This is a genomic window from Nocardia sp. NPDC004573 (assembly GCF_053602135.1).
Window position 1 is genome coordinate 55,941 of the sequence record NZ_JBSGDA010000003.1, and the last position, 52,999, is coordinate 108,939.

Below are 52,999 nucleotides of genomic sequence, written 5' to 3' on the forward strand. Positions count from 1 at the left end.
CCGCCTTGCGTGGGCATTGATCGGCTCGGCATGCCCTGTGGCGCTGCATGGTCAGGTGCGCTTCGGCAACGCTCAATGGAGCTTCCGGAGCCTCGTGCGGCCACCCGGTAGGCCACATTCCGGCGTCGGGCTGCTCGGCGCTGATCCGTTCGCGTTGCCGTGCGGCACGCCACTCGGCCGCCACCCGATCGATAATCGCTTGCGCCGACATGTCGTCTTGCTCGCCGTCTCGCCACCAGTCGAACCCCACCGCGTTTCACCCCTGCTGTACTCGCTTGTCGTTTGGGCGCACGCCACCCGGCGGGGTGATGGTCACCGCGAGCCGCTCACGGCTTGCGGTGCGTCCGCTCCGGCAGGGAGGGACGCGCCCGCCGGGTGGGTGCGGCTGCAAGCATCGCGCGGAAAACTCCACTCTGGACTGGGAAAACGGCTACAACGCGTCTACTGATCCGCCTACCATGCACGCATGGGGACGGACGGGGGGTTTCCTCCTGACATCGGGGAACGTCTGCGAGCCGCCAGGCAGGCGGCGGGGTTGTCGCTGGCGGAACTGGCGGCGCGAATACCGTTCTCGCGCAGCTACTTGGGCCATGTGGAGACGGGAACACGCGTCGCCTCCGCCGATGTGGTCGCGGCCTACCTGCGCGCATGCGGCGAAATGACCTGCGACCCTGTCACACTGGTCAGTATGTTGGGCCGCGCGGACGTCGACCGGCGGTCGTTCCTGCGCACCTCTGTCTACAGCGCGGCGCTCTCCGCGACAGCGCTGGTGTCGCAGTCGGACATGGCCCGATTGATCCGAGTCGACGACTCTTCGCACGTCGGCATGACGGAAGTCCGCGCCGTACAGGGGATCACCGACGCTTTCTTGCGTCTGGACGAGGTCAAGGGCGGCGGAATCGGCCGCACCGCCGTCGCGGAGTTCCTGAGTACCGATGTGGCCTCACTGCTGCGGTCACGCTTCGCCGATTCGACGGTCCGCTCTGCCGCGTTCAGCTCTGCGGCCGAGCTGGCTTATCTGGCGGGTTTCAAAGCGCACGACGCGGGGGAGGACGGTATAGCCCAGCGGTACTTCCTCTCGGCATTGCGTCTGGCGGAAGAAGGCCAGACGCCCGGCCAAGAAGCCTGGGTGCTGCGCATTCTGGCCATGCAAGGCACCGACATCGGCCAGCCGAGATTCAGTCCCGCCCTCGCCGAAGCGGCCGTGACTCGGGACGGCGGCCAACTCGCACCGGATGCAACGATTTTGCTGACTATCGCCGTCGCCCGCTGTTGTGCCGAAACCGGCGACCGGGGCGGGGCGCTGGCGGCCCTGAGGGCTGCCGAACCACACGTAACCCCGGACCTCACCAGCGAACAACCGCGTTGGGTGTCGATGTGGTGTCCCAACAAGGGCACGGCTGTGGATCAGACCGCGAAGACATTTCTCGCTCTGGGTGACCTCGCCAATGCCGAACGCTATTACGAACTGGCCACCCACATATGGAATCCCCAGACCCACGCCCGGGTGTGGGCGCTCACCGCCGCCGAAACGGGCCTACTGCGCTGGAAGCTCGGCAAGCACACCGCCGCCGTCGACATGTGGCGGGCCGCCGTACCTGTACTGCACGCCGTCGACTCGGCCCGTGCCGACATCGCCTTGGCCAAGATTCGTCGCACCGCCCCCGAACTGTTCACCGAGGCCATGCGATCCCCGCACGGGGACGGACGGGGGCCTGCCTCCTGACAAGGAAGGTCGCTACGGACTTGCTCGCCAGCACGGCAACGTGACAGCGCGCAGCGCGTCGAAGACGGTCCATGACCCGATTGCTCGATAGTTGCCAGTTCGGATCCACTGGGCATGCCTCCGGCGGGCGTCGGCGTGCCGGAGTTGGATGCGGTGCGGAGCAGTCCGCCCGGGCCACCTGGTCAGTCGCGCTGCGGGCCGAGACTGATGCCGCGGGTGGCCAGCCAGGGCAGTGGGTCTACCTTGTCGACGCCGTTCAGCCAGACCTCGAAGTGGCAGTGCGGGCCGGTGGAGAATCCGCGGTTGCCGATCGTGGCGATCTGATCACCGGCGAGCACGCGCTGGCCCTGGGACACCGTGGCGGTGTCGATGTGGCCGTAGATGGTGACGGTGCCGTCGTCGTGCAACAGGCGGACCCACATGCCGAAGCCCGAGGCGGGACCGGCCTCGATCACGGTGCCGTCGGCGACGGCGTAGATCGGGGTGCCGATCGGGCCCGCGATGTCGATGCCGAGATGCTGCACGCCCCAGCGGGCGCCGAATCCGGAGGTGAAGGTGCCCGCGGCGAAGAACTTGTGGAAGAGCGGGCGAAGCTTCGCGGCCTCCTGGGCGGCGAGATCGTCGGCGTACTTCTGGCCCTTCTGCAGCATGTCGTTGAACTGATCGAGGTGCGCGGGCGAGGAGACGTTCAGCACCTGGGGGGAGTCCGGCGCCGCCGTCGGGTCGGCCACGTTCATCGACTGCGCGGCGATCTCGTGGATTTGACCCGCGGCTTCGTAGTCCACCGCCTGCGACGCCTGCTCGGGCGAGGCGAACGCGGCCTGCCCGGCCGCGACGACCGCACCCGCGGCGACAGCGGCGACTGCCGCGCGCCCCTTCAGCGCGGCGGGCGGCGCGGCGACCCGATGCGCGCCGCCACGCTTGTTCGCGGCACGGCGCCCGGGGATGACGGTCGGCAGAGCGGGGGTGCGCGGCTCCTCGGGAGCCTCGGGCTCGGCGGTCTCGGTCGCCCAGGACTCCTCGGGGGCCCAGCAGCCGGTGTCGGACACCCAGGACTGCTCGTCGGGCGCCCAGGCCTCCTGTTCGGCCCACGCGTCGCCTGCATTCCAGGCGCCGCCGTCGGACCAGGTCTCCTGCTGCGCCCAATTCTGTTGCGCCCACGCGTTGTTCGTGGCCCAGGAGTCGTCGGCGGCCGCGCTCTGATAGGCCGGCTGCTCGTAGCCCGCGTCGTGGACGGGCTGTTCCGCGTCGTAGCCGTAGCCGGCGCCGGTGGCCTGGAAGTAGTCGTACTGCGCCTGCGGCGCGGCTTCGTACCCGGCGTGGTGCTGGTCGAACGAGGGTTCGGCGTGTCCGCTCGGGGCGAAGGGCTCGTCGTCGGGACGGTAACGATGTCCCGTCCGTGAGCGATCAGTGGGAGCGAAGGTGGAGCTGTGGTTCATCGGCGGTGCCACATCGTGAAGCTGGTGGAACTCGGAAGCCGCCTGACCAGCGGCGTCGATCGGTCGAATGCGGAGCGGCTCTCCATCTGCGGAGCGCTGTGCTGCGTCAAAGCTTGCCGTCCTCCTAGTCGTGACCGTGTTGTGACATCGACCGCATTGACGGTAACGAAATGATTGAGCGGCGACAAGCGGTGCGCCTGGTCCGTAACAAACATGTGAGATTGATCACGCTTAGCCCGCGGAATAACTCACTGTTGTATGGGCACTCCGGAGAGGTCTTCCAACGACAATTCGTAGTAGATCGGGGCCGCTCCCGGGTTCGCCCGCTCTACCTGGCGCGGTGTCGGCAACCTACTCGCCAGTAGCGTTGGCCAGCGGTTTTGCCGGTCCGGACGCCACCGGGTGACCTGCGCCACTTAGGATGAACGTGGCCGATTGGCCCTCCATGTGACTGGTTAGAGTCCGACCCGACCCGCTTCCGACGTCGGGCCGCCAACAAAGACGTTGTCATCGCAACGCAGACGAGACGGTGAGTACATGGATCTCTTCGAATATCAGGCGAAGGAGCTCTTCGTTAAGCACGGAGTGCCTTCGTCGGAGGGCCGCGTCACGGACACGGCCGAGGACGCCCGCGCCATCGCGGCCGAAATCGGCAAGCCGGTGATGATCAAGGCCCAGGTGAAGGCCGGCGGCCGTGGTAAGGCCGGTGGCGTCAAGTACGCCGCGACCCCGGACGACGCGCTCACGCACGCGCAGAACATCATCGGCCTGGACATCAAGGGCCACATCACCAAGAAGATCCTTGTCGCCGAGGCCAAGGACATCGCGGAGGAGTACTACATCTCCTTCCTGCTGGACCGGGCCAACCGGACCTACCTGGCCATGTGCTCGGTCGAGGGCGGCATGGAGATCGAAGAGGTCGCCGCGACCAAGCCGGAGCGGCTGGCGAAGGTCCCGGTCGACGCGGTCAAGGGCGTCGATCTGGCGTTCGCGCGTTCGATCGCCGAGCAGGGCCACCTGCCCGCCGACGTGCTGGACGCCGCCGCCGTGACCATCCAGAAGCTGTGGGAGGTGTTCGTCGCGGAGGACGCCACCCTGGTGGAGGTCAACCCGCTGGTGCGCACCCCGCAGGACGAGATCCTCGCTCTGGACGGCAAGGTCACCCTCGACGAGAACGCCGGATTCCGGCACCCGGAGCACGAGGCGTTCGCGGACAAGGACGCGACCGACCCGCTGGAGCTCAAGGCCAAGGAGAACGACCTCAACTACGTCAAGCTCGACGGCGAGGTCGGCATCATCGGCAACGGCGCCGGTCTGGTCATGTCCACCCTGGACGTCGTCGCCTACGCGGGCGAGGGCCACGGCGGCGTGAAGCCGGCCAACTTCCTGGACATCGGTGGCGGCGCCTCGGCCGAGGTGATGGCCGCCGGTCTGGACGTCATCCTGAACGACAGCCAGGTCAAGAGCGTGTTCGTGAACGTGTTCGGTGGCATCACCGCGTGTGACGCGGTCGCCAACGGCATCGTGAAGGCGCTGGAGATCCTCGGCGACGAGGCCAACAAGCCGCTGGTCGTCCGCCTGGACGGCAACCGCGTCGAGGAGGGCCGCAAGATTCTGGCCGACGCCGCGCACCCGCTGGTGACACTGGCGCAGACAATGGACGAAGGCGCCGACAAGGCCGCCGAACTGGCAGCCGCCCGATAACGACGGCCGAGTAAGGACGAAAAGAATGTCTATCTTCCTGAACAAGGACTCCAAGGTCATCGTCCAGGGCATCACCGGCGGCGAGGGCACCAAGCACACCGCGCTGATGCTGAAGGCGGGCACCCGGATCGTGGGCGGCGTGAACGCGCGCAAGGCGGGCACCACCGTCGCGCACACCGACTCCGAAGGCAACGCGGTCGAGCTTCCGGTGTTCGGCACCGTCGCCGAGGCCATCAAGGAGACCGGCGCCGACGTGTCCATCGCGTTCGTGCCGCCGAAGTTCGCCAAGGACGCCATCATCGAGGCCATCGACGCGGAGATCCCGCTGCTGGTGGTCATCACCGAGGGCATCCCGGTGCAGGACACCGCGTACGCGTGGGCCTACAACGTGGAGAAGGGCAACAAGACCCGGATCATCGGCCCCAACTGCCCCGGCATCATCACCCCGGGCGAGTCGCTGGTCGGCATCACCCCGGCCAACATCACCGGCAAGGGCCCGATCGGCCTGGTCTCCAAGTCCGGCACGCTGACCTACCAGATGATGTACGAGCTGCGCGACTTCGGCTTCTCGACCTCCATCGGCATCGGCGGCGACCCGGTCATCGGCACCACCCACATCGACGCCATCGAGGCGTTCGAGAAGGACCCGGAGACCAAGCTGATCGTGATGATCGGCGAGATCGGCGGCGACGCCGAGGAGCGGGCCGCGGCCTACATCAAGGCCAACGTCACCAAGCCGGTCGTCGGCTACGTGGCGGGCTTCACCGCCCCCGAGGGCAAGACGATGGGCCACGCGGGCGCCATCGTGTCCGGTTCGTCGGGCACCGCCCAGGCGAAGAAGGACGCGCTGGAGGCCGCGGGCGTGAAGGTCGGCAAGACGCCGTCCGAGACCGCCGCGCTGGCTCGCGAGATCCTCGAGAAGGCCAGCATCAGCGCCTGATCACTCTGCTGCGCGCACGAAGGCCGCCTCCGAATTCGGGGGGCGGCCTTCGTCATGTGTGGCGGTGGGCTCAGGCTTGGGCAGCAGCCGAGCGTCCGGACCGACCACGCGCGGAATTGTCGATCTGCCAGGGGTTCGGTGCTCCCCTTCGCTCAATACACGACAGAGCCGGGCGGATGGTTCATCGACTCGTCACCGGGAATTCCCCGCCATTGAGAATCCACCTGGTGTGAAAAGTGCCATCGCGGGCAACAGTCTCTGAGAGCGGTAGGTGGTCTCGTTGCGGACTCCGCGCCGGACGCCTGCCGCGACCTGCCGGAATATGGGCGAATCCGCTCGTTCCGGCCGTCGCGGCGGGATGACCTGGGCGAGGGAGTGCAGTAGCGTCAGAAGTAATCCAGCCGTGAAGACCATGTACGACTCGATTTAGGAGACGACGACATGTCCTACCCGACCGGGGGCTCCGGGTACAACGCACCCGCGCCCTCAGCACCATCCAGCCAGAGCCCGGCCACGGGTGGTGCCACCTCAGGTTCGAGCGCTACCGGTTCCGATGCCAAGGGTCTGCCGTTCTTCCTGGTGGTCGGCGTAGCGGCGCTCGGCGTGATCAACTTCCTGCTCGGCTTCCTGCCGTTCCTCGGCAGCAAGCCGATCGATGTCGGTGGCCGCCGGGTCAGCGCGCAGGAGACGGCCAACCTCTTCGAGGTGGCCTCCGGTACGCCGCTGCTCGGCATACTGCTGCTCGGCGGTCTGCTCGCCGGACTGTCGTTGCTGCCGAAACAGAACTGGATCGGCGCGGCCGCCGCGGCTTCGACCGCCGGTTTCATCGCGCTGCTGTTCCAGTCGTTCAACTTCGGTGAGGGCAGCGAGCTCGAGGTGGGAGCGTTCGTCCTGCTCGTGCTGGCCTTCGTGCAGGCCGCCGTGGCGATCGCCGCGACGCTGTTCGAGACGGGCATCCTCAAGGCGCCCGCGCCGCGCCCGGCCACCGCGCCGAGCGGTTTCGGCCAGGGTGGCTACGGCCAGCAGCCGCCGTCGTACGGACCGGGACAGCAGCAGTCCTACGGCCAAGGGCAGCCCGGTTACGGTGCGAGCCCATACGGCCAGTCCGGCTACGGCGCCCAGGCCGCGCCGCCGCAGTTCCCGTCCCAGGCGGGGCAGCAGTCGCCGTACGGGCAGAGCCAGCCCGGCTACGGTCAGGCGCAGCAGGGCCAGTCCTACGGTCAGCAGCAGTCCCCGTACGGCCAGAGCCAGCCGACCACGGCTTACGGCGCGGCCCAGCAGCCGGGTTCGCCGTACGGCGCCCAGCCGCGCCCGGACGAGAGCGCGACCCAGCACTTCGGCGGCCAGCAGCAGTCCGGCCAGCAGTCGCCCTATGGTTCGCCGGGCTACGGTCAGCAGCAGGCCCAGCCGAGCCAGCAGAACAAGCCGTTCGGCGGCGAGCAGAGCGGTGACCCCTCGTCGGACGCCACCCAGGCGTTCCGCCCCTCGGAAGACAACAACAAGTAGGAATTCAGCGGCGTCCTCCCCGGGGCGGCCCTCGCGTGCCCGCGGCGCGCCTGACCCGCGCACGCCGGGGAGGATGCCACGCTGAAATGCCATGAGCTCCTCCAGAAACTCCTCGACCCGCCGGATCGGCGGGTCGCGCGCCTCGCAGCCGGACCCCGATGCGGAGGAAGCCGGGTTTCTGTCGCTCACCCCGGAGCGGTCCAGGGTGCTCATCGCCGTCGCGGGCCGGCCGTCCGCCTTCGGGCTGACCGCGCTCGTCGTGCTCGTGCTCGGCACGCTGCTGGCGGCGGGCAGCGATCTCGACGGCGCGTCCGGCGCGGTCGCCGCGTCCTGGTTGGCCGTGCATCAGGTGCCGTTGGTGATCGGCAAGACCTCGCTCGGGCTGCTTCCACTGTTGCCGACCGCCCTGCTGGTCTGGCTGGCCGCGCGGGAATCCGCACGCGCCGTCGAACCCCAGTGCACCCGGGCTGATCTCGGGTGGATCGTGGGCGCGGCGGTGGGCGGTCCGCTGCTGGTCACCTCCGTCTGCCTCGCGGTGACCGAAGACGCCTCCGGGGTCGTCGCGCTGCAACCGCCGAACACCCTCGCCGCGTTCGCGTGGGTCGCGGCGCTGTATCTGCTGGCCGCCGCCATCGGTATCGCGGTCCGCCTGCGACAGCGGCTGTTCGCGCTGCTGCGCCTGCCCGACTGGGCGCTCTCCGGCCTCTACGGCGCCGGCCGCTCCACGGTGCGGCTGTTGGTGTGCGCGACGGCGGTGGCGGTGATCTCCTTCCTCGCCCACATTCCACGCCTGGGCGAGATGTACCGATCGGCGGGCGATTTCGGTGGCGTCGTGGGGCTGACCCTGCTCTCGCTGGCCTACCTGCCGAACTTGGTCGTCCAGACCGTCGGCGTGCTGGTCGGTTCCAGCGCGCAGATCGGCGCGGCGTCCTTCGGGGTGTTCTCGGTGGTCGGCGGCCCGATCCCGGCGTTTCCGTTGCTCGCCGCGGTGCCGACCGGTCCCGCCGCGGGATGGTGGCCGGTATTGCTGCTCATCCCCGCGGCAGTCGGTGTGCTCGGCGGGCTCGACCTCGCGCGCACCTCCACCGACCGGATCACCGCACCGTGGGCCACGGTCACCTCCGCCGCGCTCGCCGCGCTGGCGCTGACGGTGGCCGGGATGGTCGCGGGCGGCCAACTCGGCGAGGTCGGCCGGGTCGGCCTGGACCTGCCAATCTTCACCCTCGTCGCGTTCGCCTGGCTGGCGATTCCCGGCTACGCGGGGCTCGCTTTCGCGCGCTGGTTCCTCGTGCCGGTCGGCATCCCGCCGGGCGACTACGCCGATCCGTACGACGATTACTCCGACGAGGACGACGCGGACTACGACGACGCCTATTACGACGACCGCGACTACTACGAGGACGACGACTACCACGACGACGACCACTACGACGACGACCACTACGACCACTACGACCACGACCAGCCGGAGCTGGAGGGCCCGCTGGACGCCGAACTCGTCGACGAGCCGCCCGCGATCGAGACCCGCGTCCGGTACCACGACCACGCCGGGGCCGACATCGTGGACGCCGAGGTGGTCGAGGCGGACCTGCCGGACAGTGACCGGGTGGACGGTCGTTAGGCTCTAACCCGGCGGTGCCGCATCCGTCCGCCATCCGAACGATCAGGGAGTAGAGCGCTGACGCCCTCGCACGCCTCGTGGAAGCCCGCAGCTACGCCGGCCGCCGTCGTCGCGCTGGCGTCGGGCACCGGCTCGCTGCTGCGCGCCCTGCTGGACGCCACGGCCGCGCCCGGTTACCCGGCGAAGGTCGTCGCCGTGGGTGTCGACCGGCTCTGCGCGGCCACCACACACGCCGACGCCGCGGGCGTGCCGCATTTCCGGGTGTCGGTGAAGGACTTCCCCGACCGCGCCGCCTGGGACGCCGAGCTGACCGAAGCGGTCGGCGCGCACAACCCGGATCTGGTGGTGTCGGCGGGTTTCATGCGATTGCTCGGCCCCGCTTTCCTGGACCGTTTCGGCGGGCGCATCATCAACACCCATCCCGCCCTGCTCCCCGCCTTCCCCGGCGCGCATGGTGTGCGTGACGCGCTCGCCTATGGCGCGCGGGTCACCGGCTGCACCGTGCACCTGGTCGACGAGGGCGTGGACACCGGGCCGATCCTCGCGCAGGAGGCGGTGACGGTGTTGCCGGGTGACGACGAGGCCGCCCTGCACGAGCGCATCAAGGTTGTCGAGCGACGGTTGCTGGCGGAGGTCGTCGCCGCCGTCGCGACGCGAGGCATTGTCTCCGACGGACGAAAGGCAGTTATCCCAGATGAGCGAGTTCTCCGGTGAGTGAACGCAAGCCGATCAGCAGGGCGCTGGTGAGCGTCTACGACAAGACGGGGCTGGTGGAGCTCGCGACCGGTCTGCACGCCGCGGGCATCGAGTTGGTCTCGACCGGGTCGACCGCGGGCCGGATCGCGGACGCGGGCATCCCGGTGACCAAGGTCGAGGACCTGACCGGGTTCCCGGAGACGCTCGACGGCCGGGTCAAGACGCTGCATCCCCGGGTGCACGCGGGCATCCTGGCGGACTCGCGCAAGCAGGAGCACGTCGACCAGCTCGTCGAACTCGGCGTCGAGGCGTTCCAGCTGGTGGTGGTCAACCTCTACCCGTTCACGCAGACCGTGGCGAGCGGGGCGACCCCCGACGAGTGCGTGGAGCAGATCGATATCGGCGGGCCCTCCATGGTGCGCGCCGCGGCGAAGAACCACCCGTCGGTGGCGGTGGTCGTCGACAGCGGCGACTACGACGACGTGCTCGCCGCGGTGAAATCCGGCGGCTTCACGCTGGCCGAGCGTACGGCGTTGGCGGCCAAGGCGTTCCAGCACACCGCGAGTTACGACGTGGCGGTCGCGAGCTGGATGACCAACGTGCTCGGCGCCGGTGACGCGGCGGAGGACACGGAGACCCGGTTCCCCGGATGGCTCGGCGGCACCTGGGAGCGGTCGGCGGTGCTGCGCTACGGCGAGAACCCGCATCAGTCCGCCGCCCTGTACGCCAACGCCGACGGCAGCCCGGGTCTGGCGCAGGCGCGGCAATTGCACGGCAAGGAGATGTCGTACAACAACTACGTCGACGCCGACGCGGCCTGGCGCGCGGCCTATGACCACGAGGCCCCGGCCGTCGCGATCATCAAGCACGCCAACCCGTGCGGCATCGCGCTCGGGGGCGATATCGCCGAGGCGCACCGCAAGGCGCACGCCTGCGACCCGGTGAGCGCGTACGGCGGGGTGATCGCGGCGAATCGCGAGGTCACCGTGGAGCTGGCCGAACAGGTCGCCGAGATCTTCACCGAGGTGATCGTCGCGCCGTCCTACGCCGACGGCGCGGTGGAGGTGTTGCAGCGCAAGAAGAACGTGCGCATCCTCGTCGCCGAGGCGCCGGTGCGCGCGGGCGCCGAACTGCGCCCGATCAGCGGCGGGGCGCTGCTGCAACAGCGTGACGTGCTGGACGCGCCGGGCGACGACCCGGCGCACTGGACGCTGGCCGCGGGCGAGCCCGCCGACGCGGAGACGCTCGCCGATCTGGCCTTCGCCTGGCGCGCTTGCCGGGCCGTGAAGTCCAACGCGATTCTGCTCGCGCACGACGGCGCTTCGGTCGGGGTCGGCATGGGGCAGGTCAACCGCGTGGACGCGGTCGGCCTGGCGGTCCAGCGGGCGGGAGACCGCGCCAAAGGTTCGGTGGCGGCCTCGGACGCCTACTTCCCCTTCCCGGACGGTCCGCAAACCTTGATCCAGGCCGGTGTGCGCGCGATCGTCCAGCCCGGCGGCTCGGTTCGCGACCGGGAGACGATCGACGTCGCGCGGGAGGCAGGCGTCACCCTCTATCTCACCGGGGCCCGTCACTTCGCCCACTGAGATCGGTAGTGCTGCAACGCCGCGTCGGATCGAAGTCCGGCGCGGCGTTTCCGTTCCTGCGGACAGAGTGGGGACGCGTATTGCCCGATGGAACGTGAACCCCGTTGTGGTGCAGTGTGGTAACCGGGTAGCTACCTGCTTCGGTGCGAGGACGGCGAAAGCGGATCCGTGCCGGTACGGAGCCCTCTGGCGTCCTAGGCGGCGCTGAGCACGGTGCGGTTGCCGAGCGGTTCTTTCAGCGGCACCGCCAAGGTGCCGAACACCGCGATCATGGTGCACATCCGGCCGACCGCCTCGGCGCGGCTGCCCGAGCGCAGTTCGACGGTGACCGTCGACGCGGTCTCGGTGACCGTGGCGTCCACGCCGTAGCACTCCGGCGAGCCGGTCTCGAAGTTCACCGCGATCTTGTTGTCGCCCAATCGAGTCCACGATTGGAACGGGATCGGATGCGCACCCACGATGGTCGGATCGGCGGTGAACTCGTTGCCCTGGTTCCCGCGCGGATCCTCGGTCGGCGTGCGCGGCGCCGCGCTCGGGGTCGCGCTCGTGCTCGGCGGGTTCGCCTCGTCGTCCGAGCCGCCGCAACCCGCGGTGGCGAGACAGGCGAGCACTACGGCGACAGCTGTGGCGGCGCGTCCGGCCTGGATCCGATCCATACCGACACCCTAGTCCGGACGCTGGTTCGGGTATCGCCACGGCGGGAGCGTCGCGCCTGGGACGAACCACACAGTGAACGTTCCGCGAACCGTGCGCGTAATGGCTCCGAAAAGCATTCGCGGGCAGTAAGTTCTGCGGGGATGTGCGCCAGAGCTGTTGCGGCGCTCATCATGTCGGATGCTCTACCAGCTCTTTCGGAAAGGAAGTATCGTGGCCGACACGCTGCGCGTAGGGGAAGAACTCGGGCGGGGTCAATCCCTCCAGGGCAGGGCTTACACCCTCACCCTGCAGGACGACGGCAATCTAGTGCTGTCCGAGCCGGGCGGGAATGTAGTGTGGGCCACCCAGACGCACGATCAGGGTGTGGAGCGAGCCGTGCTGCAGGACGACGGCAACTTCGTGCTCTACAAGAGCGACGGCGCCGCCTGGGCGACCGAGACCAACGGTCAGGCGGCCGAGCGGCTGGTCGTACAGGCCGATCGCAATGTGGTGCTGTACGGCGCCGACGGCGGCGCGCTGTGGGCCTCCGGCACCCACACCGACACTCCGCTGCCCGCCCCGGAGCCGGCGGCGGAACCGGTGCACGAGCAGGTCGCGGCCCCGGCCGCGGAGGAGGTGCCGCCTCCGCCGCCCGCCCCCGAACCGCGCATCTACACCGTCGAGCCGGGTGACACCCTGTGGGCGATCGCCGAGCGCTTCTACGGCGACGGCAACCGCTACCAGGAGATCGCGGACGCCAGCGGCATTCCCGACCCGGACGCGATCAACCCCGGCCAGGTGCTGACCATCCCGTGAGCCGGATTCGGTAGCGACGACGAAGACCCCCGGTGCGGGCGCATCGGGGGTCTTTGTCGGCTCGCTCGTGGGCGGAGTGCGCCTACCGGCTGGTGAACGGCAGCAGCGCCATCTCACGGGCGTTCTTCACCGCTACAGCGACCTGACGCTGCTGCTGCGGGGTGAGCCCGGTGACCCGGCGGCTGCGGATCTTGCCGCGATCGGAGATGAACGTACGCAGCAGGTTCACGTCTTTGTAGTCGACCGTCTCGATGCCGGCGGCGATGAGCGGGTTCTTCTTCGGACGGCGGGCCTGCTCGGCGCGAACCTTCTTCGACGGTGCTCGCTTTACTGCCATATGACGAGTTCCTTCTCACGAGATCAGTGGTTGTCTACCAGCTCGATTTGTGCACACCGGGCAACTCGCCCCGGTGGGCCATCTCGCGCACACGCACACGGGAAAGTCCGAACTTCCGGAGATGACCGCGCGGTCGTCCGTCGGCGGCGTCCCGATTGCGCAATCGTACCGGACTGGCGTCGCGCGGCTGCCGCCGCAGTTCGGCCTCGGCGGCCGCGCGTTCGGGCTCCGGTGTGCCCGGCTTCCGGATGAGCTCCTTCAGCTCGGCGCGGCGTGCGGCGTAGCGCGCCACGATCACCCTGCGCTGCTGATCGCGGGCGATCTTCGACTTCTTGGCCATGTCAGCGCTCCTCGCGGAAGTCGACGTGCTTGCGCACCACCGGATCGTACTTGCGCAGCACGAGCCGGTCCGGATCGTTGCGGCGATTCTTGCGGGTCACGTAGGTGTACCCGGTGCCCGCCGTGGACTTCAGCTTCACGATCGGGCGGATGTCGGTCGATTTCGACGCCATGGGTCGCTCCTCAGATCTTGTCGCCGCGTGCCCGGATCCGGGCCACCACGGCCTCGATCCCGTCCCGGTCGATGGTCTTGATGCCCTTGGCGGAGACGGTCAGCGTGACACGCCGGCCTTCGCTGGGCAGGTAGTAGGTCTTGCGCTGGACGTTCGGGTTCCAGCGGCGGCTGGTCCGCTTGTGCGAGTGCGACACGGACTTGCCGAATCCGGGCTTGCGCCCGGTGACCTGGCAATGGGCCGACATCCGGACTCCCTCCAGTAGATGACAATCGTTTTCGACAATGCTTGCCCGGCAATGTACCGTGACGTGACAGCAAATGAAAATCGTTACCGAAAGGGGTTGCCGGTGGCTGCGGCAGATTCCACCCTGGTCCCACCCGAGTCCGACCGCAGAACGCCCGTGGTGGTGCTCACCGGTTTCGCCGGACTCGCCGCGGCGGGCGTGGATCGCGCGGCCGCGGTGCTGAGCATGGCGCCGGGTACCGTCGTGGTCCGCCACGATCTGACCCAGCTGCGGGAAGGCATTGTGCACCGCACGGTGCGCACCGCCACCCGGGAGACTTCGGCCGTGCTGGAGCTCGCACACGGCTGCGTCTCCTGCACCCTGCGGACGGACCTGCTTCCGCTGCTGTGCACCCTCTCCCGGCGGGACTCGGTGGACCGCATCGTGCTCGCGCTGGACCCGGCGTTCGAGGCGGAAGCGGTGTGCCAAGCCGTCGAGCAGGTCGTGGTCGCCGGTGTGCACGGCCGCGTGGACGGCCCCGCTGGGCGTGATGTGCGGGTGGAGGCGGTGCTGACCTGCCTGGACGCCGACGCCTGGCTCGCCGACGCGACCGGGGACGAGACGCTCGCCGAACGGGGTCTCGCCGCCGCCGACGATGACCGCACGGTGGCGCAGGTCGCGGTCGGGCAGGTCGATTTCGCCGACGCCGTGATCGCCCTCGGCGCTGCTACCGCGCACAGCGCGCTACTCGGCGAGGTGGCGGCCGAGCGCGGCAAGCTCGCGGCCGTACTGGCCAGGCTGGTCCCCGGCGCGCCCGTCGCCTGGGTGGCGGAACCGAACTCGATCACACCCGCCCTGGTGGAAACGCTGATCACCCGCGTGCCCACGGATTCGCGACGCGGCCGCGTGTTCGACGCGCACGCACCGCTGCTGCGCGGTCGGCCACCCTTGACCAGTGATTACGGCGTGGAACTCGTGGAGTTCGCCGCGGCGCGGCCGTTCCATCCCGCCCGCCTGCACGAGGCGCTCGACGTGTTGCTGGATGGCGTCGTGACCGCGCGCGGCCGGGTGTGGCTGGCCACCCAGCCCGACGAGGTGGTGTGGCTCGAATCCGCCGGTGGTGGCCTGCGGGTGGGCGGCGCGGGGCGCTGGCTGGCCGCGATGCCGGAAGCGGAACTGTCCGCCGCGGACCCGGAGCGGCGCGCGATGGCCGCCCTGCGCTGGGACGAGCGGTTCGGGGACCGGGACATCTCGCTGTCGATCCTGGTGCACGACGCCGATCCGGCGGAGATCCGCGAGGCGCTGCACTGGGCGCTGGTGGAGGACGACGAGTTGCGCTTGGTCGAACGCGCCCCCGAGCGGGTCGCCCTCTGGGAGGACCCGTTCGGTGAATGGCACGCCGACCCGTGCGCGGCCGACGAGGAGGCGGGACAACCCGCGCAGGAAGCGAAAAGCCCGAGAGGAGAGACGAAGTGAAGAAGGGTATTCATCCGGAGTACCACCCGGTGGTCTTCGAGGACGTGAGCACCGGCAAGCGGTTCCTCACCCGGTCCACGGCCACCAGCGCCCGCACGGTGGAGTGGAGCGACGGCAACACCTACCCGTTGCTGACGGTGGACGTCACCGCGGACTCGCACCCGTTCTGGACCGGGGCGCAGCGCGTGCTGGACACCCAGGGCCGCGTGGAGAAGTTCGAACGCAAGTACGGCAAGCGCGCGCGAAAGGAATCCTGAGATGGCGGTACCGAAGCGGAAGATGTCGCGGTCCAATACCCGTAGCCGCCGGTCGAATTGGAAGGCGGCGCCGGTGGACTTGGTGCCGGTGACCGTCGGGGGCGTCGTGCGTCGGGTGCCGCGCCGATTGGTGGCGGCCGTGCGACGCGGCCTGATCGACCTCGAGAAACTCTGAGCGCCGAGGTCGCGAGCGGAGTCGTGCCGACTCCGTGATTGCTCGGGTGGTGCTACCGGGGGCTGCGGGCGATCCGGATGCTGGTCGATCGCCCGGAAAAGGGCACTTCGGCGTCTTCTGGTGAAAATTTTCCAGGCAGCCAGGAGGCGTGTAGCTATTTGTCAGCTACCGTTGTGTCCTGCATCACGTCGCACTATTGCGTGTTGGTCGATTGCGATCGAGTAGCCAGGCGGTGAAATCCGGATGGGCGGTAGGTTTTTGGCCGCTGAAAAGTTCGCCGAAAATGGTGCGCTCGCGGCCGGATGCCGGTACCCTCGTCGTCGAGGGCGGGTTCTCTTGGTTTCCAAGAGAACCCGTCCATCGCCAATTTCGGGCCCTTTCTCGTCGGCTTCCGCTCTCTGGCGAGACGCTTCCCCCGCCACCGCGCGGAGCCGGTCGTTGTGCCGGTGCGCGTCTCAATTCTTCGAGGTCAGCGCCGCAGGCCCGTCCTCGCCGCCCGGTGTCCGGCGCGTGTCACCGTCGTGCCCCGGCAGTCCGGGAAGGTCCGGCAGCAGCGCCTCGAGCCGCGCCAGTTGTTCGCCGACCAGCGCCGCGGGGCCCTCGATCAGCGACAGCGGCCACGGCCAGTGCCGCCCGTTCCAGCGCTGCACCTGTTCGGTCAACTCGGCCGTCGTCGCCTCCAGTTCGCTGATCTCGGTACGCAATTCGCCGACTTGCGTTCGCAACTCAGCGGATTCGTGCTCGAGTGCGGCGATTCGGGCAAGCGCGGCGGCCAATCCGTCCACCAGCGTCCGATTCCGGCCGTCGGCGTCGGCGCCCAGCTGCGGCCAGCCCGCCAACTCGGGCCCGCGCAACTGGATCTGGATGTCGCGCAGCACTGCCTCTTGTTCCGGCGTCACGTCCGGATCCTCCCGTTCGACGAAATCCCATTGGCCGAAATCGATCGTCTCGGCCTCGTTCACGTCACAGCGCACGCCGCCGACGATCACCTGACGCCGCGTCTGATGAATGGCCCGCCTGCTCTCCACATTCGTGCCGGACCAGGCGTCGGTCTGCCAAGCCCACGTCGCGTATCCGGCGTCCAGCGCGCGGCTGACCGACCAGTACCCGCCGTAGATGCCGACATTCGCGCGGCCGAGCACGGTCGCCGCACCGTCCAGATAGGCGTTGATGCGCAACTGATCCTGCTGGGTGGCGTCGAAATCCGCGGAGAAATAGATGGGCCGGTCCACCCGGCCGCCGCAGCGCAGCACCTGGGCCAGGGCCGCGCGCGCGTCCACGATGCCGGCGCCGTAGCCGTCGAGCATCCGCGCCGCCGTGGTTTCCCAATTGGAGACGATCGAGACACCATGCGTCCGCAGATCGTTCGCCTCGGCCGGGGTGAGCAGCTTGCCGGGCAAGCTCGGGCCGCCATCGGACAGATACCGCACCACGAAGTCGTACCCCGCCGCCCGAATCGCCGCGCCCCCCGGACGTCCTGCGGCGTAGTCGAGACCGAAACGCATGGCTTCCACTGTAAGTGGGCCGGGCGGGTGAATCCGTGGCATCACCGAATCCGGACCGTCGACCGGGGACGGATCAGCGAGAAACGGCCGAACAGCCCGGTAGCGCGCCGCGAATCAGGACCGGAAGCCGCGAAAGGAGTCCGCGCGCTCGGATCAGCGAGCGGGCTCCAGCTTCGGCCGTCGCGGCTTCGGCGGGGCGGCCAGTTCGCGGCGATCCGGCGCGATCAGCACCGCGGAGATCGGCACGGTCAGGACCAGCAGCCCGATGACGAACATCGGGAACACGAAGTCGAACAACTCCATGCCGCCGGGCACCTTCGCCGTCCGGTCGACGTCGAAATGCAGCGCGGCCAGCGCCAAATAGTAGGTGGCGGACACCCCGACGCCGAACAGCAGCACCGTCGCCGCGCGGGCCAGCGGGAAGCGCATCGTCTGGAACAGCCACAGCGTCGCGGTCGCGGTGATCACCCCGATCACGGCGGAGACGACGGCCAGCCAGGCCGTCACGCCGACCGATCCCTGGATCTCGAGCGAGCCGATACCGAGGTAATGCGTGATGCCGATGCCGAGGCCAAGCACCGCGCCGCCGGGCAACAGCAGCGCGAGCCGCGGTGTGCGCCCGATGATCAGCAGCGCCGCGAAGACGGCCACGATGGACACCACCAGGGCCGCGACCAGCCGGCCCGGGTCGTAGCGCATCGCGCTACCCGGCACCTTCAGGCCGAGCATGGCCACCGACGTGGCCAGCCACACCCCGACACCGCCGAGCGAGATCGCCGCCGAGACCAACCACACGAGCCGGAACTGGACCGAGCGCGCACCGTGCACGATGCAGGCGAGGCCGACCACCGCACCGAGCACCGAGATGCCGAGCGACAGTGCGACCAGCCAATAGCCGAGGGCGAACTGGTCGACGGACCCACCGCCTGCGGCCAGCACCGCGACCTCACGCATGGCGGGCGGTTCCTTCCAGCTCACTGGCCTTCAGCTGGGCGATCGCGTACTCGGTGACCGCGGCCAGCGCCTGGCGCACCTCGATCGCGTTGCGCGCGTCGATGTCCACGATCGGCACGCCCTCGCGCACCGAGAGCGCTTCGCGCAGCTCCGCGATGGGAAAGCGCGGCGCGTCCGGGAAGCGGTTGACCGCGATCAGGAACGGCAGCTTGCGCGCCTCGAAGAAATCGACCGCGGCGAAGCTGTCCTCCAGCCGCCGGGTGTCGATCAGCACGACCGCGCCGATCGCGCCGCGGATCAGGTCGTCCCACATGAACCAGAACCGGCGCTGACCCGGGGTGCCGAACAGATAGAGCACCAGGTTGCCCGGCAGGATGATCCGGCCGAAGTCCATGGCGACCGTGGTGGTCTCCTTCTCCGGCGTCTCGGCGAGATCGTCGATGCCGTCGGAGTAGCGGGTCACCATCGCCTCGGTGCGCAGCGGAACGATCTCCGATACCGCGCCGACAAACGTGGTCTTGCCCGCGCCGAAGCCGCCCGCGACGACGATCTTCGTCGAAGCGACCCGATTCTCGAAGCCGTCCGGCCCGGGGGCGCTTCCCGGTCCGAGATTCCCACTTGGCCCGGGATGTCCACTGGGCCCCAGATTCCTATAGGGCGCGGAGTCCACGCAATGTCCTCTCCATCAACGAACGTCGCTCGTCATAGCTCGCCTCTTCGGTCAAAGTCGAATGCACGCGCATGGTGCCGTCGACGACCAGGTCGCCGATCACCACTCGGACCATGCCGAGCGGCCGGTCCAGATGTGCCGCGATCTCCGCGACCGACAGCCGATGCGTGCCGAGTCGCAGTATCTCGGTGCGGATGTCGCCGGTCGGCCAGTCGAGATGTGCAGTGTACGACAAGGTTTCGATGACCGCCTCCAACGGCAGGTCGATCGCGGGTTCGGTGCGCCCCGAGGTCAGGGCGTAGGGCCGGACACGTGTCGTCGGTCGTGGTCCGGGGCCGTATGGGTTGGACATCTCACACTCAAACAGCGGTGCGCGCGGTCGCGGTGACCACCGAACCCACCCGATCGACCAGCAGCGCCATCTCGTAACCGATACGGCCGATATCGTGCGACTTGTTCGCCAGCACGGCCAGATGCGAGCCGTTGCCGACGCTCATCACCAGCAGGTAGCCGCGCTGCATCTCCACGACCGATTGCATCACCTTGCCGCCGTCGAACAGCGAGGCCGCGCCCATGGACAGACTGGCGAGTCCGGCGGTGACGGCGGAGAGCTGTTCGGCGCGGTCGCTGGGCAGATGCGGACTGGTGGCCTGCAACAGGCCGTCCGCCGACACCAGCACCGCGTGTGACACGCCGGGCACATCTCGGGTGAAGCGGGCGACCAGCCAGTTCAGATTCTCGTCCGTGGTGCTGTTTTTCGCGTTGGTCATGCAAGCCCTCCGTCGTTGTACTGCGCATTGGCCCGCCCGCTGCGGACCCCACTGAGATGCCTGGTCAGATTGTTGCGAATTTCTTCCGGATCGCGCGCGCCCGCGTCCTCCGCCGGCGCCAGGCCGCCGGGCACCAGCTGGGCGCCCGGCCTGCGAATCGGCAGCCCGCCGACGGTGCGCGCGGTGGTGGTCGGATGGCTGGCGTCTTCGGCGGCCAGCCATCCCGCGTCACCAGGCGAGGACCACGAGCTTTCCGGCGATTGCGAGGTCGAGGGCTCGACCAGCCATTCCGAGACCATGCGCTGATAGATGGGGGTGGGGGAGGAACCGGCGACCGGCTGCAGCCGGGAGGAGGTCACCGTCGCGGGATCCGGCGCCGCCTCCTGCGGTGGTTCGGCGGGGGCGGCCGGCTTCCGGATCGGAAGACCGGATCGCGCGGTGGTCGGCGGCGCGGGCGCCTGACTCGGCACGGCAGGCGTGGGACCGGTGGCCGGCTCGTCGTCCTTGACCTCGGTCCACAGATCGGCGCGCGCGGGCTGCTGCTCCCGCTCGACGGCATGCTCGCCGGTGGCGGGCGTCACCGGGGCGAAGGGGCCGGTCGGGGTGCGGTCGTCCGCGCGCGGGGCGAGCACCGGCCACGGCTGGGTGGCAGGCTGGTCCGCCGGGCTGACCGACCGGCCGACCGGCGTGGAGACCGAGGGCTGGTCCGGGGCGTCGGCGACACGGATGGCCGGACGGCGCTGCGGCAGGCCGGAACTCGTCACGCCGAAGCGCGCGGTGTCGCGCTGCGGCAGACTCGGGACCGGAACCAGGTTGCGCGGCTGCGCACCGGTGGGCGGGGTGGCGAGTGAGGGTAGCTGGTGCTCGGCGGTGAGGTCGAGCGGCTTGCCCGCCGGATCGGTGACGTCCATCGGCGGCGCGACCAGCGCACCGGGCAGGTGCACGCTGGCGGTGATGCCCGGCTGCTGCGCCATCGTCGACGTACGGCGCAGGCTCACCGTGATGGTGTGGCGCTTGGCCAGGCGGCCGACGACGAACAGGCCCATGCGGCGGGCGGTCTCGACGGTGACCTCACCACCGGAGGCCAGCCGGTCGTTGGTGGTCTGCAGGTCTTCCAGGGACATGCCGAGGCCGCGGTCGGTGATCTCGATAAGGTAGCCGCCGTCGACGGCGCGCGACACCATCACGGTGACCGGCGTGGTCGGCGGCGAGTAACGCAGCGCGTTGTCGATCAACTCGGCGAGCAGATGCTCGATGTCGACGGCGGGCTCGCCCGCGACGATGCCGTCGGGCACCGCGCCGATCTCGACGCGCTGGTAGTCCTCGACCTGGGAGACCGCGCTCCACAGCATGTCCGACAGCGGCACGGGGTGCAATTGCCCGCGGCGCAGCGCGGTACCGGCGAGCACCAGCAGGTTGTCGCCGTTGCGGCGCATGCGGGTGGCCAGGTGGTCGAGGCGGAACAGGCTCTGCAGCCGGTCGGTGTCGTCCTCGTCGTGTTCGAGATCCTCGATCAGCGCCAGCTGCTGTTCGACCAGCGATTGGCTGCGGCGCGACAGCGTCTCGAACATGTTCCCGATCTGCAGGCGCAGGCGGGCCTGGTCGGCGGCGAGGTTCAGCGCCTGTTCGTGGATCTCGTCCACGGCGCGCGCCAGCTGGCCGATCTCGTCGGTGGTGTGCACCGCGACCGGGGTGATCTCCGGGGTGGTGCCGCCCGCGCGCACCACGGCGAGTTCGTCGGGCAGCTTGATGTGCGCCACTTCCAGTGCGTCCCGCCGCAAGCGGCGGACCGGGACGACCAGGGTGCGCGCCACCGACAGGGCCAAGGCCAGGCCCGCGAGCAGCATGCCGATGACGATCGTCGTCTCCCGCAGCGCACCGGCCTGCGCTTCGGTGGTACGGGCGGCGAGGGCGCTGTCGATGGTGTCGATCAGCTGCGCGGTGGTCTTCTCGTAGGTGTCCGAGCTGACCAGCAGCGAGTCGATGACGGCCGGATTCGACGCCGGGTCGGCCACGTTCTGACTGAAGGTGCCCAGCCGGGTCTGCACCGCGTCCAGCAGCGGGCGCATATTGCCCGCGTAGTCCGGCAGGATCTGCGCGTACTGGTAGATCATCGTGATCTCGGCGCCTGCGGCGACCAGCACGCGGGGCCGCACGCTCGGGTTGCGGCTCGCGTCCGGCGAACCGATCAGCATGCGCTGCTGGGTGAGCACGCGCCGGGCGGTCTGCACCGACGCGAGCTGCAGGAAGTACCGCTGGATGACCAGGTCGTCCACCGACGGCGACAGCGCGAGCGCGTTGCCGATGCGGACCATGATCTCGTCGGACTGTTCGCCGACCATGGCGGGCGAGCCGTTGCGCAGGCTGTTGCGCATCGTGGTGCCGGTGGCGATGGCCGAGGCGAGTTCGGAGGTGACCCGGCCGCTGACCTTGGTGGTCTGCAGGGCGGCTTCCAACTCGGCCAGCGCCTGGTCGAACTTCGTCAGCGCGGCGTCGGTCTGCGGGTCCGCGGTGTTGCCCCAGGTGGCGGTCGCGATGACGCCCAGTTGCTCGGTGGCCGAACCGAACTTGACGATCGGCCGGATGATGATGGCTTGTTCGGTCGCCGCGTCCAACTGCGCCATGGTGCGCAGTTCGTTGTTGATGCGGAGCACGGCGAAGACGGTGGCCAGCAGCACCGGAAGCACCAGCACCACGCCAACCTTGCGGGTGACCGACCAGTTCGACAGGCTGAATTGCCAGGACCGCGGTGCAGCTTCCATCCGCTTCCGTCGCCTCCGCTTCACCAGTGACCTCGGGCGCGCGTGGCTGTTCGGTATTGATTCAACCCGCAAAGAACCAACTAGAGGTCTTCTTTTTACCGCACGGAACATACCGTGCAGAGGGGGCATCGGCAATCCGGGGGAGCCGCTGCGCAATTTACCGAATATGGCTATAGAGAACGTGTTTCGCGGTGGAATGCGTAAGGGACGCGTCAACTTCCCGGCAGGGCCGTGGAAGGCGCTGGTCACCCGGGGTTGACGGGTGCGACGCGCCGAGGGTTGTCGCGGGTCCGCGCCTCGGCGTGTCGAGAGCGCCCTCTCAGTTACCTCTCAGTCGGTGCGGTCAAACTGGTGGCATGCGCATTCTGGTGGTCGACGACGACCGGGCGGTCCGGGAATCGCTGCGCCGGTCGCTCACCTTCAACGGATACTCCGTCGACCTCGCGGTGGATGGTGTGGACGCGCTGGAGAAGGCAACCGTCCAGCGACCCGACGCGCTCGTGTTGGACGTCATGATGCCCCGGCTCGACGGGCTCGAGGTCTGCCGTCGGCTCCGGAGCACCGGCGACGATTTGCCGATTCTGGTTCTCACCGCGCGGGATTCGGTATCGGAGCGGGTCGCGGGGCTCGACGCCGGGGCGGACGACTATTTGCCGAAGCCTTTCGCTCTGGAGGAACTGCTGGCCAGATTGCGCGCGCTGCTGCGCCGCACGTCCGCGGGCCCGGGCGACGCGTCGGAGGCAATGCAGTTCGCCGACTTGTCGCTGGACCCGGTGACTCGCGAGGTGTCCCGCGGCACCCGCCAGATCAGTCTCACCCGCACCGAGTTCTCACTGCTGGAAATGCTGATGGCCAACCCGCGCCGGGTACTCACCCGCAGCCGCATTCTCGAGGAGGTCTGGGGCTACGATTTCCCGACTTCGGGAAACGCGCTCGAGGTCTACATCGGTTATCTGCGCCGCAAAACCGAGGCCGAGGGCGAGCCCCGGCTGATCCATACGGTGCGCGGCGTGGGCTATGTGCTGCGTGAAACGCCGCCGTAGGTCCGCGGTCATGGCACGAACACCTCCCAGGCGCCCCGTCGTCGCCGCACTCGGTCAGGGCCCGCCCGAGCCCTCGGACATGCGCCCGCCCATGCCGCTGACGCGGTCGGTCTCGCTGCGGTGGCGGGTGACGCTGCTGGCCGCGTCCGTCGTGGCGATCGCGGTGGCGGTCACCTCGATCGCGGCCTACGCGCTGGTGGCGCGCGCGTTGTACGACGACGTGGACGCCCAGTTGCGCAGCCGGTCCACGGCGGTGATCGCCAGCAACCCGTACGGCTTCAACAACCTGAACCTGATGGTCGCCGCCGCGTTCTACGACGACACCGGCATCGCGCTGATCTATCCCGACCTCCGGCGCTGGCTGCCGCCGCAATCCACCGATCCGCCGGTCGGCCCCCAGGAGCTGGCCGTGGCGCGCGGCGAGCGCAGTTCGTCGCTGCGCACCGACGGCAATCAGCGCGTGCTTGCGGTCTACACCAACTCGGGTGCGACGCTGGTCATCTCGCAGCGGCTGGATCGGACCCGGGAGGTGCTCGACCGGCTCGCCTGGCTGTTGTTCGTCGTCGGCGGCTGCGGCGTCGTGCTGGCCGCCGCGGCGGGCACGGCGGTCGGCCGGACCGGGCTGCGGCCCATCGCGCGGCTGACGGCGGCCACCGAGCGGGTCGCCCGCACCGACGACCTGACCCCGATCCCGGTCACCGGTGACGACGAACTGGCCAGGCTCACAGAGAGTTTCAACACGATGTTGCGCGCGCTGACCGAGTCGCGCGATCGCCAGCGCAGGCTCGTCGCCGACGCCGGGCACGAACTGCGCACGCCGCTGACCTCGCTGCGCACCAATATGGAGTTGCTCATCGCGTCCAGCCGCCCGGGCGCTCCCCGCATACCGGACGAGGACATGGCCGGCCTGCGCGCCGACGTGATGGCCCAGATCGAGGAGTTGTCGACGCTGGTGGGCGATCTGGTCGACCTCGCAAGGGAGGACGCGCCGGAAACCGTCTACGAGCGGGTGGATCTGGGGGAGGTCGTCGAGCGCGCCCTCGAGCGGGCCCGCCGCAGGCGTGCCGGCATCGAATTCGTCGCCGATCTGCGCCCCTGGTTCGTCTACGGGCACGAGGCGGGCTTGGCTCGGGCGGTGCTGAACGTGCTGGACAACGCGGCCAAATGGAGCCCGGCAGGCGCGCAGGTGCGCATTCTCATGCGGGAGAGCGGACCGGGCCTGTTGGAGTTGTCCATCGACGACGCCGGTCCCGGTATCCCGCCGGCGGAGCGAGAGTTGGTGTTCGAGCGTTTCTACCGGGTGATGTCGTCGCGGTCGATGCCGGGCTCGGGTCTCGGGCTGGCGATCGTCAAGCAGGTGGTGACGAAACACGGTGGCACCATCGCCATCGATACCTCGCAGCGCGGCGGTACCGTGGTGCGCATCGTACTGCCCGGCGAGCCGGGCGCGCCGGTGTCGGATTGAGGCAATACCGGGCGACGGAACTGCATTTCCGACACAATGTCGAGTTCTGTGCGGAATATTCATCGCCGGAGGGGTATTTCGGACAATGCTCCGAGTGGTTTGCCGCAGAATTTGAGACATCAAGTTGTCGGTGGTTCTTTTGTGCACCGGCTGCGCAGCTCTCGGAAAACTGAAAGCACGGTCTCAGTCCGCTCTCAGTCGCCGTGGCCACCCTGGTCGAGACGTGAGCAGAAACGAGGAGTCCATGACCGAGGATTCGAAGGATCGCCGGGAGCCGGGTCCGCCGGAAGCGGGCGCGTTCGGGCCAGGAGAGGCGCACGCTCCCGGTTACGGTCCGCGGGAAGCGCAGCATCCCACCGCGCAGTTCCCGCCGCAGCGCCATCCGGCCGCGCCCTTCCCGGGATATCCGCCGTCCTTCGCTCCCCCGAACGACGCCACACAACCGCACGGCCCGGCCTTCGGCGCCGCGCCCGCACCGGCGCCGCGTCCGTTCCGGGCGGGCCTGGCAGCGGGCGCGGTCGTGCTCGCGCTGGTCAGCGGTGGTGTCGGCGGTGCGGTCGGCGCGCTGGTCACGCACGGCGACGACGGTCGAGCCCCGGTGACCAACGCCCTGGACGCCCCGAAGCCGAACGTGAGCAACGCCGTGAACGCTCCGGCCGGCTCCACCCAGGCGGTAGCGCAGAAGGTGTTGCCCAGCGTGGTGATGATCAAAGTGGCCAGCAGCAAGGCCGAAGGGGAGGGCTCCGGCGTGGTGCTGTCGTCTGACGGCCTGATCCTGACCAACAATCACGTGGCCGCGGGCGGCGGGCCCAGCGCCAAGATGGAGGTCGTGTTCTCCGACGGCAGCAGCGCGCCCGCGACGCTGGTCGGCGCCGATCCGGTCTCCGACCTGGCCGTCATCAAGGTCTCCGGAAAGAGCGGCCTGACCCCCATCGAGCTGGGCACCTCGGCGAACCTGCAGGTCGGCCAGCCGGTCGTCGCGATCGGCTCGCCGCTGGGACTGGCGGGGACGGTGACCACGGGCATCGTGTCGGCGCTGAACCGTCCCGTCGTGACCAGCGGCGAGGGAAGCGAGGCCGGCGCCGCGGTCAGCCCGGTCATCGACGCCATCCAGACCGATGCCGCGATCAACCCGGGGAACTCGGGTGGCGCGCTGGTGGACGGCAGCGGCAAGCTCATCGGGATCAACACCGCCATCGCGACGCTCGGGCCCACCGAGACGACGGGTGGCCAGACCGGGTCGATCGGGCTCGGCTTCGCGATCCCCGTCGACCAGGCGCGCCGGGTGGCCGACGAACTGATCAAGTCCGGCAAGGCCACCTATGCGCAGGTCGGGATCACGGTGTCGCGTCAGCAGGACCCGGCACAGCAGGTTTCCGGCGCGAAGGTCCGCGACGTCACGCCGGACGGTCCCGCCGCGCGCGCGGGCGTGCCGCCGGGGGCGGTGGTGACGAAGCTCGACGACCGTCCGATCGACTCGGGCAACGCGCTCGTCGCCGCAGTCCGCTCCCATCAACCAGGAGACAAGGTGAAGATCACCTACACCGACGATCAAGGCAACAACCCCAAGACCGTCGAGGTGACCCTCTCCGGCGCGCCCGCGGACGGTGGCCGATGATGCGCGCGGTACCCCGCGGACGGGTCCCGATGATGGATCTCGACGCCGACGTTCTCGGCGCGGCCGCCGAGTTGCTGGACGCAGGCGCTACGGTGAGCAGCATGGAAATCGATGCTCCTGTGGCGGGGCGTGCTCTGGTGGTGGTCGTCGACGATCGAACGGCGCATGGAGGTATTGACTCGCTCGGCCCGCTGGTCACCGAGCTGCTCACCGAAGCGGGTTTCCTCGTGGACGCGTCGGTCTCGGTCCAGGCCGACGAGGTGGAGATCCGCAACGCGCTCAACACGGCGGTGATCGGCGGCGTCGATCTGGTGATCTCCGTCGGCGGCACGGGCATGTCCCCGCGTGACGTGACACCGGAGGCCACCTCGCAGGTGCTCGACCGCGAATTGCCCGGAATCAGCGAAGCCCTTCGTTCCTCCGGCCGGGTGGCAGGCTCGCTGGACGCGGGGCTGTCCCGCGGTGTGGCGGGCGTATCCGGCAGCACCCTGGTGGTGAATCTGCCCGGCACCCGCTCCGCCATCCGGGACGGCATGGCGACGCTCGGCCCGCTCGCCAGCCGGGTGATCGGTGAGCTCTCCGGATTGGTCGAATAATTCCCGCGCCCACCCCTGCTGAGGACCCTCGCCCGGCTGTGCGCCGGGCGAGGGATGCCGCGCGCTTGGCGAAGATCTTCGGCGACACGTTGCCCGATACCACCGCAGACGAGCGCGACGATCGCGACCACGTTCGGTCTTCGGACGATTGGCTGCGCGCTCAGATCCCCCCGCACCACGGCTAGACCGTTATCTACGTAGTAGCTACGTAATCATTCTCACCGCGTCGGTAATCCACCCGTGATCGTTTCCTCTCGGAACTAACCGGGTCGATTTCCCTACGGCTCTGTCTCGTATCCGGCCACTGGCGTTCCTGTGCCGCCATCTCAGCCGATCACATTCGATCGGCTGTAGCGATCCGGTATTTATGCACGTCAAGCCATATTCAAATGTGCGCAACTGTGATGCAGCTCACCTTGAACTTTACGAAACGTTACGTTGCGGGCGTCGTTATCGAACGTTTAATCTCCCCATCGAGCCATTCGCAATCGGGCCCGCAGTCGTGGGTACCGGCCGCACCAAACCCGGACGGCGGAACTCGGCTCGGTTTCGCCGCCAGCTGGTTCGTTGCGCCGAAATAACGGCCGGTTACACGTCGGCAACAAAGAGGCGACACACTGAGCTGGGCCTGAGAGGACCACTGTCCAGCCTCGATGGTCGAGGTTGACTGTTTGAACCTGATGAGGGGAAGTATGAGCGAGAACCGCACCAATGGTCTGCGCCGCGGTGCCCGCGTCGCGGGCGTGGGCGCTGTCGCGGCTGTTGCCGTGGGCCTGCTTTCGGCCGGTGCCGCCAATGCCGATACCTTCGTGCCGTTGCCGGACGGCCAGAAGGTGGGACCCGGCGTGACGATCACCCGGAACGGAGAGCGGGCCCTGATTTCGCCGTCGCTGGCTGCCAACGGCGCCGGTCGCGTGGTCTGGGTGTCGGGCAACGCCATCGCCGATGTCACCGTGACGCCGGATGGTGAGATCGGCCCGAACAACGGTCCGTCCGGGAATCCCGGAACCAATAATTCCTCGACGCATGGTGCGTCGCAGTTGAGCACCGGTTATATCGTCGGCTGCCAGATCAGCATCGCCGATGACGCGATTTCCGCGGGTGTGTCGGGCAGTGTGAACCTCAGCGGCGCGAGCGCGGGCGGTTCGATCGGTGTCAACCTCGGCCCCGGCGAAGTGAAGTTCGTTCAGATCGATTACAAGGACATCCTCAAGCCGGGCGTGTACTCGGTGGAGTACCAGGATGCCGAGATTCAGATCCAGGGCTGCGCGGGTTACGCGCAGGCGCGTTCGTACACGGTCGTGGAGATCATCGGCGATCACTACTCGAAGACCACCCTCTACGGGATGCCGTTCAGCATCGGCTGACGTCTGTCGAAACCAACGAACCATCTTCCCGCTGAAGCGGACTCAACCCTCGAGGGATATCAACCATGATCAACCGTAAGAACCTGGCGCGGATGGCCGGCGTCGGCGCCGCTGCCACCATCGCTATGGGCCTGTTCTCGACCGGTGCGGCGAACGCGGACACGTTCGTTCCGTTGCCGGGTGGCGAGCTGACCAAGACGTTGTCGGACGGCACCGTCGTCACCATTCGTCTGGTCGGGGAGTCGGCCAACATCAGCCCGTCCATGGGTTCGACGCCTTTGCATCGCAACGCGTGGGTGTCCGGGAGTGCGCAAGTGGAGTTGTCGGGTGCGGCCGGGGGCAAGATCTTCCCGGGTTACACCGTGGGTTGCCAGGTGAACATTGCCGGTGGCGGTGCCACTGGTGGTGTGGATGGCAATGTGGATTGGAGTGACGGTCAGAACGTCACCGGTGGTGTGGGCGCGAACTCGGGCGGCAACTTGTCGTTGGGGCCGGGGCAGGCGAAGTCGTTCTATGTGCTCGATCTGGAGCAGGCCGATGACTACGGTAACGAATCGCATAAGACGCGCAACGCTTTCCGGGGCACGAGTGGTTCGGTGACGTGGTCTGACGAGACCATCGGCCTGAACGGTTGCGGTGGTTACGCTCAAGCGCGCGCTTTCGTGAGTGTCGAAGTCGAAACGGACAATGTCATCACCTGGGTGACATTGTGGGGACAGCCTTTCAGCCTCGGCTGAGTGAACTGCGGGTGAAAAACCCGTAGCTGCCGATGAAATGGACCCCTCGCATCGCGGCGGGTCCATTTCGTCATGAATTATGTGGGCCGCAACGGCTCGGGGATCCTAGTCGGATCTCATACTTCGCGAGACGAATTGCCCGAATTTCCGGAAAAGTCTGGTTGATACCGAATAGCATTGTTTCGTCCGAGATCGCTCGATGACGCGATGGTCGGCGGATCGCTTGCTGGACAGCACATTCCATCAAGCGCCCGTCGGCTTTGGAGGGACACGTCCCGCCCCGACACCCTGGGGCGGGCGGATGCAACCTGATGAGGAAAAACATGAGCAAGTACCGCATCAACGGTCTGTCTCGAGGCGTCCGCGTCGCGGGCGCCGCCGCCGCGGCGGCCGTAGCCACCGGTTTGTTGTCGACCGGTGCCGCGAATGCCGATGTCTTCGTACCGTTGCCGGACGGTCACAAGGCAGGCCCCGGCGTGCACATCGCCCGTACCGGTGAGCGGGCCCTGATCTCCCCATCCCTTGCCGCGAACGGTGCCGGCCGTGTCGTGTGGGTTTCGGGGAACGCCATCGCCGATGTGGCCGTGACGCCGGATGGCGAGATCGGCCCGAACAACGGTCCGTCCGGAAATCCCGGAACCAATAATTCCTCGACGCATGGTGCGTCGCAGTTGAGCACCGGTTATATCGTCGGCTGCCAGATCAGCATCGCCGATGACGCGATCTCCGCGGGTGTGTCGGGCAGTGTGAACCTCAGCGGCGCGAGCGCGGGCGGTTCGATCGGTGTCAACCTCGGCCCCGGCGAAGTGAAGTTCGTTCAGATCGATTACAAGGACATCCTCAAGCCGGGCGTGTACTCGGTGGAGTACCAGGATGCCGAGATTCAGATCCAGGGCTGCGCGGGTTACGCGCAGGCGCGTTCGTACACGGTCGTCGAGATCATCGGCGATCACTACTCGAAGACCACCCTCTACGGGATGCCGTTCAGCATCGGCTGACGCGGGTCGGATCTGTCAAATCTCTTTTCGCCGAGGCGAACTCGATTCTTTAGGGGAATTACCATCATGTTCGATCGTAAAAAACTGGCGCGCGCGGCCGGGCTGTGCGCGTCCGCGGCCATCGCTATGGGCCTGTTCTCGACCGGTGCGGCGAACGCGGACACGTTCGTTCCGTTGCCGGGTGGCGAGCTGACCAAGACGTTGTCGGATGGCACCGTCGTGACGATTCGTCTGGTCGGGGAGTCGGCCAACATCAGCCCGTCTATGGGTTCGACGCCTTTGCATCGCAACGCGTGGGTGTCCGGGAGTGCGCAAGTGGAGTTGTCGGGTGCGGCCGGGGGCAAGATCTTCCCGGGTTACACCGTGGGTTGCCAGGTGAACATTGCCGGTGGCGGTGCCACTGGTGGTGTGGATGGCAATGTGGATTGGAGTGACGGTCAGAACGTCACCGGTGGTGTGGGCGCGAACTCGGGCGGCAACTTGTCGTTGGGGCCGGGTCAGGCGAAGTCGTTCTATGTGCTGGATTTGGAGCAGGCCGATGACTACGGTAACGAATCGCATAAGACGCGCAACTCTTTCCGGGGCACGAGTGGTTCGGTGACGTGGTCTGACGAGACCATCGGCCTGAACGGTTGCGGTGGTTACGCTCAAGCGCGCGCTTTCGTGAGTGTCGAAGTCGAAACGGACAATGTCATCACCTGGGTGACATTGTGGGGACAGCCTTTCAGCCTCGGCTGAGCCGGATAGACCACTCGCACAACGCGAACGGGCCCGTCGGAGGACGGGCCCGCTTCGCGAGCGGCACGGACTCAGAACTCGTGCCGCGCGCACTGGTCTGGCCTTCGGCGAGCAAGTCGCGGATCTGGATGAGCACCTCCGAATCGGTGAGCGTGGTCTCGTCGGGCTGGAAAGGCTTCTTCAGCCGCGTGGCATGCAGCGCGACCACGAAGAACAGCACCGCGGCGATGATCAGGCCATTGATCGCGGCCGTTATGGTGGGACCGACTTGGACGAACGTCGCCGGTTTGTCGGCGACCGAGCGGAAACTCAGGCCGATGTGTCGCCGGGGCCGCCCCACACACTGGGCAGTCGTGCTCGGCGGTATCCGCCCCGGTAGGCCCCGATGCCGGCGAGCCGTCGGCCGATATTCGGCGGGTCAGTGGAAGACAACCGTGAGCGCGGTGCGCAAGGACGCCCCGGCCACGGCGGTGGCGTGCTCGGCGTCCATCGCGACCAAGACCACGCGTTCGGCGGCTTGGCGTCCGTCACCGGCACGGGAGACCAGGATGACGGCGGCGTCGGTGGCCAGGGTGCGGGCAGGCCGGGTACCGGCTCCGTTCGCGTCCTCGGCGCCGATCACGTCGACGCGATCGCCCGCGCGCAGGATGTCGGCGACCGCCGTGTCGGCGAGGCGGATGGGCACGATGCGCGCCTCGCGCGCACCGGTCGCCGCCGCGGCCAAGCGGGGACCGACCACGCGCAGATCGGTGAAGACTTCGCCCCGCCGCATGGCGCCGGTCAGCGTCGCGCCGACGAGCGCGGCGGGATCGGCGACCGCGCCCGCGGGCAGCGTGCCCGCTTCGCGCGGCGCGGCGCGCAGGTCACCCGCTTCGAGGAGGCGTCCAGGCGCCAGATCCCGCTCGGCCACGACGACTGTCGTGCGTTCGGTATCCGGGTCGCCACGGAGGAACAGGAGCGCCGCGAGCGCGGCGAGTGCGGCGGCCAGTAGCCGTCGAGCGAGCACGGCGTCCGCCCAAGGCGGTCGTTGCCAGCCCGAGGGGTTCCAGCCGCGGCCGAGGTCGGCGAGTGCGCGAGTCATGGCCGGATCCTATGGCCGGACGTGCACTCTTCCGGCCCGGATCACGGTGGGCTGTGGACAGTTGATCGACTGGGGAAAACCGTCGGATCAGCTGGCGACGGCCGTGCTGGCGGCGGCGGTGGAGCCACTCGACGAGCCGGAATCCGATGACGAACTCGAGCTGCTCTCGGACTTGCCGCTGTCGGACTTGGCGGGCTCGCTGGCGGTGGTGGAGCCGCCACGGCTGTCGGTGCGGTAGAAGCCGCTGCCCTTGAAGACGATGCCGACCGAGTTGAACAGCTTGCGCAGCTTCCCCGAGCACTCCGAGCACACGGTCAGCGCCTCGTCCGTGAAGGACTGAACGATGTCGAAGCGGTTGTCACACTGGGTGCACGCATACGAGTAAGTAGGCACAGGATCCTCCGCGGTGTTCGTCGATCTGGCACTCTACAGCCGACAGTGCCAACACCGCCAATCGGTGTTTCATTCCCCAGGGTAATCGGCGCCGAGCCGGCGCAGTCCGCCGCGCGGCGTGAGCGCCCAGCCCATGCGCAGGTCGTGCGGTTCCTCGGGGAGCCGGTCGACCAGTTCGTCGTCCCGGACCACCGCGACCAGCCGCGCGTCCGGCCGCGCGGCGGACAGCGTGCGGTCGTAGTAGCCGGCACCGCGGCCGAGCCGCACACCGCGCAGGTCCACCGCGAGAGCGGGAACCAGGATCAGGTCGGCTCGGGCGACCGCGCTCGGCGGCAGCACGGCGCCGGTGGGTTCCAGCAATCCGTAGCGGGCTCGGCGCAGACCGTTCGCGCCGGTGTACTCGGCCCAGCTCAGCGGTCCCGGCGGCCCGGTGACCGGCAACAACACCCGCGCTCCACCGGCCCGCAGCGCCTCCAGCATCGCCGGTGATCCCGGCTCACCGGCCACCGGCACATACGCGCAGACCCACCCCTGAGCACCCAGCGCGCCTACCGCTGTGGCCAGTGCGAACGCCTCGCTTTCCCGCTCCGTGGCAGGCATCACAGCCCGGCGGGCGAGCAGTTCGATGCGCCATGCATGTTTATCGCGCTCGCCGGGCATCACCACAGTGATCACCATAGGCTCACCCCGGGACCGGGTCGGCGCGACGCCGACCCGGCGGCGTGATGGATGGATAGGGTATGCGTATGACAGCAAAGGCCGGACAGCCCGGTGCCGCGGCGGCGGAGTCGTGCTTCCGCACGGCCGTGGTCCCCGCGGCCGGGCTCGGGACACGGTTCCTGCCCGCGACCAAGACGGTGCCCAAGGAGCTTCTTCCGGTGGTGGACACCCCCGGTATCGAGCTGGTCGCCGCCGAGGCGGCCGGATCCGGCGCCGAGCGGCTGGTGATCGTCACGTCCCCGGGTAAGGACGGTGTGGTCGCGCACTTCGTCGAAGACTTGGTGCTGGAGAGCACGCTGGCCGAGCGCGGCAAGTTCAAGCTGCTCGAGAAGGTGCGTAAGGCGCCGGGGCTGCTCGATGTCACCTCGGTGGTGCAGGAGGAGCCACTCGGGCTCGGGCACGCCGTGGCCCAGGCCGAGCAGGCCCTCGACGACGACGAGGACGCCATCGCCGTCCTGCTCCCCGACGACCTCGTGCTCCCCCGCGGTGTGCTCGACGTGATGTGCCGGGTGCGCCGCAAGCGCGGCGGAACGGTGCTGTGCGCCATCGACGTCCCCAAGGACGAGGTCAGCGCCTACGGCGTGTTCGACGTCGCGCCGGTGCCGGACGCGGTGAACCCGAATGTGCTGCGCGTCAAGGGGATGGTGGAGAAGCCCGCGCTCGCCGACGCGCCGTCGACGTTCGCGGCGGCGGGCCGGTACCTGCTGGACCGCGCGATCTTCGACGCGCTGCGCCGCATCGAGCCCGGCGCGGGCGGCGAACTGCAACTCACGGACGCGGTCGCGCTGCTGATCGCCGAGGGACATCCGGTTCATGTCGTGGTGCACCGTGGGTCGCGCCACGACTTGGGCAACCCGGGCGGTTATCTTCGTGCTGCGGTCGATTTCGCACTGGAACGAGAGGAATACGGCCCCGCCCTGCGCGAGTGGCTGCAGCACCGCCTCGGTCCGGACTGGGATCCGCAGCTGACGACCGACGACTGACGGACCCGGCCGGGGGTTTCGCCGAGAGTGGAGCGTCGGGTACGAATGATGGTTCACCGCGGTGCGTGCGCGAATGCGCCTGTGCCGCGGCGGGATCGCGCGCCCGTGCAGGCGAGATCGGATGGAGTGCGGAGAGGATCAGGAAGGGCTGGATGCGCTCGGTTGAGGATCAGCAGATCAAGGTGACCGCCGCGGCGGTCGCGCCCCGGCCGGTTCGGGTCGCGATCTCCGAGGCCCAGGGCCTGCTGTGTGCCGAGGACGTCGTCACCGAGCGGCCGTTGCCCGGCTTCGACCAGGCCGCCATCGATGGCTACGCCGTACGCAGCGTCGACGTGGCCTCGGCCGGGGCCGACATTCGCGACGAAGAGGGCAATCTCGTCGATCTGACCCTCCCGGTGGTCGGCGAAGTGGTCGCCGGTTCGCGTCAGCCGATCCGCTTGCAGCCGCGCCAGACCGTCCGGGTGGACACCGGCGCGCCGATGCCGACCCTCGCCGACGCGGTGCTCCCGCTGGATTTCACCGACGGCGGGCGGGCCAGGATCAAGGTGTACGAGCCGGTGCGCTCCGGCGACTACGTGCGGCGGATCGGGGACGACGTCCAGCCGGGCGATGTCGCGGTGCGCGCGGGAACGATCATCGGCGCGGCGCAAGTCGGCCTGCTCGCCGCCGTCGGTCAGGACAAGGTGCTGGTGCACCCGCGCCCGCGACTATCAGTGCTCTCGGTGGGCGGTGAGCTGATCGATATCGATCGCACACCCGGCCCCGGCCAGGTCTACGACGTGAACTCCTACGCGCTGGCCGCGGCCGCGCGCGATGCCGGCGCGGACGTCAACCGCGTCGGCATCGTCAGTTCCGATCCGCGCCGGTTGCGCGATGCGGTGGAAGGACAGCTGGTGCGCTCCGAGGTCGTCGTCATCGCGGGCGCGGTCGGCGGCTGGGCCTCCGAACAGGTCCAGGAGGCGCTGGAAGGGCTCGGTGAGCTCGAAATAACCCGGGTGGCCATGCATCCCGGCTCCGTGCAGGGCTTCGGCCGGCTCGGCCGCGACGAGGTGCCGACGTTCCTGCTGCCCTCCAACCCGGTGAGCGCGCTGGTGGTATTCGAGGTGATGGTGCGGCCCTTGATCCGAATCGCGTTGGGCCGCAGGCATCCCATGCGCCGGATCATCAGCGCCCGGACCATCACGCCGATCAGCTCCATGGACGGTCGCAGGGGTTACCTGCGCGCGCAACTGATGCGGGACGAAGCGACCGGAGAATACCTCGTGCAGCCCCTCGGCAACGGAAACTCCTCTTCCCACCTGCTCGCCACGATGGCCGAGGCGAACAGCTTGATCGTGATCGACCCGGACGACACCGAGATCCGCACCGGTGACGAAGTCCAGGTCGCCTTTCTCGCGCAGCGCGGCTGAGACGTGGACGCCATGAATGTCTTCCGGGCGACCCAGCATCCGGGGTGGCCCGCGCGACTGGGCCCGGTGCGGGCGGCCGCGGGCCAGGTGACCTTGCGTCCGGTGCGGCTGCGCGACGCGGCGGCCTGGAGCCGGATCCGGTTGCGCGACAGAGCGCATCTCGAGCCGTGGGAGCCGACCGGCCGCGGATCGTGGGAGGCGCGCAACCACGCCTCCAACTGGCCCTCGCTGTGGTCGAGCCTGAAGGCGGAGGCCAGGCGCGGCGCGATGATCCCATTGGTGATCGAGGTCGACGGTGCGTTCAGCGGGCAGTTGACCGTCGGCAATATCGTGCGGGGCGCCCTGCGTTCGGCCTGGATCGGTTATTGGGTGGCCAAGGACCTCAGCGGGCAAGGCGTCGCGACGGCGGCATTGGCGCTCGGGCTGGACCACTGCTTCGGGCCGGTCGGTCTGCATCGGGTCGAGGCGACCGTGCGGCCGGAGAATCTGGCCAGTCAAGCGGTGCTGCGCAATGTCGGTTTCCGGGAGGAGGGGCTGCTGCGGCGCTACCTCGACGTGGACGGCGCCTGGCGGGATCACCTGCTGGTCGGCATCACCGTCGAGGAACTGGCCGGAACGGTCCTGGACCGGCTGGTGCGAGAGGGGCGCGTCACCCTCCAGTAGAACCGGCCACCGAGCCGCGGTGACATTGGTAGAAATGTGACAGGTGTGGCGGATGTGCACGGCGCGCCTGCCGGAACTTGGTGCTACCCGGAATTAGCCTACGGACGTCGATGGTGCGTCTTGCGTCATCGGCACAGAGCCTGCGAGGGGACCGGCGTCCGCGCCGCTGCGTCGGACGGGGGCCGGCCGAGCGCGGGGCGTGTCACGCACCGCTCGCGGGCCGAGCCGGACAAAATCCAGGCGGGACGGAGGTGCTGACGCGATGCCGAATTCGATCCTGTGGATCGGGCTGGTCGTGCTCTGGGTCTTCGTCCTTTTCCCCATCCTCGCCGACCGCCACCCGAGAATCCGCCGGACCACCGACGCCGCGCTGGCGACCAGGGTCCTGCACCGCGGCGGCGGCAAACGACGTCTCAGGAAAGGCCCGGCCGCCGGGCACGAAACCGATCCGAACTGGCGGCCACGCCGCGTACCGAGAAAGTATCCCCACAGCGATGATGCGGAGGACCGGATGACGACACCGGCCGACGAGCCCGTCACCGAGACCGACGAGGAGAACATGCCCGCGGCCGACGACGCCGCGGCATCCGACATCGCTGACGCCGAACCGGACGACATCGCCGACGCCGAACCGGACGACGCGGTGGGAGACGACTACGCGCCCGCAGCATCCGACGAGGACGAGACGGACGACGAAGCCGGCGAAGTCGCTGCGAAGATCGACGCGGAGACCGATGATGACGGCGTGGGCGCACACCACCCCGAGCCGATCGCGGCCAGAATTCCGCCTGCGCGCTCCACCGTGCCCGCCCGCGTCGAATACGACGACTACGACGACTACGACGAGACGGATTGGGGCGAACCGGATTTCGTCCCCAACCGCCGTGGCCGCGGCGGCTTCGACCCCGAGGCCGATGCCATCGCCCGCGCGGCCCGCTACACCTTCCGGCAGCGGGCCGTGCTCGGCTTGCTGCTCACCGCCATCCTGTCCGGCGCCCTCGCGCTCGTGCTCACCCCCTTGCTGTGGTGGGCTTGCGGGCTCGCCGTCACCGTGCTGGTGACCTACCTGGCGTACCTGCGCAAGCAGGTGCGGATGGAGGAGGAGATCCGCCGCAGGCGCGCCGCCCGCCTCAACCGCGGCCACCAGAGCGAAGCCGATCCGCCGGGCCGCCGCACGCGTGCCCCCCGCGGCGCCATGGACCGCGACACCGCCCGCGCCCTACGCCGCCGCTCCACCCTGATCGAGCCCGACGACGAAGACCCCGCGTTCGCCCACCTCGACCCGTTCGACCCGGCCACCGCCCGCGCCCTGCGCACCCGCACCGGCCGCGACATGCGCCGCGCGGCCGGCGCGTAGACCTGGCTTATTTACGCAGGTCAGGGTGCCGATTCGGAGTCTGGGGGGCGGGCCTGATACAGTGTCACAGCGCGGTTCCCCGGAACCGCACGGGGCTATAGCGCAGTTGGTAGCGCGTCTCGTTCGCATCGAGAAGGTCAGGGGTTCGATTCCCCTTAGCTCCACCATGACCGTGCAGGTCAGGGCTATGATGTCGACTCACATCGAGAAGTCATCAACGGAAGCCATCAACACCTGCACGGTCTTCTGCGTTTCTGAGCAGTCTCGAACACGTGTTGATCGGCTCCGGGAGGAGTCGAAACCATGTCGAGCGTGCGTGTGGTGCCCCGCAAGGATGGCTCCACCTACACCCAGATCCTGTTCCGTGAATTCGATGCGGCGAAGGGGCGGCGCGTGCAGTCGTCCGTGTCGTTCGACGATCACGGCGCCGCGCTGCGCTGGCAGAAGGTCCTCGACCAGTCCGGCCCCGAGCAGGCCCGCGCGCTGCTCGCCGTCGAGGAGGAGATCAGCGGCGAGCGGGTCGTAACGCTCAACGACAGCTGGGCCGAGACCTACATCAAGGGCTTGACCGGTGTGGAGCAGGCCACCAGGGATCGCTACCGCAGATACATGGTCAACGACATCGGCCCGGCGATGGGGGATCTGCCGCTGGCGGCTCTGTGTGCCGCCACCGCCGATCAGAACTCGGTCGTGCAGGAGTGGGTGAACGAGCAGGAGGCCGACGGGTACGCCCCGAAGACGATCGCCAACAAGCACGGCTTCCTGTCCGGCTGCCTCCGCGCAGCAGTGAAGCGCAAGCTGCTGCCGTTCAATCCCTGCGAGGACACGAAACTGCCGAAGGGCAGACGGGAGTGTGTGTTCCTTGAGCCGGAGGAGTTCGACATCGTCTACGCGGCCGTCCCGCAGCGGTGGCGCCCGATGGTTCTGTTCCTCGTCACGACCGGCATGCGCTACTCGGAGGCCACCGCAATTCGAGTAGGCGACCTCAGCAGGCACGTGCACGATGACGGGCTGGTGTTCTACACCGCGCGGATCTCGAAGGCATGGAAGTACACGGGGACATCGGAGCGCAAGCTGGGCGGGCCGAAGACCCAGCGCGGCTGGCGCACCATCAACGTGCCGGCGGAAACGATCGAGGAGTTGAAGCTCGACGGTCGCGGCAAGGACCAGCTGCTGTTCCGCACCCGCAACGACAAGCGCATCATCCCGCAGCAGTTCCACAACCTGGCCTGGAAACCGGCGATGGAGGCCGTCGCCGACAGGCTGGGTAAGAAGCCGCGGCCACACGATCTCCGCCACACGTGCGCCTCGTGGATGCTGAACAACGGTGCGGAAATCACCGATGTGAGTGCCCATCTCGGGCACGAGAGCATCAAGACCACGGTGGACGTGTACGGACACCTCGACCGCCGCTCGGGGCACCGCGCATCGACGGCTATCTCAAAGGCGCTCGTGCGCACCGCCGTGCGAATCCCCGCCGCAAACGGCAGCGACTCTATTTCGGATCACTCTGCGGACGAGGCCGATCGTGCGCGTGGATAACCGAGACCGTAGAGGCCAGCCGCTGCCAGAGATACGGTCAAAGGCACACTCCATGCCATCACTATGACGGCCGCGTGATCCCGAAGGACGTCGGGTGCCGCGATGAGCAGAGTGATCGTGGTGATGGCGTAGGCGATTCCGACAACACCGACTGCGGCGAGTGCGATCAGCGGTCCGCGCCGGATGCCGCGCCGTCCGCGTAGGGCTTCGGCTACCGCCGCGATCACGAGGGCGCACGTCAGGCCGACAGTCACGGCGTAGAGGACGTTGTAGGCGACGGTCGGGGCATCGCGTAGCTCCCACTCGTCAACCACCGGGTAGCGGCTCGCGTGGCCTGTCCTGGATGTCACGATCATCGCGATCACGATCGCGGTCATGAGCGCTGTCCACGCGATGCGAGCGCGAAAATAACGGAGCCGCAGTGCGATCACTCCGATCAGCCAGTTGCGCGCAGCGAGAATCAATACGTGGACCAGATCGCTCAGGTTCTCGCCGGCCACCGGCGCGAGCGAGGCGTCCACTCGCTGATCGAACAGGGGGAAAGTGGTGGCGACCCCTGCCACGGATAGGAATAGCACGAGGGTCAGTGCGCGAGACTGATCATCGGACCAGATGCTTAGCCGCACGGAAGCCACAACCAGTACCAGGACCACCAAGACCAGCACCAGGACCGCCACGACGAGCACAACCGACAGCGTATCGTGCATATCGGACATGTAGCGGGAGGTTCGCCAAAAGTTGTACTACGCCCTCCGGCGATAGCCGATCGCGGCGTCCAGCTTGAATGCAGCGCGGTCGGCGAAAGTGGGGTATACGCCATCCTTCACGCGCTTCTTCGCCGCGGCGAACATCGCCTCACCCGTGGTTTCGAGTGCCGAAGCGATGGCATCCATCTGTTCGGCGGACATGGTTCGCTCGTCGTACTCGAGCCTTTGAAAAACGTTGAGGGCCAGCCCGGCTCGGCGGGCCACCTCTTTCTGGGACAGGCCGAGGTCCTCGCGACGGTCGGCGACTTCGCGAGACAGCGCCCAGTTCAGCTCTCCCCGACGTGCCACGACCTCACCCTACGGTCAAACAAGACCTTGCGGTACCCCCGTTTGGGGGTCTATGTTGCTATGTCAAGCGTTCATTTTGCGGAAGTTACAGGAACATATCCGAATATTCGCGACCGACCGGCCATTTCGGGGGAAGACCTGCCGCCGCGCATGACCTCCAAGGGGTGGAAAGTGTGGGCTCGATCGTTCCGGTGCAGCGACTATAGGGCGCGGCGGTCATGACAGGGGATGTGCCTGAACTATCCACGGGCGCAGAACAGTTGGTAGAGCTACTCGGGATATGCCTGGTCCCTCCCTTCGGGGCGATGATGGGGTGTAGGTGCTCCCGCATCGTCGGATCGATCGTCGTCGGATTTGAGGGGCGGATCGAGGTCGTCCCCCGGCGCGGTGCCGGTGGCCGTGATCGGGCGCGGTTGCTGGCGGCGGCTGTTCAGGTGCGCACGCAAGGTATGGCGACGCAGCAGGGTTGGCAATTCGATTCGCAACTCGGGTGGTATGTGGATGTGACTTCCCGCTACTCGGAATCCGGCCGCTGCCGCAGGTGCTCGATCAGGCCGACGCGAGTCTCCTCATCGGCCCGGGTGAACTGCACTCGCTCCTCGTTCAGCGTCCCGTCGGGCAGATACAGGTCCGACATCTGCTCGTCGTCCTGAGTCGCGGCGAGGCGATGTTCCAATTCTTCAGCCTCGACGAGGGAGCGGATCACCTCCAGTGCAACCCGTCGGCGCTTGGGAGAGAGTTGATCGACGCCGTCGGGAAGCTCTTCTCGGAACGGCGCCGATGGAGCCTTCCTGCCGGCCGCTTCAAATGCCACACGTTCTGAGGCCCCGGATAGGAAGGCGATCGCTCGGATCGTCGCATCCGAAGGGTTGTGTCGGTGCTTACCGCTGAGGATCAGCGAGGCCGTTCCTCTGCTGATGGCCATGTCCACGCCGCTGTCGGTCGCCGCATCGGCTACGCGCTTTTCCATGGCGCGAGTCGACAGGCCCTGATCGGCGGCGCGCTGGAGGAGGTCCCGCAACGTCGTCACGTACTCAAGCCTCCTGGTACTCGCATTTGTTGCGCTAGGGGACACATCTCTGTCCGGTGGCAACTAACCATCGCATGATGCCGCATCTAGCGGCAAGTGTGACAGTTGACAGCTTGGCAACCAGACGTCTAATGTCCACGTGATCGTTTGACAATTTGGCAACTAGAGGCGAAGGATGGCAATGCGACGACGCATAACCCGGTTCAGGAGGGATTGCTGGATGCAGGTCAGGGACCCGGCCGCGCTGCGGAGATGGCGGAAGCAGCGCCGATACAGTCAACGCGATCTGGGGATGCTCGTCCGCCGGTCGCACACCACGATCTACGCACTGGAGACGGGTCGAATGACGACCCTGACCGAGGATCTTGCGATTGCCATCGCCGCGCGCCTCGACGTGCCATGGGAGGAACTCTTCTCGGCTCATGAGCTCGTTGTCGTGGGCGAGATGTCAAATGATCAGGTGAGCGGTAGACGAGGGGTGGAGGCGTCATGACTTCGTCCACGGTGGATCTGAAGCTATTCACGCTCGAGGAGGCCGCCGAGCTGCTGCACGTCACCGAAGGCTGGTACATGCGCCAGCTGCGCAACCGGCAGCTTCCTGGCCGGAAGATCGCCCGAAAGTGGATGCTGACGCGCTCAGACATCGAGGCTGCGATCGAGCAGATGGCGTCTCCGGCGATTGCCGCGAAGCCTGACCCCGCGGGACTGACACGCACCAGTCGCCGCCGCCTGAGTCGGCGCGGGGGAGCGGGGGCAGCATGAGGCCACCGCTCACCGATCCCGCCAGCTGGCGCGGGCTGCTGGCCGATCTGGCCCGTGTCGTCTTCGTGCTCCTGCTCGGCATCGCGATGTTCGTGAACGTGACGATCGGGTGGCCGCTGTGATCATGCCGACCGACCAAACCTCCTACAGCCCCGGCGATCTCGCCGAGCTGCTGGATACCTCGATCGCCGCGTGGCTGAGTGAGGCGCTCGCGTCGGATCTGCCGCGCGCAAAGCAGTTGCTCGACGCCTGCGTGCCCGCCGCGCTCGTCGCTGTGCTGCTCGGCCAGCGGCAGCAACTGCTCGACGAGGTGTTCGCGCCCAATCGTCCCCCGACTCCAGGGGGATCGTGACCCGGACCAGCGGCGTCCTACCCCGCTGGTCCGGCGTCACGCCAAACCGGTTACCCCACAGCGCCCGCCGAGCCGCTAACTCGACGGGCGCATCCCGAGACAACGAAGGGAAGCCTACAAGATGACGACCTTCCGCCAATTCGTGACGTGTGACCGACCGCCGGTGCACCGGATCGAGGGCTACAGCGCTCGCGATGGCCGCTTGCACGGGGCGCTGGACCGGGTGGCGTACGCCTGCGAGGAACACCTTGCCGAGGCCCGCGCCGAGTTGCACGGTCTTGCCGAGCACGCGACGACGCCGAAGGCGGGCCGGATTCCCTGCGGGCAGGTCACCGATTTCGGTCCTGCGCCCAGCCCGCAGGACGTCGAGCGCACGCAGCAGCCCCCCGCCGTCGACGACATCGAGGTCGACGGCGGGCGCCCGCTGCACGATCTCGATTACGCGCAGCGCGCGAGCGTCCCCATGAAACCCAACCAGGCCGCAGACGCCGTGGTCCCCGCCGCGGCCCTGGCCGAGCTGGCGCGTGACATTGAGTTTGCTGGGCTGCCGCAGCTGGCCGCCCGGGCCCGCGCGATCGTCGCGTACCTGGGCTACACGGCCGAGTCCCTCGATCAGGTGCGCGCCGACCTCACGATGCTCGCCGCGCACGCGCCCGACGTCGCCGTCAACGCCCGCGCCACCGGCGACCGGCTGCTCGAGGTGGTTTCGGAGGTGGACCGGTGACCGACGCCACGGCCAAGTTCGACCAGGCGCACGCCTGGGTGCGTGACAGCCTCGACGCCCTCATCGACAGCATGGTGTTGGGCCAGCGGGTGTGCACGTGCGGGCATCCGATCGACTCCGAGCGGCACACGCTCATCCTGGCCGAGTACATCGCGCAGAAATATCCCCTGCAGACGCTGCCGATCCTCCTGACCGAGGCCGTGATCCGTCTCGCCAAGGCAAAGGGGGCACGGTGATCGCCCTCGGCCACATCATCCAGATCGGCTACACGATCACGCTCAGCGCCATCGGTGTCGGCATTGCCATGTCCGGCCGCCGCGACCCGGCCGTGCGCGACTGCCCGTTCTGCAAGGGCCGCGGCTGTGAGCGCTGCGGCTGGAGCGGCGAGGTCGACGACCGCGAGGCCAACGGGCAGGAGGCGGGCCGGTGACGTCGTACCCGGAGTTCGAGTTCTTCCACACACTGCCGAAGGCGCCGAAGCCGCTGACGTTGCTGCAGCTGTTCGCCGAGTCGCTGCGCGACCGGCCCAGGGTGTGGGGTAAGTGGCCGGTGCGGTTGGCCCCCGGGTCGGCGCGCGTTGTGCCGGGGCGGATCAACGACGGCAAATACAGGTCGCTGCCGGGCGACGAGTTCGAGGCGGTGCGCCACCACGACGGCATCGTCTATGTGCGTTACATCGGACCGCGCCGCCCCATGCCGATCGACGCCGACCTCGACGAGACGGCCGACGAGTACGACGAGCCGCACGTGTGCGACGACAACTGCGACCCCAGCAACTGCGCGGTCGAGCACGCCTGCGAGTTCGATGCCACGCTCGTGCGTCCCGGCTCGGCGCCGGACCCCGATGCCGCCCGTGACCGCCAGCGGGCGATCGAGGACGGTGTGCTGTGACAGCGATTCTCGAGGCGCTGCGCTCGCAGGAGTGGAGGACCGCCGCGCTGTGCGGGGCACCCGGCGTCGATCCCGAGGCGTGGTTCCCGGTCAGCGAGGCTCCGGACGCGGGCGCTGGCGCCCGCGCGATGTGCCGGCGGTGCCCGGTGTTGGCCTCGTGCGGGCTCACCGCCGCCGCGCTGGGCATCAACTACGGGATCTGGGCCGGGTACCGCACCGACTTCACCGACGAGCACGAGGAGCTGCGTAAACGGTTCGACCCGAACTACCGCCCGCGTGCCCCACGGCCACCGGAGGCGCGGGGCCTGTGCGGGCAGTGCGGCCAGGAAGCGTTGCTGCGCAACATCAGCAGCCTGACCGGCCACTGCCTGTCGTGCCGGAAGGGTTACACCCCGATCGCGGTCGTGCACGCCCACATACAGGAGTTGGTCGACGCGGGCTGCACGTTGCAGGAGATCGCGGACGCGGCCGGGCTGACCCGCCCGACCATCCGCAGCATCCGACACCAAAAGTCCGGACACGTCACACCCGGCAACGCGAACGCGATCCTCGGCGTGCTGGCCGAGGCGGCGGTGTCCGGATGACGGCCCCGATGGAGCCCGGCCTGTACGCGGGCGTGCCGGAGGACTTCTACCACGCCGACGGGGCGATCTCCTCGACGCAGATACGCCGGTTCCTGGAGGTGACGCCGCACCGCTGGCTCGAGGAGCTCCGACAGCGGCGGCGGCCGACCGAGGAACAGCAGTGGGGCAGCGCCGTGCACACCCTCGTGCTCGGCGTCGGCGCCGAACCTGTCGATACCGGCTATGAGAAGTGGCAGTCCAACGCCGCCAAGGAACGGGTCGCCGAGATCCGCGAGGCCGGCGGGATCCCGCTGCGACCGAAAGCGTACGACGCCGCGCACCAGGCGGCGGCGAATCTGCGCGCGAACTCCGACGTCGCTGCGGTGCTGGCGTCGGGACAGCCGGAACTGTCGGTGTGGTCGCGCGACCCCTACACCGACGTGATGATGCGCGCCCGCCTGGACTGGGCGCAATGGCTCGGCCGCAGCCGGGTGCGTGTCGGCGACGTGAAGACCACCGCCAAACCAGGCCCGCGCGAATGGGTGTGGAGCGCAGCTGATTTCGGCTACCACATCCAACAGCCCTGGTATGTCGATGTGCTCGCGAACCTCGCCGAACCCGTCGAAGTCGTCGAATGGCTGTGGCTGGTCGTGTGCTCCGACCCGCCGTACGAGGCGTGGGTGTCCGAACTCCCGCCGTCCGCCGTCGACCTCGGCCGCCGCATCTACCGCCGCAGCCTCGACCGCCTCGCGCTGTGCCGCGACACCGACACCTGGCCCACGCACGCGCCTGGTGTCCACCTCTATGACCTGCCCGCCAAGACCTACCGCCAGGAGGAATACGTCTGATGTCCACCGAAGTCGCCACCATCGACGACAGCGAGTTCATATCCACCGCGCTGACGACCATCGACCCGCTCGACGCTCTCAACCGCTACGCCGACGGACTCGCGAAGGCCCTCAAATTCGCGCAGGACGTCTGCCGCACGTCCCTGGTCCCGAAGATCTACCAGGGCAAGCCGGGCGACGCCGCGGTCGCGATCCTGCACGGCGCCGAGCTCGGCCTGCACCCGTTGCAGGCGTTGCAGAACATATTTCCGGTCCACGGCATGCCGTCCATCTACGCCAAGACGATGGTCGCGCTGCTGAGGGCGAAGGGCTACAAGTTCAAGACCGTCGAGGCCGGGCCGGAGAAGGTGACGTTCACCGGCTGGTGGCCCGGCGAAGATCCCGAGACCAGCACATGGACGATCGAACGCGCCACCAAAGCCGGGTTCGTGCCCACGATCGACCCAGCGACCGGCAAGTACAAGGTCAAGAAGTACGAGGGCAAGAACGGTAGCCCCGGCTACGAGAAGCTGATCGGCAACGAGAAGTACATCACGCAGCCGGAAGAGATGCTGTGGGCCAAGGCCGCCACCACGGTCTGCAAGCGCCTCGCCCCCCACGTGCTGCTCGGCCTCGCCATCGCCGAGGACCAGGAGGACCGCGCCGACGAGCCAGAGCCGGTGCGCGTCACCTCCGAACGGGTCGCACCGTCCGAAATCACGCCGCCCGCCGACGCGCCTGTGGTCGGCCCGCCCGTGCAGCAGTGGCAGCCGCACGCCGAGCAGCCAGCGGCCGCGTCTGCCGCCTCCAGCGAGGGCGAGAAACCGGACAATCCGCAGGTCGAGGAACCGGTCAAGGCCTCTCCCGATCCGGCGCCGGAGATGGCGACCGCCGCCGAGCAGCGCGCGCTGTCGGATCAACTCGAACGCCACGGCCACAAGACCCCAGCCGCGAAACGCGCCTACCTCACGAAGGAGACCGGCCGGAAGATCGGCTCGGCCCGGGAGTTGCACGGATTCGAGGCGCGCGCGATCGCCGAACGGCTCACCGTGATCGCTGATCCCGACCAGATCGCCGCACTGCGCCGCGCGCTCGAGGCCGACAACGTCCACGCCGAGGGCGAGCAACTCGACTGGATTCGCGCCAACGGCGCGCCCGACCTCGGCGACTGGGGCGACCTCGACGCAGACCGCGCCGTCGACCTGACGAGCTACCTGCTCGCCGAGCAAGCCAAGGACGCCGCGAAGGCGGGCGGGCAGGCCGCGCTCGACACGGACGGAGCAGGCCAGTGACCGACCACCGTATCGCCGCGATCAAGGCGCTCGGCTACATCCCGCAAGCCCAGGACGAGGCCCGGCACACCGCGCTCGCCAGCGAGGCCACCGCGCACGCCCTGCTGGCCATCGAGGCCCGGCTCGGTGAGCTCGTCGAGCAGCAGCGAATCGCGAACGCGCTCATCGGTGTCGGCCATATGGGTGTCTTCAACAGCGACGCCGAGATCCGTCCCGCCCGCAACGCGGTGCGCCGTCTGCTCGGCCTGCCCGTCACCGGGGAGGCATAGCCGTGCAGGAATACACCACCACCAAGGGCAAGACGATCCGCACGGGCCAGCGCTACCACGACCGGCGCCAGTCCAACCGCCGCACGCTCGAGGTGCGCTCCATCGGCGAACCGTGGTGCGGGCGCGCCGACGACCGCGACATCGAATGCGCGGTGATCGCCGTTGACGGCCAGGCCGTGCCCGAGCGGATCACCAGCATCAACGCCATCCGGATCACCGGCCGCGACTACATCCTCATCGAGCAGGCCGGAGCGGCGTCATGACCACCACAGTCACCGTCGGCACCGCCGACTTCCGCCACGCCCTCACCGCGGTCAAGGTCCACGCCAGCGCTGACGACGAGGTCCCGGCGATTCACCGGCTGCGCCTGGCCGTCGACCCCGAGAACGTCACGGTCACCGCGACCGACCACTTCACCGCGGCGCTGGCGATCGTGTCGGTCTGGAAGGACGCCACCGACCACGACCCGACACCCTGCACCGTGGACCTGCTGCCCGACGACATCGACAAAGTCCTGTCGATCTTCAAAGCGGGTAAGGAGAAAGGCGACCAGCCCGAGTTCCTGCTGCGGCTGCACATCACCCGCGAGCACCTGACCGTGACCGACTGCTCCGGCCTGATCGACGGGCGCGCCTTCAAGATCCCCCGCCTGCCCACCGACGGCGGCAGCCTGTGCGGCGTGCCCGGCTGGATCGCCAGCCAGCACGACAGCGCCGCAACGATGCTCTCGGACATGGTCGTCGGCGGCGAGTTCGTCGCCCGGTTCAAGGCGGCGGCCAGCGCCTACGGTCACCCGCTGGAGATCGAGGCCCGCTCCGCGATGCGGGCGCTGCTCATTCGCTGCGGTGAATCGTTCCTCGGCCTAATGACGCCGCGCACGTTAGACGAGTCCGACCGCGGGCGCCTGCGCGACTGGGCTGACAGCTGGGACCGGCGGCTACCGGGGATCGTGGCCGCCGCCAAGGCGGAGATGGCCGACCCGGTCGCCGCCGAACATGTCGATCCGCCCGCCGACGATGCCGGCCTCTTCCTCACCGCCGTCGAGCTCGTGGTGTCCTCGCAGTTCGCGTCGCCGTCGATGCTGCAGCGCCGCATGCGGATCGGGTTCGCCAAGGCCGCGCGGCTGCTCGGGCAGATGCAGGAGCGCGGCATCGTCGGCCCGGCTGAGGGATCCAAGGCGCGCGACGTGCACGTGTGCGCCGAAGACCTGGACTCGCTGCTGACCGACCTGCGCGACGCGGGGACGGAGCAGCAGTCGTGACCGCCGTGACGAGCCGAGTCCTGACCAGCACGGTCTACGAGTGGGTCGTGCCGACGCAGTCCTTCGGCTACGGGGTCATCGGTGAGGTGCGCGACGCCATCGCGATGGCCGCGCACAAGTACGTCGAGCTCACCGGCGATCCGAAATCCACCGACTATGACGACTGGTTGCGCGTCACCCCGCGCGACGAAGACGTCGTGTTTTGGTTCGAGTGGCGGGAACCGAAGCCGTGACCGCCACGACCAGCTGCCTACGGCGCGCCCGGAAGGTGCGGCGCGGCTGCCATCCGATCAAGGTGGGCGAGCACTACCTGGAGTTCACCGACTTTCCCGGCAGCGATCTCGGATTCGCCGACGCTGCAGGCCACCCCGTGCGGCTGGCCGAATGCCGCGCCTGCGCCGAGCGATACGGCCGCGGGCACCTGTTCCCGAAGGAGGTGCCATAGATGGCGCGTGACCATGGTCGGCTGCTGTGCCGGATCTGGAACGACAAGGAATTCCGCGCTCTGACACGCACGGCGCAGGCCTTGTACGCCCAGCTGCTCTCGCAGCAGACCATCAACAACGCCGGCGTGCTGCCGTTGATGGTGTCGAAGTGGGCCAAGGGGTGTGACGAGATGTCCTCGGAGATGATCGTCGCCGACCTGGCGGTGCTCGTCGACGGCCGGTTCATCGTGGTGGATACCGATACCGAAGAGGTGCTGGTGCGGTCGTTCATCCGCAACGACGGTGTCATCAAGCAGCCCAACGTCTTCAAGAACGCGCTGCGGGTCGCCGAGGCCACCGAGAGCCCGGAGATCCGGCGTGTCCTGGCCGCCGAGTTGCGCCGCCTCAGGCGCAATGACGCAACCCGTACCGCAGACATCCTCGATCCCAGCGGATCGGATTCCGATACCGTCTCGAACCCTTCCGAAACCCTTCCAGAAGAGTTCGATAACCCATCAGGAACCCATCGGGTTCCGGCTGAGCGAAACGCCAGGTCGAACCCTTCGGAAACCCTTCCCGAACCCGAAACCCTTCCCGAACCCTTCGCCGATCCCTGCGGGGAGGGGGTAGGGGAAGGGGAGAACTCTAGTTACGTACTTGGTCACCGTGAAAAAGCGGCACCCACGCGCGCGCACACGCATGACGCGCGCCCGCACGCACGCGAGGCGTTCGAATCCGAGCCGCCCCCACGTGGACCCGCCGTCGACCCCAACGGCTGGCGACTCGTCCGGGACGCGATCCCCGACGAGCACCCGCAAGCGGTGCGCACCGACCTGGCGATGCGCGCCGGGGCCCTGCTGAAGTCCGGGACTCCCGAGGCGGACGTCCGCGCGGCACTCGGGCTGTGGCTGACCAAGCCGAACCTCGGCCCCGGCGTCCTGCCCTCGCTCGTCTCCGAAGTCGTGCGCACCCGCGCCGCCCCGGCCACGACCACCGAAGGCGCGGCCACCAGCAAAGCCCGCGGCTGGCTCGACGTCGGCGCCGACCTCGCCGCCCACCAAGCCGCCATCGAACCGAGCCCGCACGAGCAGAGAGCGATCCGAGGATGACCACACCCGCCGACGCCGCGAAGGTGCTCGCCAAGTGCGCCTGCTACGACCCGATGTTCAGCAAGCCGGACGCCGCGCTGGCCGTCGGCTGGGCCGAGGCGTTCTCGCGCTACGACCTGCCGCTGTCCGACCTGCTCGAAGCCGTCACCGCCCACTACTGCGAGTCCAGCGAGCGCGCCATGCCCGCGAGCCTGATCCGCCTGGCGCGCGAGATCCGGCGCGTCCGCGGCGAGCGCGAGAAAGGCGACCAGGAACACCACGCCGCCGCGGCCCTGCCGCCCGGCGCCGCCTCCACCGCCCAGCACCGCGCCGCCGTCATCGCCGACTTCGCCGACCGCCTCGCCCGCCGCAAGGCGGTGCCGCCGCTCTACACCCAGGAGGACCGCAGCCATGCCTGACCAGACCACACCGCTGGCAGACGACGAGGTCCGCAGGATCGCCGGGCTCGGTCACGGCATGCTTGCCGCCCGCGTCGCCGCCGAACTGCTCGAGACCCGCCAGCACGTCGCCGAGCTGGAGGCGGCGCACGCCGCAGCCAAACGCGGGCACCTCGGCTGGGTCACCGGCCACCGCCACGCAGACGGCAAGTGGCACATCGCGTTCGACGGCGAGCCTTGGCCGAGTCTCGACGAGGCGAACGCCGACGTGCAGGACGCCAGCACCGAGACTCCCGAGGCCGACTGGCGGGCGCTGGCGGTCTACGCCGAGACCGGCGAGCCGGACCAGGCACAGGAGGTGACCTGCCGTGGCTGACACGCTGTTCGCCTCGTGCGTGCTACCCGGCTGCCACACCCCGGTCGCCCTCGTAGGCGACGTATGCGACGGCTGTGTCGAAGCGTTCGGTCCGATGCTCAAGCACGACCCGGGCGGCCGACGGATGACCGCCGAGGAAATCGCCGAGCGTGACCGCTCGGTGCACAACGTGTACGCATGGCGGCGCATGACCGGGCGGGCGGTGGCCGATCATGCCTGATCAGACCACCGACCACGCCGCCGAAGCCGTCGACGTCGGACCCGTCACCGTCGGCGAGCCGGCGCCGCGCACGCTGTCACCGCTCGAACAGGCATTGAGGGCGGCCGTCAAGTTCGCGAAGGCGCACGGCTTCGACGACGACATCACGCACGACGATTTCGGAATCCAGCGCAGCGGACCCGGGATCACGCACGCCACCCACGTCAGCCCGACCCACGTCATCGCGGTCACTATCGGCGGCATCGACGGCCTGTGCATCGGCGTCGGCGAAATCGACTGGGTGCACTACCCGATCGACAGCGGATGCGGCATCTGCGACCCAGACGGCTGTGACGAATGCGGCGCGGAATCGGCGGACGGTTGCACCTGCGATGCCGACGGGCCGATCCACATGCGGACCGTCTACCTGCCCGGTGACGCACCGGCGGAGGTGGATCACTGCCCGCCTGCGGTCCTCGATGACAGCGATCCGGTCGCCCGGGACCTCGCTGACGTGGACGCAGAGGAGCCGGAATGGATGCTCTGATCACCGTCTACGGCAAGCCGGGCTGCCAGCAGTGCCGCATGACCACGCGCCACCTCGACAAGCTCATGGTCGAGTACACCTACCGCGACGTCACCACCGACCAGGACGCGCACGACATCGTGACCATGCTCGGCTACCTGACGCTGCCGGTCGTCGTGGCCGGTGATGTGCACTGGGCCGGATTCCGACACGGGCGGCTCGACCGGCTGGCCGAGATCCAGCACAGCGCGCCGGACGTCGCCGAGCACGAGCAGCCCGCGGAGCGGTACCTCACCGAAGGCGGTGCGACATGAAGAAAAAGGACGCCATAGCTGGCGTGCAGGTATCCCTGTGCCTGGACGTGTGGATGGCCCTTGGCCTGGACGTGTCGCTGTTCGATGGCTACTACCGGCGCAACTTGTTCGCCACCACGTGGGCGGAACTGATGGCCCGAGTGCGGTCACTGGCCCACCCCCCGAATCCCTGCTTCATCGAGGAGTGGTGCGTGTTGCAGGCAGGCCACTTCGGCACCTGCTACGCGGCTGCCGACCTCGGCACCAGCGAACCGCTTCCCTTGCCGAAGGAGAGTCGATGACCCTCGACCGCACCGGCGAACCCCGCTCCGACGGCTGCCCGTACCGCTGCCGTCCGGGTGGCTGGCTCACCCCCGAGACCGCCGACGTGCAGCGCCCGTGCCCGCTGCACCGGCCGCGCCGGGCGCCCACCGAAACCAACGACTACGACCCGAGCCGCTTATCCGACCGCGCCCGGGCTGCGATCGAGAGAGCCGACCGAGAGGATCGCCGTGCCTGACACCGTCTACCGCGAACGCGCGCACCTCGTCGCGCACATGGCCGCGATCTACCCGGCCATGATCTGGGTCGACCCCGACGAGCCGGACTGGCCCGTCGTCGCGATCGAGCTGTCCACCGGACAAGCGGCCTGGCACATCGCACCCGCCGACATGCACCTGTTCGCGCACATCCCGCGCGGCGAGAACCGCTGGGACGGGCACAGCACCGCCGAGAAGTACGAGCGCCTCGACGAGGCGACACGGCTGCTGTCCGAGCGCCCGGGCGTCAACCGGAGCGAAGGCGTAGCGGAGTGACCGAAGTCCGCGCTCGGCTGGAGCTGCCCTGGCAGGCACCGAAGCTCAACCCGAATACACACATGCACTGGGCTACGCGCGGGCGGCACACCCGGTTCGTGCGCCAGCAGACCGGGTGGATAGCGAAGGCCGCCAAGATCGCACCGACGCTGCCGTTCACGGTCACGCTGCACTACCGACCCGCCCGCAACGGCCGCCGCGATCCCGGGAACCTGTGCCTCGACAGCAAGGCCAGCATCGACGGCCTGGTCGACGCCGGCCTCGCTCCGGACGACACCGCGGAATTCATCCGCGAGACGATCCCCGTCATCCATCCCGCCGAGCGTGGTCGACCCGGTGCGCTCTGGCTCGAAATCACCTGGGAGGCATAGCGATGGCCTGGTACGACGTCTACGAACGCGACGTGGTCGGCAAGCCGGGCCCGGCCGGATCCGATCATCCGACACGCCCGGAATCCGTCGAGCCGAAATCCGATTCAGGGATTTCGCCGAGCCTGGCACTTACTACGCCAGTACAACCCTCGACGCCACCGAAACGTCGCCGCCTCGACATCCACGCGGGAACCGCAGTCGGCGAACTGGTGAGTGGCTCCATCGAGGGCCTGCTGGAGTTCTTCCTGGGGCGCCGATGACCGAGACTCCCTGCGTCGCCTGTGAGCGCCCGGTGGCCGACCACGCGCCGCTGTGCGGCGAATGCGGCCAGCGCACCATAGACGCCCTGCACAAGGTGCCCGGCCTGCTGGACGAATTCGCCGTCACCCGCGCCGGCCTCGCCCGCATGACCGCGCACCAGGTCGGCCGCGGCGCCGACACCGTGCTGCCCGTACGCG

The 52,999-nt window shown here is 68.5% G+C and carries 71 protein-coding genes, 1 tRNA gene and 1 pseudogene (2 of these 73 only partly in view); 54 read left to right on the forward strand and 19 right to left on the reverse strand.

What is annotated here, in order from left to right; genetic code table 11:
- Positions 1–20 carry the end of a hypothetical protein gene (locus tag ACWEKR_RS05655; protein WP_452353489.1) on the forward strand. The gene continues 175 nt to the left of window position 1, outside the view, so only the last 20 of its 195 coding nucleotides appear in the window; its start codon lies beyond the left edge, outside the window; the stop codon is at positions 18–20.
- Between the two features lie 446 nt (positions 21–466).
- Positions 467–1,726, forward strand: a complete 1,260-nt coding sequence (locus ACWEKR_RS05660) for a helix-turn-helix domain-containing protein (protein WP_452353490.1) — start codon at positions 467–469, stop codon at positions 1,724–1,726.
- A 182-nt stretch (positions 1,727–1,908) separates the two neighbouring features.
- Here the strand turns inward: ACWEKR_RS05660 and ACWEKR_RS05665 are convergent, their stop codons facing one another.
- Positions 1,909–3,165 carry a M23 family metallopeptidase gene (locus tag ACWEKR_RS05665; protein ID WP_452353491.1) on the reverse strand — a complete coding sequence of 419 codons (1,257 nt, stop codon included), beginning with the start codon at positions 3,163–3,165 and terminating at the stop codon, positions 1,909–1,911.
- A gap of 537 nt (positions 3,166–3,702) precedes the next feature.
- On the opposite strand from ACWEKR_RS05665, the gene sucC reads away from it, so the two are divergent.
- From sucC to purH, 6 genes and pseudogenes are all read left to right on the forward strand, one after another.
- Complete coding sequence (gene sucC / locus ACWEKR_RS05670) at positions 3,703–4,869, forward strand: ADP-forming succinate--CoA ligase subunit beta (protein WP_195085538.1); 1,167 nt, start codon at positions 3,703–3,705, stop codon at positions 4,867–4,869.
- 25 nt (positions 4,870–4,894) lie between these two features.
- Positions 4,895–5,809, forward strand: coding sequence for a succinate--CoA ligase subunit alpha (gene sucD / locus ACWEKR_RS05675; protein WP_159842880.1), 915 nt, complete (start codon positions 4,895–4,897; stop codon positions 5,807–5,809).
- Between the two features lie 441 nt (positions 5,810–6,250).
- Positions 6,251–7,315 carry a DUF5336 domain-containing protein gene (locus tag ACWEKR_RS05680; protein WP_452353492.1) on the forward strand — a complete coding sequence of 355 codons (1,065 nt, stop codon included), beginning with the start codon at positions 6,251–6,253 and terminating at the stop codon, positions 7,313–7,315.
- Positions 7,316–7,562: 247 nt separating this feature from the next.
- Positions 7,563–8,936 (forward strand): annotated as a pseudogene (locus ACWEKR_RS05685) (cell division protein PerM); the annotation flags it as partial.
- A 57-nt stretch (positions 8,937–8,993) separates the two neighbouring features.
- Entirely contained in the window at positions 8,994–9,650 is a 657-nt protein-coding gene (gene purN, locus ACWEKR_RS05690) for a phosphoribosylglycinamide formyltransferase (RefSeq protein WP_195085770.1), read from the forward strand.
- A complete protein-coding gene (gene purH / locus ACWEKR_RS05695) occupies positions 9,647–11,218 on the forward strand; it encodes a bifunctional phosphoribosylaminoimidazolecarboxamide formyltransferase/IMP cyclohydrolase (protein WP_452353493.1) in 1,572 nt (523 codons plus the stop codon). Before purN ends, purH begins: the two co-directional genes overlap by 4 nt.
- A 194-nt stretch (positions 11,219–11,412) precedes the next feature.
- Here the strand turns inward: purH and ACWEKR_RS05700 are convergent, their stop codons facing one another.
- Entirely contained in the window at positions 11,413–11,874 is a 462-nt protein-coding gene (locus ACWEKR_RS05700) for a hypothetical protein (protein WP_452353494.1), read from the reverse strand.
- A gap of 211 nt (positions 11,875–12,085) precedes the next feature.
- Between ACWEKR_RS05700 and ACWEKR_RS05705 the strand changes: the two genes are divergently transcribed.
- Positions 12,086–12,670 carry a LysM peptidoglycan-binding domain-containing protein gene (locus tag ACWEKR_RS05705; RefSeq protein ID WP_452353495.1) on the forward strand — a complete coding sequence of 195 codons (585 nt, stop codon included), beginning with the start codon at positions 12,086–12,088 and terminating at the stop codon, positions 12,668–12,670.
- Positions 12,671–12,752: 82 nt separating this feature from the next.
- Here ACWEKR_RS05705 and rpsR read toward each other — a convergent pair whose 3' ends face one another.
- The 4 genes from rpsR to rpmB are packed head-to-tail and all read right to left on the reverse strand — an operon-like array spanning position 12,753 to position 13,766.
- Complete coding sequence (gene rpsR / locus ACWEKR_RS05710; RefSeq protein WP_011211513.1) at positions 12,753–13,007, reverse strand: 30S ribosomal protein S18; 255 nt, start codon at positions 13,005–13,007, stop codon at positions 12,753–12,755.
- Between the two features lie 34 nt (positions 13,008–13,041).
- Positions 13,042–13,347, reverse strand: a complete 306-nt coding sequence (rpsN, locus tag ACWEKR_RS05715; RefSeq protein WP_452353496.1) for a 30S ribosomal protein S14 — start codon at positions 13,345–13,347, stop codon at positions 13,042–13,044.
- Position 13,348: 1 nt separating this feature from the next.
- Positions 13,349–13,519: a 50S ribosomal protein L33 gene (gene rpmG / locus ACWEKR_RS05720; RefSeq protein WP_019049259.1), complete on the reverse strand. Its 171-nt coding sequence runs from the start codon at positions 13,517–13,519 to the stop codon at positions 13,349–13,351.
- 10 nt (positions 13,520–13,529) lie between these two features.
- Positions 13,530–13,766 carry a 50S ribosomal protein L28 gene (gene rpmB, locus ACWEKR_RS05725; RefSeq protein WP_043697994.1) on the reverse strand — a complete coding sequence of 79 codons (237 nt, stop codon included), beginning with the start codon at positions 13,764–13,766 and terminating at the stop codon, positions 13,530–13,532.
- 102 nt (positions 13,767–13,868) lie between these two features.
- On the opposite strand from rpmB, the gene mrf reads away from it, so the two are divergent.
- From mrf to rpmF, 3 genes are read left to right on the forward strand one after another with little or no spacing between them, the layout of a single operon-like run.
- The gene (mrf, locus tag ACWEKR_RS05730; protein ID WP_452353497.1) at positions 13,869–15,221 is read left to right on the forward strand and encodes a ribosome hibernation factor-recruiting GTPase MRF; all 1,353 of its coding nucleotides are present in this window, start codon (positions 13,869–13,871) and stop codon (positions 15,219–15,221) included.
- On the forward strand, positions 15,218–15,478 hold the full coding sequence (locus ACWEKR_RS05735; RefSeq protein ID WP_452353498.1) for a type B 50S ribosomal protein L31: 261 nt from the start codon (positions 15,218–15,220) through the stop codon (positions 15,476–15,478). The genes mrf and ACWEKR_RS05735 overlap by 4 nt, the downstream gene beginning before the upstream one ends.
- A 1-nt stretch (position 15,479) precedes the next feature.
- The gene (rpmF, locus tag ACWEKR_RS05740; protein ID WP_195085529.1) at positions 15,480–15,653 is read left to right on the forward strand and encodes a 50S ribosomal protein L32; all 174 of its coding nucleotides are present in this window, start codon (positions 15,480–15,482) and stop codon (positions 15,651–15,653) included.
- Positions 15,654–16,108: 455 nt separating this feature from the next.
- On the opposite strand, the gene ACWEKR_RS05745 is transcribed toward rpmF, so the two are convergent.
- The 6 genes from ACWEKR_RS05745 to ACWEKR_RS05770 form a co-directional block, all read right to left on the reverse strand.
- The gene (locus ACWEKR_RS05745) at positions 16,109–17,158 is read right to left on the reverse strand and encodes a DUF1906 domain-containing protein (RefSeq protein ID WP_452353499.1); all 1,050 of its coding nucleotides are present in this window, start codon (positions 17,156–17,158) and stop codon (positions 16,109–16,111) included.
- Positions 17,159–17,311: 153 nt separating this feature from the next.
- Complete coding sequence (locus tag ACWEKR_RS05750) at positions 17,312–18,112, reverse strand: MHYT domain-containing protein (RefSeq protein ID WP_195085527.1); 801 nt, start codon at positions 18,110–18,112, stop codon at positions 17,312–17,314.
- Complete coding sequence (locus tag ACWEKR_RS05755; protein WP_039801302.1) at positions 18,105–18,662, reverse strand: GTP-binding protein; 558 nt, start codon at positions 18,660–18,662, stop codon at positions 18,105–18,107. Before ACWEKR_RS05755 ends, ACWEKR_RS05750 begins: the two co-directional genes overlap by 8 nt.
- A gap of 100 nt (positions 18,663–18,762) precedes the next feature.
- Positions 18,763–19,134 carry a DUF742 domain-containing protein gene (locus ACWEKR_RS05760; RefSeq protein ID WP_040782732.1) on the reverse strand — a complete coding sequence of 124 codons (372 nt, stop codon included), beginning with the start codon at positions 19,132–19,134 and terminating at the stop codon, positions 18,763–18,765.
- Positions 19,135–19,141: 7 nt separating this feature from the next.
- Entirely contained in the window at positions 19,142–19,552 is a 411-nt protein-coding gene (locus ACWEKR_RS05765) for a roadblock/LC7 domain-containing protein (RefSeq protein WP_159842902.1), read from the reverse strand.
- A complete protein-coding gene (locus ACWEKR_RS05770) occupies positions 19,549–22,314 on the reverse strand; it encodes an ATP-binding protein (RefSeq protein WP_452353500.1) in 2,766 nt (921 codons plus the stop codon). Before ACWEKR_RS05770 ends, ACWEKR_RS05765 begins: the two co-directional genes overlap by 4 nt.
- Positions 22,315–22,670: 356 nt before the next feature.
- On the opposite strand from ACWEKR_RS05770, the gene ACWEKR_RS05775 reads away from it, so the two are divergent.
- The 8 genes from ACWEKR_RS05775 (at position 22,671) to ACWEKR_RS05810 (ending at position 30,876) form a co-directional block, all read left to right on the forward strand.
- Positions 22,671–23,357, forward strand: a complete 687-nt coding sequence (locus ACWEKR_RS05775) for a response regulator transcription factor (RefSeq protein WP_195085525.1) — start codon at positions 22,671–22,673, stop codon at positions 23,355–23,357.
- 10 nt (positions 23,358–23,367) lie between these two features.
- Positions 23,368–24,822, forward strand: a complete 1,455-nt coding sequence (locus ACWEKR_RS05780; RefSeq protein WP_195085524.1) for an ATP-binding protein — start codon at positions 23,368–23,370, stop codon at positions 24,820–24,822.
- A 244-nt stretch (positions 24,823–25,066) separates the two neighbouring features.
- On the forward strand, positions 25,067–26,440 hold the full coding sequence (locus tag ACWEKR_RS05785) for a S1C family serine protease (protein ID WP_452353501.1): 1,374 nt from the start codon (positions 25,067–25,069) through the stop codon (positions 26,438–26,440).
- 101 nt (positions 26,441–26,541) lie between these two features.
- Positions 26,542–27,036, forward strand: coding sequence for a MogA/MoaB family molybdenum cofactor biosynthesis protein (locus tag ACWEKR_RS05790; protein ID WP_181719529.1), 495 nt, complete (start codon positions 26,542–26,544; stop codon positions 27,034–27,036).
- Between the two features lie 692 nt (positions 27,037–27,728).
- Positions 27,729–28,403, forward strand: a complete 675-nt coding sequence (locus tag ACWEKR_RS05795) for an MspA family porin (protein ID WP_452353502.1) — start codon at positions 27,729–27,731, stop codon at positions 28,401–28,403.
- Positions 28,404–28,468: 65 nt separating this feature from the next.
- Entirely contained in the window at positions 28,469–29,140 is a 672-nt protein-coding gene (locus ACWEKR_RS05800) for an MspA family porin (protein ID WP_452353503.1), read from the forward strand.
- A 323-nt stretch (positions 29,141–29,463) separates the two neighbouring features.
- Positions 29,464–30,138 carry an MspA family porin gene (locus ACWEKR_RS05805; RefSeq protein ID WP_452353504.1) on the forward strand — a complete coding sequence of 225 codons (675 nt, stop codon included), beginning with the start codon at positions 29,464–29,466 and terminating at the stop codon, positions 30,136–30,138.
- Positions 30,139–30,204: 66 nt separating this feature from the next.
- A complete protein-coding gene (locus tag ACWEKR_RS05810) occupies positions 30,205–30,876 on the forward strand; it encodes an MspA family porin (RefSeq protein ID WP_452353505.1) in 672 nt (223 codons plus the stop codon).
- Here the strand turns inward: ACWEKR_RS05810 and ACWEKR_RS05815 are convergent.
- The 4 genes from ACWEKR_RS05815 to ACWEKR_RS05830 form a co-directional block, all read right to left on the reverse strand.
- On the reverse strand, positions 30,863–31,216 hold the full coding sequence (locus ACWEKR_RS05815; RefSeq protein ID WP_452353506.1) for an MscL family protein: 354 nt from the start codon (positions 31,214–31,216) through the stop codon (positions 30,863–30,865). The genes ACWEKR_RS05810 and ACWEKR_RS05815 overlap by 14 nt on opposite strands.
- Positions 31,217–31,294: 78 nt before the next feature.
- On the reverse strand, positions 31,295–31,957 hold the full coding sequence (locus ACWEKR_RS05820; protein WP_452353507.1) for an SAF domain-containing protein: 663 nt from the start codon (positions 31,955–31,957) through the stop codon (positions 31,295–31,297).
- An 87-nt stretch (positions 31,958–32,044) separates the two neighbouring features.
- Positions 32,045–32,350: an FmdB family zinc ribbon protein gene (locus ACWEKR_RS05825; RefSeq protein WP_452353508.1), complete on the reverse strand. Its 306-nt coding sequence runs from the start codon at positions 32,348–32,350 to the stop codon at positions 32,045–32,047.
- Between the two features lie 69 nt (positions 32,351–32,419).
- On the reverse strand, positions 32,420–33,028 hold the full coding sequence (locus ACWEKR_RS05830; protein ID WP_452353509.1) for a 5-formyltetrahydrofolate cyclo-ligase: 609 nt from the start codon (positions 33,026–33,028) through the stop codon (positions 32,420–32,422).
- A gap of 68 nt (positions 33,029–33,096) precedes the next feature.
- Between ACWEKR_RS05830 and ACWEKR_RS05835 the strand changes: the two genes are divergently transcribed.
- From ACWEKR_RS05835 to ACWEKR_RS05860, 6 genes are all read left to right on the forward strand, one after another.
- Entirely contained in the window at positions 33,097–34,053 is a 957-nt protein-coding gene (locus ACWEKR_RS05835) for a UTP--glucose-1-phosphate uridylyltransferase (protein ID WP_452353796.1), read from the forward strand.
- 152 nt (positions 34,054–34,205) lie between these two features.
- The gene (gene glp, locus ACWEKR_RS05840) at positions 34,206–35,462 is read left to right on the forward strand and encodes a molybdotransferase-like divisome protein Glp (RefSeq protein ID WP_452353510.1); all 1,257 of its coding nucleotides are present in this window, start codon (positions 34,206–34,208) and stop codon (positions 35,460–35,462) included.
- A gap of 12 nt (positions 35,463–35,474) precedes the next feature.
- Positions 35,475–36,125 (forward strand): GNAT family N-acetyltransferase, encoded by a 651-nt coding sequence (locus ACWEKR_RS05845; protein WP_195086073.1) that lies wholly within the window; start codon positions 35,475–35,477, stop codon positions 36,123–36,125.
- Positions 36,126–36,387: 262 nt separating this feature from the next.
- Positions 36,388–37,482: a divisome protein SepX/GlpR gene (gene sepX / locus ACWEKR_RS05850; protein ID WP_452353511.1), complete on the forward strand. Its 1,095-nt coding sequence runs from the start codon at positions 36,388–36,390 to the stop codon at positions 37,480–37,482.
- A gap of 91 nt (positions 37,483–37,573) precedes the next feature.
- A tRNA-Ala gene (locus tag ACWEKR_RS05855) sits at positions 37,574–37,649 on the forward strand.
- Between the two features lie 136 nt (positions 37,650–37,785).
- Positions 37,786–39,024, forward strand: a complete 1,239-nt coding sequence (locus ACWEKR_RS05860; RefSeq protein ID WP_452353512.1) for a tyrosine-type recombinase/integrase — start codon at positions 37,786–37,788, stop codon at positions 39,022–39,024.
- Here the strand turns inward: ACWEKR_RS05860 and ACWEKR_RS05865 are convergent.
- The 3 genes from ACWEKR_RS05865 to ACWEKR_RS05875 form a co-directional block, all read right to left on the reverse strand.
- Complete coding sequence (locus ACWEKR_RS05865) at positions 38,988–39,740, reverse strand: hypothetical protein (protein WP_452353513.1); 753 nt, start codon at positions 39,738–39,740, stop codon at positions 38,988–38,990. The genes ACWEKR_RS05860 and ACWEKR_RS05865 overlap by 37 nt on opposite strands.
- A 27-nt stretch (positions 39,741–39,767) precedes the next feature.
- Positions 39,768–40,079 (reverse strand): helix-turn-helix domain-containing protein, encoded by a 312-nt coding sequence (locus ACWEKR_RS05870; protein ID WP_452353514.1) that lies wholly within the window; start codon positions 40,077–40,079, stop codon positions 39,768–39,770.
- A 514-nt stretch (positions 40,080–40,593) separates the two neighbouring features.
- The gene (locus tag ACWEKR_RS05875; protein WP_452353515.1) at positions 40,594–41,109 is read right to left on the reverse strand and encodes a hypothetical protein; all 516 of its coding nucleotides are present in this window, start codon (positions 41,107–41,109) and stop codon (positions 40,594–40,596) included.
- 220 nt (positions 41,110–41,329) lie between these two features.
- On the opposite strand from ACWEKR_RS05875, the gene ACWEKR_RS05880 reads away from it, so the two are divergent.
- The 28 genes from ACWEKR_RS05880 to ACWEKR_RS06015 all read left to right on the forward strand — a co-directional run.
- Positions 41,330–41,602, forward strand: coding sequence for a helix-turn-helix transcriptional regulator (locus tag ACWEKR_RS05880; RefSeq protein WP_452353516.1), 273 nt, complete (start codon positions 41,330–41,332; stop codon positions 41,600–41,602).
- Positions 41,599–41,871 carry a helix-turn-helix domain-containing protein gene (locus ACWEKR_RS05885; protein ID WP_452353517.1) on the forward strand — a complete coding sequence of 91 codons (273 nt, stop codon included), beginning with the start codon at positions 41,599–41,601 and terminating at the stop codon, positions 41,869–41,871. Before ACWEKR_RS05880 ends, ACWEKR_RS05885 begins: the two co-directional genes overlap by 4 nt.
- Positions 41,868–41,993 (forward strand): hypothetical protein, encoded by a 126-nt coding sequence (locus ACWEKR_RS05890; protein ID WP_452353518.1) that lies wholly within the window; start codon positions 41,868–41,870, stop codon positions 41,991–41,993. The genes ACWEKR_RS05885 and ACWEKR_RS05890 overlap by 4 nt, the downstream gene beginning before the upstream one ends.
- Complete coding sequence (locus tag ACWEKR_RS05895; protein WP_452353519.1) at positions 41,990–42,223, forward strand: hypothetical protein; 234 nt, start codon at positions 41,990–41,992, stop codon at positions 42,221–42,223. Before ACWEKR_RS05890 ends, ACWEKR_RS05895 begins: the two co-directional genes overlap by 4 nt.
- Positions 42,224–42,344: 121 nt before the next feature.
- On the forward strand, positions 42,345–42,947 hold the full coding sequence (locus ACWEKR_RS05900) for a hypothetical protein (protein ID WP_452353520.1): 603 nt from the start codon (positions 42,345–42,347) through the stop codon (positions 42,945–42,947).
- Entirely contained in the window at positions 42,944–43,183 is a 240-nt protein-coding gene (locus ACWEKR_RS05905) for a hypothetical protein (RefSeq protein WP_452353521.1), read from the forward strand. The genes ACWEKR_RS05900 and ACWEKR_RS05905 overlap by 4 nt, the downstream gene beginning before the upstream one ends.
- Positions 43,180–43,377 carry a hypothetical protein gene (locus ACWEKR_RS05910; protein ID WP_452353522.1) on the forward strand — a complete coding sequence of 66 codons (198 nt, stop codon included), beginning with the start codon at positions 43,180–43,182 and terminating at the stop codon, positions 43,375–43,377. The genes ACWEKR_RS05905 and ACWEKR_RS05910 overlap by 4 nt, the downstream gene beginning before the upstream one ends.
- Positions 43,374–43,838 (forward strand): hypothetical protein, encoded by a 465-nt coding sequence (locus ACWEKR_RS05915; RefSeq protein WP_452353523.1) that lies wholly within the window; start codon positions 43,374–43,376, stop codon positions 43,836–43,838. The genes ACWEKR_RS05910 and ACWEKR_RS05915 overlap by 4 nt, the downstream gene beginning before the upstream one ends.
- A complete protein-coding gene (locus ACWEKR_RS05920; protein WP_452353524.1) occupies positions 43,835–44,422 on the forward strand; it encodes a WhiB family transcriptional regulator in 588 nt (195 codons plus the stop codon). Before ACWEKR_RS05915 ends, ACWEKR_RS05920 begins: the two co-directional genes overlap by 4 nt.
- Positions 44,419–45,249: a PD-(D/E)XK nuclease-like domain-containing protein gene (locus tag ACWEKR_RS05925; RefSeq protein WP_452353525.1), complete on the forward strand. Its 831-nt coding sequence runs from the start codon at positions 44,419–44,421 to the stop codon at positions 45,247–45,249. The genes ACWEKR_RS05920 and ACWEKR_RS05925 overlap by 4 nt, the downstream gene beginning before the upstream one ends.
- Positions 45,249–46,520: a hypothetical protein gene (locus ACWEKR_RS05930; protein ID WP_452353526.1), complete on the forward strand. Its 1,272-nt coding sequence runs from the start codon at positions 45,249–45,251 to the stop codon at positions 46,518–46,520. Before ACWEKR_RS05925 ends, ACWEKR_RS05930 begins: the two co-directional genes overlap by 1 nt.
- Positions 46,517–46,789, forward strand: coding sequence for a hypothetical protein (locus ACWEKR_RS05935; RefSeq protein ID WP_452353527.1), 273 nt, complete (start codon positions 46,517–46,519; stop codon positions 46,787–46,789). Before ACWEKR_RS05930 ends, ACWEKR_RS05935 begins: the two co-directional genes overlap by 4 nt.
- Before the next feature lie 2 nt (positions 46,790–46,791).
- Positions 46,792–47,052 carry a hypothetical protein gene (locus tag ACWEKR_RS05940; protein ID WP_452353528.1) on the forward strand — a complete coding sequence of 87 codons (261 nt, stop codon included), beginning with the start codon at positions 46,792–46,794 and terminating at the stop codon, positions 47,050–47,052.
- Positions 47,049–48,050: a DNA translocase FtsK gene (locus ACWEKR_RS05945; RefSeq protein ID WP_452353529.1), complete on the forward strand. Its 1,002-nt coding sequence runs from the start codon at positions 47,049–47,051 to the stop codon at positions 48,048–48,050. The genes ACWEKR_RS05940 and ACWEKR_RS05945 overlap by 4 nt, the downstream gene beginning before the upstream one ends.
- Positions 48,047–48,283 carry a hypothetical protein gene (locus ACWEKR_RS05950; RefSeq protein WP_452353530.1) on the forward strand — a complete coding sequence of 79 codons (237 nt, stop codon included), beginning with the start codon at positions 48,047–48,049 and terminating at the stop codon, positions 48,281–48,283. Before ACWEKR_RS05945 ends, ACWEKR_RS05950 begins: the two co-directional genes overlap by 4 nt.
- Positions 48,280–48,495 carry a hypothetical protein gene (locus tag ACWEKR_RS05955; protein ID WP_452353531.1) on the forward strand — a complete coding sequence of 72 codons (216 nt, stop codon included), beginning with the start codon at positions 48,280–48,282 and terminating at the stop codon, positions 48,493–48,495. The genes ACWEKR_RS05950 and ACWEKR_RS05955 overlap by 4 nt, the downstream gene beginning before the upstream one ends.
- On the forward strand, positions 48,496–49,584 hold the full coding sequence (locus tag ACWEKR_RS05960; protein WP_452353532.1) for a hypothetical protein: 1,089 nt from the start codon (positions 48,496–48,498) through the stop codon (positions 49,582–49,584). It abuts the gene before it with no gap.
- A complete protein-coding gene (locus tag ACWEKR_RS05965; protein ID WP_452353533.1) occupies positions 49,581–49,982 on the forward strand; it encodes a hypothetical protein in 402 nt (133 codons plus the stop codon). The genes ACWEKR_RS05960 and ACWEKR_RS05965 overlap by 4 nt, the downstream gene beginning before the upstream one ends.
- On the forward strand, positions 49,975–50,337 hold the full coding sequence (locus ACWEKR_RS05970) for a hypothetical protein (protein WP_452353534.1): 363 nt from the start codon (positions 49,975–49,977) through the stop codon (positions 50,335–50,337). The genes ACWEKR_RS05965 and ACWEKR_RS05970 overlap by 8 nt, the downstream gene beginning before the upstream one ends.
- Entirely contained in the window at positions 50,330–50,557 is a 228-nt protein-coding gene (locus ACWEKR_RS05975) for a hypothetical protein (protein WP_452353535.1), read from the forward strand. The genes ACWEKR_RS05970 and ACWEKR_RS05975 overlap by 8 nt, the downstream gene beginning before the upstream one ends.
- Positions 50,550–51,083, forward strand: coding sequence for a hypothetical protein (locus ACWEKR_RS05980; RefSeq protein WP_452353536.1), 534 nt, complete (start codon positions 50,550–50,552; stop codon positions 51,081–51,083). The genes ACWEKR_RS05975 and ACWEKR_RS05980 overlap by 8 nt, the downstream gene beginning before the upstream one ends.
- Entirely contained in the window at positions 51,071–51,376 is a 306-nt protein-coding gene (locus ACWEKR_RS05985; RefSeq protein WP_452353537.1) for a glutaredoxin family protein, read from the forward strand. Before ACWEKR_RS05980 ends, ACWEKR_RS05985 begins: the two co-directional genes overlap by 13 nt.
- The gene (locus ACWEKR_RS05990; RefSeq protein WP_452353538.1) at positions 51,373–51,657 is read left to right on the forward strand and encodes a hypothetical protein; all 285 of its coding nucleotides are present in this window, start codon (positions 51,373–51,375) and stop codon (positions 51,655–51,657) included. Before ACWEKR_RS05985 ends, ACWEKR_RS05990 begins: the two co-directional genes overlap by 4 nt.
- The gene (locus tag ACWEKR_RS05995) at positions 51,654–51,875 is read left to right on the forward strand and encodes a hypothetical protein (protein WP_452353539.1); all 222 of its coding nucleotides are present in this window, start codon (positions 51,654–51,656) and stop codon (positions 51,873–51,875) included. Before ACWEKR_RS05990 ends, ACWEKR_RS05995 begins: the two co-directional genes overlap by 4 nt.
- Positions 51,868–52,170, forward strand: coding sequence for a hypothetical protein (locus tag ACWEKR_RS06000; protein ID WP_452353540.1), 303 nt, complete (start codon positions 51,868–51,870; stop codon positions 52,168–52,170). The genes ACWEKR_RS05995 and ACWEKR_RS06000 overlap by 8 nt, the downstream gene beginning before the upstream one ends.
- On the forward strand, positions 52,167–52,541 hold the full coding sequence (locus tag ACWEKR_RS06005; protein ID WP_452353541.1) for a hypothetical protein: 375 nt from the start codon (positions 52,167–52,169) through the stop codon (positions 52,539–52,541). Before ACWEKR_RS06000 ends, ACWEKR_RS06005 begins: the two co-directional genes overlap by 4 nt.
- A 2-nt stretch (positions 52,542–52,543) precedes the next feature.
- Positions 52,544–52,801 carry a hypothetical protein gene (locus ACWEKR_RS06010; RefSeq protein ID WP_452353542.1) on the forward strand — a complete coding sequence of 86 codons (258 nt, stop codon included), beginning with the start codon at positions 52,544–52,546 and terminating at the stop codon, positions 52,799–52,801.
- Positions 52,798–52,999, forward strand: the beginning of a protein-coding gene (locus tag ACWEKR_RS06015; protein ID WP_452353543.1) for a hypothetical protein. Its footprint extends 845 nt past the window's final position; the window shows 202 of its 1,047 coding nt (coding positions 1–202); the start codon lies at positions 52,798–52,800; the stop codon falls past the right edge of the window. Before ACWEKR_RS06010 ends, ACWEKR_RS06015 begins: the two co-directional genes overlap by 4 nt.

Bases quoted from the DNA above. Each gene is read 5' to 3' on its own strand.
- rpmB (WP_043697994.1), bottom strand. From the start codon at position 13,766: ATGTCGGCCCATTGCCAGGTCACCGGGCGCAAGCCCGGATTCGGCAAG.
- ACWEKR_RS05985 (WP_452353537.1), top strand. From the start codon at position 51,071: ATGGATGCTCTGATCACCGTCTACGGCAAGCCGGGCTGCCAGCAGTGC.
- ACWEKR_RS05830 (WP_452353509.1), bottom strand. From the start codon at position 33,028: ATGGTGATCACTGTGGTGATGCCCGGCGAGCGCGATAAACATGCATGG.
- ACWEKR_RS05835 (WP_452353796.1), top strand. From the start codon at position 33,097: ATGACAGCAAAGGCCGGACAGCCCGGTGCCGCGGCGGCGGAGTCGTGC.
- ACWEKR_RS05980 (WP_452353536.1), top strand. From the start codon at position 50,550: ATGCCTGATCAGACCACCGACCACGCCGCCGAAGCCGTCGACGTCGGA.
- ACWEKR_RS05945 (WP_452353529.1), top strand. From the start codon at position 47,049: ATGACCACCACAGTCACCGTCGGCACCGCCGACTTCCGCCACGCCCTC.
- ACWEKR_RS05965 (WP_452353533.1), top strand. From the start codon at position 49,581: ATGACCACACCCGCCGACGCCGCGAAGGTGCTCGCCAAGTGCGCCTGC.
- sepX (WP_452353511.1), top strand. From the start codon at position 36,388: ATGCCGAATTCGATCCTGTGGATCGGGCTGGTCGTGCTCTGGGTCTTC.
- ACWEKR_RS05820 (WP_452353507.1), bottom strand. From the start codon at position 31,957: ATGACTCGCGCACTCGCCGACCTCGGCCGCGGCTGGAACCCCTCGGGC.
- ACWEKR_RS05680 (WP_452353492.1), top strand. From the start codon at position 6,251: ATGTCCTACCCGACCGGGGGCTCCGGGTACAACGCACCCGCGCCCTCA.
- rpmF (WP_195085529.1), top strand. From the start codon at position 15,480: ATGGCGGTACCGAAGCGGAAGATGTCGCGGTCCAATACCCGTAGCCGC.
- sucC (WP_195085538.1), top strand. From the start codon at position 3,703: ATGGATCTCTTCGAATATCAGGCGAAGGAGCTCTTCGTTAAGCACGGA.
- rpsN (WP_452353496.1), bottom strand. From the start codon at position 13,347: ATGGCCAAGAAGTCGAAGATCGCCCGCGATCAGCAGCGCAGGGTGATC.
- rpsR (WP_011211513.1), bottom strand. From the start codon at position 13,007: ATGGCAGTAAAGCGAGCACCGTCGAAGAAGGTTCGCGCCGAGCAGGCC.
- ACWEKR_RS05780 (WP_195085524.1), top strand. From the start codon at position 23,368: ATGGCACGAACACCTCCCAGGCGCCCCGTCGTCGCCGCACTCGGTCAG.
- ACWEKR_RS05750 (WP_195085527.1), bottom strand. From the start codon at position 18,112: ATGCGTGAGGTCGCGGTGCTGGCCGCAGGCGGTGGGTCCGTCGACCAG.
- ACWEKR_RS05925 (WP_452353525.1), top strand. From the start codon at position 44,419: ATGACGGCCCCGATGGAGCCCGGCCTGTACGCGGGCGTGCCGGAGGAC.
- glp (WP_452353510.1), top strand. From the start codon at position 34,206: ATGCGCTCGGTTGAGGATCAGCAGATCAAGGTGACCGCCGCGGCGGTC.
- ACWEKR_RS05745 (WP_452353499.1), bottom strand. From the start codon at position 17,158: ATGCGTTTCGGTCTCGACTACGCCGCAGGACGTCCGGGGGGCGCGGCG.
- ACWEKR_RS05785 (WP_452353501.1), top strand. From the start codon at position 25,067: ATGACCGAGGATTCGAAGGATCGCCGGGAGCCGGGTCCGCCGGAAGCG.
- ACWEKR_RS05775 (WP_195085525.1), top strand. From the start codon at position 22,671: ATGCGCATTCTGGTGGTCGACGACGACCGGGCGGTCCGGGAATCGCTG.
- ACWEKR_RS05845 (WP_195086073.1), top strand. From the start codon at position 35,475: ATGAATGTCTTCCGGGCGACCCAGCATCCGGGGTGGCCCGCGCGACTG.
- ACWEKR_RS05790 (WP_181719529.1), top strand. From the start codon at position 26,542: ATGGAAATCGATGCTCCTGTGGCGGGGCGTGCTCTGGTGGTGGTCGTC.
- ACWEKR_RS05995 (WP_452353539.1), top strand. From the start codon at position 51,654: ATGACCCTCGACCGCACCGGCGAACCCCGCTCCGACGGCTGCCCGTAC.
- ACWEKR_RS05890 (WP_452353518.1), top strand. From the start codon at position 41,868: ATGAGGCCACCGCTCACCGATCCCGCCAGCTGGCGCGGGCTGCTGGCC.
- ACWEKR_RS05665 (WP_452353491.1), bottom strand. From the start codon at position 3,165: ATGAACCACAGCTCCACCTTCGCTCCCACTGATCGCTCACGGACGGGA.
- ACWEKR_RS05795 (WP_452353502.1), top strand. From the start codon at position 27,729: ATGAGCGAGAACCGCACCAATGGTCTGCGCCGCGGTGCCCGCGTCGCG.
- ACWEKR_RS05765 (WP_159842902.1), bottom strand. From the start codon at position 19,552: ATGACCAACGCGAAAAACAGCACCACGGACGAGAATCTGAACTGGCTG.
- ACWEKR_RS05885 (WP_452353517.1), top strand. From the start codon at position 41,599: ATGACTTCGTCCACGGTGGATCTGAAGCTATTCACGCTCGAGGAGGCC.
- ACWEKR_RS05860 (WP_452353512.1), top strand. From the start codon at position 37,786: ATGTCGAGCGTGCGTGTGGTGCCCCGCAAGGATGGCTCCACCTACACC.
- ACWEKR_RS05990 (WP_452353538.1), top strand. From the start codon at position 51,373: ATGAAGAAAAAGGACGCCATAGCTGGCGTGCAGGTATCCCTGTGCCTG.
- ACWEKR_RS05960 (WP_452353532.1), top strand. From the start codon at position 48,496: ATGGCGCGTGACCATGGTCGGCTGCTGTGCCGGATCTGGAACGACAAG.
- ACWEKR_RS05930 (WP_452353526.1), top strand. From the start codon at position 45,249: ATGTCCACCGAAGTCGCCACCATCGACGACAGCGAGTTCATATCCACC.
- ACWEKR_RS05700 (WP_452353494.1), bottom strand. From the start codon at position 11,874: ATGGATCGGATCCAGGCCGGACGCGCCGCCACAGCTGTCGCCGTAGTG.
- ACWEKR_RS05880 (WP_452353516.1), top strand. From the start codon at position 41,330: ATGCAGGTCAGGGACCCGGCCGCGCTGCGGAGATGGCGGAAGCAGCGC.
- ACWEKR_RS06010 (WP_452353542.1), top strand. From the start codon at position 52,544: ATGGCCTGGTACGACGTCTACGAACGCGACGTGGTCGGCAAGCCGGGC.
- ACWEKR_RS05770 (WP_452353500.1), bottom strand. From the start codon at position 22,314: ATGGAAGCTGCACCGCGGTCCTGGCAATTCAGCCTGTCGAACTGGTCG.
- ACWEKR_RS05865 (WP_452353513.1), bottom strand. From the start codon at position 39,740: ATGTCCGATATGCACGATACGCTGTCGGTTGTGCTCGTCGTGGCGGTC.
- ACWEKR_RS05800 (WP_452353503.1), top strand. From the start codon at position 28,469: ATGATCAACCGTAAGAACCTGGCGCGGATGGCCGGCGTCGGCGCCGCT.
- ACWEKR_RS05900 (WP_452353520.1), top strand. From the start codon at position 42,345: ATGACGACCTTCCGCCAATTCGTGACGTGTGACCGACCGCCGGTGCAC.
- ACWEKR_RS05805 (WP_452353504.1), top strand. From the start codon at position 29,464: ATGAGCAAGTACCGCATCAACGGTCTGTCTCGAGGCGTCCGCGTCGCG.
- ACWEKR_RS05760 (WP_040782732.1), bottom strand. From the start codon at position 19,134: ATGTCCAACCCATACGGCCCCGGACCACGACCGACGACACGTGTCCGG.
- ACWEKR_RS05810 (WP_452353505.1), top strand. From the start codon at position 30,205: ATGTTCGATCGTAAAAAACTGGCGCGCGCGGCCGGGCTGTGCGCGTCC.
- ACWEKR_RS05970 (WP_452353534.1), top strand. From the start codon at position 49,975: ATGCCTGACCAGACCACACCGCTGGCAGACGACGAGGTCCGCAGGATC.
- sucD (WP_159842880.1), top strand. From the start codon at position 4,895: ATGTCTATCTTCCTGAACAAGGACTCCAAGGTCATCGTCCAGGGCATC.
- rpmG (WP_019049259.1), bottom strand. From the start codon at position 13,519: ATGGCGTCGAAATCGACCGACATCCGCCCGATCGTGAAGCTGAAGTCC.
- ACWEKR_RS05660 (WP_452353490.1), top strand. From the start codon at position 467: ATGGGGACGGACGGGGGGTTTCCTCCTGACATCGGGGAACGTCTGCGA.